This window comes from Candidatus Hydrogenedentota bacterium (genome assembly GCA_035416745.1).
Lineage (GTDB): Bacteria > Hydrogenedentota > Hydrogenedentia > Hydrogenedentales > SLHB01 > UBA2224.
In genome coordinates this window covers 1-40,371 of the sequence record DAOLNV010000018.1, presented here as the reverse complement: position 1 = coordinate 40,371, position 40,371 = coordinate 1, and the positions used below count along the sequence as shown (strand labels likewise).

General features: G+C 61.0%; 21 protein-coding genes and 1 tRNA gene. 9 read left to right on the top strand and 13 right to left on the bottom strand.

What is annotated here, in order from left to right; all coding sequences use genetic code 11:
- The 6 genes from PLJ71_08215 to PLJ71_08190 all read right to left on the bottom strand — a co-directional run.
- On the bottom strand, positions 1 to 3,031 hold a 3,031-nt coding region (locus PLJ71_08215), incomplete at its 3' end, for a hypothetical protein (protein HQM48658.1).
- A 13-nt stretch (positions 3,032 to 3,044) separates the two neighbouring features.
- Positions 3,045 to 5,633 (bottom strand): carbohydrate binding domain-containing protein, encoded by a 2,589-nt coding sequence (locus tag PLJ71_08210; protein HQM48657.1) that lies wholly within the window; start codon positions 5,631 to 5,633, stop codon positions 3,045 to 3,047.
- A 43-nt stretch (positions 5,634 to 5,676) separates the two neighbouring features.
- Positions 5,677 to 9,075, bottom strand: coding sequence for a DUF5696 domain-containing protein (locus PLJ71_08205; protein ID HQM48656.1), 3,399 nt, complete (start codon positions 9,073 to 9,075; stop codon positions 5,677 to 5,679).
- Positions 9,076 to 9,098: 23 nt separating this feature from the next.
- The gene (locus PLJ71_08200) at positions 9,099 to 11,570 is read right to left on the bottom strand and encodes a cellulase family glycosylhydrolase (protein ID HQM48655.1); all 2,472 of its coding nucleotides are present in this window, start codon (positions 11,568 to 11,570) and stop codon (positions 9,099 to 9,101) included.
- Positions 11,571 to 11,736: 166 nt separating this feature from the next.
- A complete protein-coding gene (locus tag PLJ71_08195) occupies positions 11,737 to 12,528 on the bottom strand; it encodes a glucose 1-dehydrogenase (protein ID HQM48654.1) in 792 nt (263 codons plus the stop codon).
- Between the two features lie 22 nt (positions 12,529 to 12,550).
- Entirely contained in the window at positions 12,551 to 13,582 is a 1,032-nt protein-coding gene (locus PLJ71_08190; GenBank protein ID HQM48653.1) for a galactitol-1-phosphate 5-dehydrogenase, read from the bottom strand.
- 253 nt (positions 13,583 to 13,835) lie between these two features.
- Between PLJ71_08190 and PLJ71_08185 the strand changes: the two genes are divergently transcribed.
- Positions 13,836 to 14,840 (top strand): zinc-dependent alcohol dehydrogenase family protein, encoded by a 1,005-nt coding sequence (locus PLJ71_08185; GenBank protein HQM48652.1) that lies wholly within the window; start codon positions 13,836 to 13,838, stop codon positions 14,838 to 14,840.
- A 77-nt stretch (positions 14,841 to 14,917) separates the two neighbouring features.
- Positions 14,918 to 16,363, top strand: a complete 1,446-nt coding sequence (locus PLJ71_08180; protein HQM48651.1) for a sulfatase — start codon at positions 14,918 to 14,920, stop codon at positions 16,361 to 16,363.
- Positions 16,364 to 16,504: 141 nt separating this feature from the next.
- On the opposite strand, the gene PLJ71_08175 is transcribed toward PLJ71_08180, so the two are convergent.
- The 3 genes from PLJ71_08175 to PLJ71_08165 form a co-directional block, all read right to left on the bottom strand.
- A complete protein-coding gene (locus PLJ71_08175; protein ID HQM48650.1) occupies positions 16,505 to 17,872 on the bottom strand; it encodes a VCBS repeat-containing protein in 1,368 nt (455 codons plus the stop codon).
- 154 nt (positions 17,873 to 18,026) lie between these two features.
- A complete protein-coding gene (locus PLJ71_08170) occupies positions 18,027 to 18,455 on the bottom strand; it encodes a PilZ domain-containing protein (protein ID HQM48649.1) in 429 nt (142 codons plus the stop codon).
- 312 nt (positions 18,456 to 18,767) lie between these two features.
- The gene (locus PLJ71_08165; GenBank protein HQM48648.1) at positions 18,768 to 19,709 is read right to left on the bottom strand and encodes an aldolase catalytic domain-containing protein; all 942 of its coding nucleotides are present in this window, start codon (positions 19,707 to 19,709) and stop codon (positions 18,768 to 18,770) included.
- A gap of 261 nt (positions 19,710 to 19,970) precedes the next feature.
- Between PLJ71_08165 and PLJ71_08160 the strand changes: the two genes are divergently transcribed.
- Positions 19,971 to 21,983, top strand: a complete 2,013-nt coding sequence (locus tag PLJ71_08160) for a DUF5107 domain-containing protein (protein HQM48647.1) — start codon at positions 19,971 to 19,973, stop codon at positions 21,981 to 21,983.
- A 122-nt stretch (positions 21,984 to 22,105) separates the two neighbouring features.
- Entirely contained in the window at positions 22,106 to 22,873 is a 768-nt protein-coding gene (locus PLJ71_08155) for an adenosylcobinamide-GDP ribazoletransferase (protein HQM48646.1), read from the top strand.
- On the opposite strand, the gene pbpC is transcribed toward PLJ71_08155, so the two are convergent.
- From pbpC to PLJ71_08135, 4 genes are all read right to left on the bottom strand, one after another.
- Entirely contained in the window at positions 22,860 to 25,196 is a 2,337-nt protein-coding gene (pbpC, locus tag PLJ71_08150) for a penicillin-binding protein 1C (protein ID HQM48645.1), read from the bottom strand. The two genes, PLJ71_08155 and pbpC, sit on opposite strands and share 14 nt — an antisense overlap.
- Positions 25,193 to 31,273 (bottom strand): MG2 domain-containing protein, encoded by a 6,081-nt coding sequence (locus PLJ71_08145; GenBank protein HQM48644.1) that lies wholly within the window; start codon positions 31,271 to 31,273, stop codon positions 25,193 to 25,195. The genes pbpC and PLJ71_08145 overlap by 4 nt, the downstream gene beginning before the upstream one ends.
- Before the next feature lie 126 nt (positions 31,274 to 31,399).
- On the bottom strand, positions 31,400 to 33,751 hold the full coding sequence (locus tag PLJ71_08140) for a YfhO family protein (GenBank protein HQM48643.1): 2,352 nt from the start codon (positions 33,749 to 33,751) through the stop codon (positions 31,400 to 31,402).
- 134 nt (positions 33,752 to 33,885) lie between these two features.
- Complete coding sequence (locus PLJ71_08135) at positions 33,886 to 37,533, bottom strand: LamG domain-containing protein (GenBank protein HQM48642.1); 3,648 nt, start codon at positions 37,531 to 37,533, stop codon at positions 33,886 to 33,888.
- A 320-nt stretch (positions 37,534 to 37,853) separates the two neighbouring features.
- Between PLJ71_08135 and PLJ71_08130 the strand changes: the two genes are divergently transcribed.
- The 5 genes from PLJ71_08130 to PLJ71_08110 form a co-directional block, all read left to right on the top strand.
- Positions 37,854 to 37,932: transfer RNA gene (locus PLJ71_08130), tRNA-Pro, on the top strand.
- 116 nt (positions 37,933 to 38,048) lie between these two features.
- A complete protein-coding gene (locus PLJ71_08125; GenBank protein HQM48641.1) occupies positions 38,049 to 39,203 on the top strand; it encodes a site-specific integrase in 1,155 nt (384 codons plus the stop codon).
- Positions 39,204 to 39,350: 147 nt separating this feature from the next.
- Positions 39,351 to 39,626, top strand: a complete 276-nt coding sequence (locus tag PLJ71_08120) for a hypothetical protein (protein ID HQM48640.1) — start codon at positions 39,351 to 39,353, stop codon at positions 39,624 to 39,626.
- A gap of 10 nt (positions 39,627 to 39,636) precedes the next feature.
- Positions 39,637 to 39,861, top strand: coding sequence for a hypothetical protein (locus PLJ71_08115; GenBank protein ID HQM48639.1), 225 nt, complete (start codon positions 39,637 to 39,639; stop codon positions 39,859 to 39,861).
- A gap of 152 nt (positions 39,862 to 40,013) precedes the next feature.
- Positions 40,014 to 40,371 (top strand): hypothetical protein (locus PLJ71_08110; GenBank protein ID HQM48638.1); only part of this gene is annotated, 358 nt, incomplete at its 3' end.

Sequence of the window (40,371 nt, the reverse complement as noted above, 5' to 3'; positions counted from 1 at the left end):
CGTCCGTTTCGTTGAGCAGCGAGAAGTAGACCGGTCCCGCGTCCGGTGTCCCGTACCGTTCGATGTAGCTCCCGCCGCTGGTTTGGGCATGGGTGACGGGTTGCCAACCCGCCTTGGCGATGGTCTGGATGAGGGGGATGTACTTCTTGAACAACGGCCGGGCCGGCTCGTACCAGTCGGGATTCTCGAAGAAGCAGTCGGTCGAGGCGTTTTCGCTGAAGAGGCCGGGGTGCATCCCGTAGAAAAGGCACCTCTGGATGTACCGCTCGATGTCGTCGAGAGTCAGGTCCACATAGTGGGTGTTGAGCAGAAAACAATAGGGCTTCTGGAAGCACATGGCTCGGCGAAACGCCATCGACTCGTCCGTCATGGGCTGCCACTTGCCTTGAGGGAACCAATTGGTCTCGGTCCCCAGGACATCCAGGTATGCGGCGGGAAACGAACAGCCGTGCAGGGGAGCATTGGCCATCATGAGTTTGCCCTGCCCATGGACTTTCGCGGCTGTTTCACGCTCGAATTCGAACGTCGAGAAGAGGGTCAGAATACCCACTCGCCCGGATTGCTGCTCGAATACGAGGGGAAAGTCAGTCGAGGCAAAATGTTCGCGGCGATAGTTGAGCGTAGTCGCGAAATAGACAAACGAGTCGATGTATACGCCGTCCACGGTCGCGGCCGGCGCCATCGTACCCTCGAAGCCCGGGTCGCGGAGCAGATTGTGGCCGGAACCCGGTTCCCCCAGGAAGAGGTCGTCGAACCAGACCGTTCCCGAGTGATTGCCCCGCATGAGAAGATGGACGGTGGCTTGTTTAAAAGGCTTTGTGGATTCAATAGTCCTTTCGAGGGTGACGAAATCGGAGTCGCCCGGGGAGACGGGGAGGGTTTGGCCCCAAAGCGGCGTGCCGTCGGTGTGGACGAGGTCCACGTACACGGCGCAGTCGTTATCGGGGTCTCCCGTGAGGCCTTGCGTCTTGACGCGCGCGCGGAGCACCAGTTGCACGGGCTGGGTCTGGTTAAGCGGGACGTTCTGAGTGGCGCCGGCCTTCCCCGGTTGAGCAAGAGAAACACGCAGCGCGCCGTTTCCCGACGCGAACACGGCATTGTCCACCTCATAGCCTCTTTCGTAGTGGTTCCAATCGGCGAGTTTGTCGCGCTCCGGCGGAGAAAGAGCAGCCTTGAGATGCGACCATTCCCCTTGGGCCTGGTTGAGGGAACTGGTGTCGGAGGTGGGGAGGTCGGGGTCGGCATTGAGGGGAAACAGTGCTCCGTCGCACCATGGCGTATCGCGGAGGTAGACAAGGGGGCTGTCGCCGGCGTCGTGAACCGATGAGAGCAGCGTGATCGAGGCTTGGCGCCGTTTGAACGCGTCGTCGCTTTCGAGCATGGAAGTGATATGCGCCACGGCCGCCTGTTCGTCGCGCGGCGTTTCCTTGGGCAGGGGCAGCCAAGTGGTCATGGGCTCGGTGTACACAAACGTGAGTATGCCGTGTTCCTCATCCCAGGGAACGTTGTTCGTGCCTTCTTTGAATGCAAATCCAAAGTCTTCCCAGCCATTCACTTTGCTGATGTCGCTGAACGCCATCCAGAGCCCTTCGCGGTCCACACGCTTCACGAAACACTCCGGGAACAGGGCGTAGTACCGCTCGAGGGCTGCACGGAATCCCCAGGCCGGGTCGAAGGCGTAAACCACGGCTTCAAAGGTCGCAGTTTGCGGGAACTTCGCCGTGTCGCGGGACAAGCCGAGGTCGAAAGCCGCAAACAGGATACCCACGCTGGCATCGTAGGCCAGGCGGCAATGGCGGGGATTCGTCATGGGCGTTGCGAGAGCGATGCCGGCGTTCGGCCCGGTGAGCGCAGCAAGAGGGTAGATCGAGCATTCGCCCGTAGCGCCGGCGTTGGTCTGTTGCGTGTTCATGAACACGCCCGACAGGGCCGGCGCGTTTCGCCGCATGTCGCGCCACCACATCCAGTCACTCCCCTGAAGCGGTATCGGCACGTAGATGGTTACCGCGCGATCGCTGCCTCGAAGGTCCTGGATTGCGCCGTTCAAACGAATGCATTCGTCGTCTGTCTCGGCTTCAAGGCGCAGGGTCAGGGCGAGGTCCCCGACTTCCCATTCGTACGTACGCAAATTCTGTTCAGACGCGCTCAGGACGAGTTGACCGCCCACGAAGCCGCTGTCCGCGGCCACATCGCGCACAAAAGGAACGAGCGGGGCGTATCCCAGCGCCTCCTTATCGAGAAAAAGGGTCGTGGCCGGGCGAGCGGGGTCGTTTCCTATGTCGAGGGCAAGGCCGCGTTTCGTGACAGGAAGTCCCGGCGAAGGTGAAAGCGCCTCGGGGAGTGCTCTTGCGGGAACCGTTACCGGTACGTTCTCGAAAAGATGGATGCCGACATCGCCGCATTGGTAAAGAGCGAAATCATCGAACCAAGCCGTTCCGGCATGGCCCCGGAAGAGTGCATAAACGGTGATAGATCTAAGGGGTTTCTCAGGCAGGACGACGCAGCGGCGTTCTTCCCAATCGTGAGTACCGGTGCTGAAGCACGACACCACACCCCACAGGGGGGTGTCGTCTGTATACATGGCGTCGATGTAGATGGCGTAATCGCGGCCGGGGGGACCGCTGACGTCCTGGGCCCGGCTCCATCCGGTCACGATCAGCGGCAGGGGCTCGGCCTGATTGAGCTGAACCGTCTGCCCGGCGCCGTGTTGGGCAGCGCGGTCAGCGCTCGCGCACTGAATCGCAATGGCGCCGCCGCGTCCCTCGCCGGGCGCGAACGTGTACCCGTCTTTCCAGAAATACCATGCCGGCGCTGGCGCGGCATCGCCTTCCTCGAAACCCGGATTGTTGAGCAGTTGAGGCTCTGATGCGGCTGATGCGCTGTCCACGCGTTGAAGCACGGATGTGTCCGCAACCACCGGAATGCCCGGGAGCAGACCTGATGCTGAGATCGCAATGGCAATGCAGGCAATACGCACAAGACCTGGTATGCCGGACCTGCATTTCGATTCACTCTCGCTCCTGTTGGTCATCCCACACCTTCTCTCACTGGGTAATTCCGTACCACAACGTCTGGTATTGGGGTCCAATCGCAAGAACGGTCCCGGACGGGCTCGGCTGAAGCCCTACGGGTCCTTTAGGTTTGCCCGCGCCATCAAGGGCGTACGCTTCCTTTCCCGCGGGCAGGGTGACGATGGCCTCGATGCCTTCGGCAACGACCGGCGCCGTGCCCCATTGGCTTTGAACAGACGTGCGCTCTTCGTTCCACCCCATGTTTGTGTTCTCGACGCGTCCCGCGGCGACAACGAGGATGCGCGAGGACCCCGCGACAGGTTTGCCGTCGAGGGCGGCAATGGCGACAACCGCCCAGTTCTTCTCCGCCTTGGTTACCTTGAGCGTGAGGTCTCCGAGCTGGATTTCGTCGCCAGCGATATACCCGGCAGCCAAACGCACAGACGGGGTGTTGACGGTATAACGTGCTCTTTCGGACGGTGTGGCTTGCCAGGCGATTTCGCCCGTGTTCGAAACGAGCGGAGGCTCGGGGACGGCCAGTTCGGGCACGGCGATACCGCCTGTACCGGGATTCCACCGGAAACCTGCCGGACGGTGGTACGTCACAGGGGCAATGTCCTTCAAGAAGTTCCATCCGAAGGCTGTGTGTTCCCTGGCGTCATCCGCATGGATATCGACGAAAAGGCGGTCTTCACCGGCACGAACACCACCCATTCGAAACATCACTGCGGCCACCGGCAAGAACACAAGCTTGCCTGGGTGGTTCCACAGCGTGAAGTATCCGGACAAGCGCTGCTCTTCGGGGTTGATGGTCCCGCTCGAGTAGTCGAACTGGTAGAAGCCGTCCCAGTCCTGGAACGCGGCGAAAGAGGCAAGCATCGGGAACATCTCGACAGCATGATCATTGGGCGCGGGATGGTCGTATTCGCTCACGGTATACGGTTTGTTCGCCATCTTGAACCAGGCGAGACGTGAGAGCGTGCCGCCCCGCGGTTCGGCCACCATCGATGTGTTGGGAATCGACCAGTTGCCGCCGTCCCAAGGCTTTCCGGGGAAATGAGGGTGTTGCCAGTACGCGTGCATGTCGATGAAATCACTGTGTACCGCCTCCCGATACACTCCCCGAATCTCCCCGTAACTGGCCTGAGTGTCGCACACGAAAGCCCCCACGCCGAGGTCATTTCTGAGGAAGTCCATCATCTCGCGCACGTACGCGCACTCGGTATCAGACAGAAAACGGAAAAAATCCTGGACCACTTGAGGCCCTGCGTTTCCGGCGGGAAGGGGGATGTTGTCCGCTTCGAAGGTTTGGTCGGGAGGCAGCCCGACCCATCCGCCGCGGCGCAATGACACCTCGGCAAACCAGAATTCGCCGAGCCGGTTGTTCATGTTGAATCCGGCGCGGCAGTGGTTGGGGCGGGAGCCCTCACACTTGAACGTGTACTCGTAGCGTTTCCATTCGGCGGCAACCGGCACTTCCAGAGCGAGTCCGCACCCGCTCCAGGGATCCTGGTCGAGGCGGACGTTGGCATTGATTTCGCACGGCGCATCGGCCCGTGCCCAGAATGAGAAGGTATAGGGCGCGCCTTCCTCAAGATTGAGCCCGGTCTGGTGAAACTGGAGGTTCCAGAATTCAGCGCCCGGCTTGAGTGTGGTAACGTGCAGAGCGCGTTTCGATGGGACGACTTCGTCATCGACGATTTCCGTGGCGAGCTTCGAGCCGCCGCCCTGCTCGAAGGTCCAGCGCTGTGTATCCTCCGAGAACGTACCGTTGGCCAGGACCTCGTCAGCAAGGGGCTCGTCGGCAACAAGCCAGCGCGCGCGCAGCGCTTCGGTAGTGCCTGCCGTGCTCTTGAGCCAGTCGCGCCACATGTTAACCAGAACCGAAAGATAGGGCTCGGGAAGTCCGCGGAGAGCTGATATGGACTTGTCGGTCAGCGAGTTCTCGTTGTTGAGCTCGACGACGAGTACGGCGGGGTCTTTCGCGTAGGTCATGCCCGTATAGGGGTTTTGATGGGTGAGAAGGTCGCGCGCATAGTCCTTCTGCAATTGGATGAAATCGGGATAGAAATTGTCGATGCCCTTGCCAAAAATGAAGTCCCGCGGCAGGTCGCCTGGTATCCCGGGATAGGTACGCGAGACGTGCAGGTTGAGATTGGTGTAGATGCCGTTCTGTTTCAGGTGATAGATAAGCCAATCCAATCTGTCCAGCTGTTCCGGGTCGAAGGCGGTCCGGTCCTGGTTCCAGATGCCGCCTGGCGCGGTGTGCATGTCGAGGTGATGGAAGCGGACAACATTCATGCCGAGTTTGCGCTGGTGGGCCGCGATCTTCGGCGCATCGTCTTTGGGAGGAAACGCTCCTCCAAACGTCAGGTTGCTGCCAATAAGCCGTATGCGGTTGCCTTGGGCGTCGCAGAAATGGCCGTCCCGGATTGTCGCGCGTCCCGCGGCGCCCGCAGGTTGTGGATTGAGAAAAGACATGTCGGTAAACGAGGCCTCGGTGTCAAAGGGAGGCACCCAGAAGGGGAAGTAGCCCGGCGTCTCGGCGCTGACCTGGGCGGCCGGCGGGTACCCGGCAAATGCCGCGGCAATGGCGAAGATAGACAAGAGGAATCTATGCATAACAAAGCTCCTTCATCCGCATTTCAGGTGTTGCACCGCTTCGTTATTGCCATTCTACGACGTAGCGGCCGCATCCTTTGAGCCCTGTCCTGAATTCCACGCGGCTGCCCTGCAATTCGTGGGCCACCGGCCCCATATCGTCCTGTGAACCGGCTGCGAGCGCCGTCACGCGCAGGTTCTCGACACCGGCGCCGGCCGCGAAGGACGCGAGGTCGAGCTCCACGCCGAATTCCCTGTCGCGCGGATACGGGAAAACGGTCAGGCGGTTTGGTTCTTTGTTGATCTTGACCGAGCCGTCGGTGGCGAGATTTCCGAAGTCGAGCCATGTGCCCGGCGGATTCACGTGCGCCTCGAAATCGGCCTTCCCGGCCGAGTAACGTTGCCGTGCCTCTTCGAGATCCCCCAACCTGACGTTTTTGATGACCCCGTTTTCCTGTTGCACATCGAGAACAGCGGCCAGGTAGCGTCCGCGGGAATCTTCAATGCCTTTGAGCGGCAACCGTCCGCCGTTGAATAACCCGATAAGGACCTCAAAACTCTGCCCGTTACCTTGGGGAATGGCGATTTCGTAGGGGCCATCGGTAATGATGTCGCCGCGCCGCCACTGGCTGGTTGGCTTGGGCAGCCCGTGATCTTGCTGGAACGCGATGCGCTCGTTGTGGCCGCTGGCGTCGCTTGTGAAATGTACGAAACACTGGTAATCCTGGTCCAAATCCTCGCGTACGACCCACTCGTAGCAGATACGCGCCTTGCCTTCCCCGAGATACTCGAAAGTTTTCAGCCGCGGCTCGATGTCTCGCACGTGTGACAGGTACGGCATGGTGAAACAGGTGCGCGCATCGGCAAACACAAACTCGGGGCATTCAGCGTAGTCCGCAAAGTGGCCGTTCACTTTGAGGGTCGAGACCCGGGTGCCGGGTCCGAGCGCGAGAAAGCCCCACTGCGGCAAGGTATAACCTTCAACCTGCCAGTCATCGGCGGCCCAGTTGACCCATAGGGTGAGGCCGCTCTCGTATTGGATGCGCTGGCGTTCGGTCTGGCCCACTACGAGCGCGATGCTGGCGGGAACGTACCGCTCGCCGACGGCGTAGGCAATCTCAACGGGTTTCGATATCCCGTAGAGCCGCTGGATGGGGTGCATCATGTGATGTTCTTTGGCGACCCATTGGACGTTGTTCGTCTGGGCATTCCCTATGAACCCGGCATGGCCATAAGCCGCCTCCTGGGCGCGATACTTGTCGACTTGCTCGACCGAGCCCGTGTCGTGCCCCCAACGATGGTCGTATCCGCGGCGAAACCAGCGCTCATAATAGCCCATGCCGTGGTTGACCATCTGGGGGTGGATTTTCAGCAGGTCGAAGTCCAGGAAGGGCAGATGGTCCTCGCCGCCGCTGACCTGCGCCTCGGCCCCGTCGCACAACCCCGCCCAGTAGAAATGGTTGTTGCCCTCGCCAAACAGAGGGCCTTCATGCGTGTCGCGCATGTATTGGAACAGTTCCGCATCGTACTTGACCTTGGCGAGCGCCATAGCGGCCATGGGCTGTCCGGCTTCGTGATCGAGCTGGTGCCACGGAGGCACGCAGGTGTGGACATCCAGGTAGGCAGCGTTGGTCGCGAACCATTCGTGGATGAGCGGAGCGTTCGCCTTGGCGAACTCGAGGGCTCGGTTGCATTTGAGTCCAAAACTCTGTACCCCGGTGCCCGCGTTGAACCAGGCCGGCGAGGGCGACCCGTCGGCCCGAAGCACCCGGGCCGAGGGCTCGTACGACGGCGCATCGGGATACAGGTCGATATAGTTCTCGTGGAGCGACCAGACGTAGCCACAGCCGTTCGCCGCCTGCGCGAACAGTTCCATGCCCTCCCGGCCGCCAAACGCCGGGTTGGGCGGGATATGATCCGGCAGCTGAACGTCGTAGCCATACCGCTGCCAGACGTGCGAGATGATGGCCAGGTGGTCGACGCCATTGTCTTTCAGGTTGCGGAGATTCTCGCCGTCGCCCGCGAAAGTGCCCTTATGATGACCCCAGATGTCCAGCATGATCTTCGATCCCAGCAAACCCATGCAGGGCGAGGGAGGATGGGGGATGTTCGGCAACACCTCCTGAACGTTCGGCGAGACGGCGATGTAGCCTTCCTCATGCAGAGGATTCCGCGACCCGTCTGTCTTGGATTCGTAAACGGCGCCGCCTTGGGGACACTGCGACGCGTGGGAGCGGGTCCAGTCGAGATACCCGCAAGCAAACACGTTCTGCCCGGTCAAGTACGACACAGAGCCTGCCAAGTAAGGGACGTCAAAAGTCTTGCGGAACGGCGCCCCGCCGTTATGCCCGAGTGAGAAGGCTGTGACGAGGGGTTTCTCGGCGTCCACGTTGATTGTGAGCGCTTTTCCCTCAATCCCGAACACCCATGTGGCTTCGAAGGTGTCATTCCCAACGGTATAGGCCCATGTTAGGGTCAGTCTCTTTGCGTTCTCGTCCAACGAGGCGCTGACGATGTGTCCGTTCTCGAGCCGGGACGGCGGCGTGTCTGAACCGGGGAGCTGGCCGCTGATTCCGCCTCCCAAAGCGGGCTGGAACGCGGGAGCGCCGTCGATCTGTACGCTGAAGTCATCCAGGGTTCCGGCCTTCGGCTCATACTGATAGAACAGATGGCAATCGTCCGCCGTGTATTCGAACCGGTAGCCGGTGTCCGTCTTTGTGACCGCATTGATGTGGGGGAGAAGGTTGGAGGGAGTCACACCATTACCGGAAGCGTTGCAGAGCGGACGGATGTCGGTGTCACGCGTTGCGAGATAGGCTTTCGTGGAGGTCAGATGCTCCAACAGGCTTTCCTCGCCCGCGCTCCTGGCCCCGCAGAGGATCTTGGCGTCGCCGAAATAGGAATAGTCAAAGGACGCGTTGTTGCTGGGCCCGGGTTCGGCCTGAATGCGCAGGGTGATGTCCTGGCCTGCGCGCGGGGTAAGGTCGAACGCGAAGTCTTTCCACTCCGCTTGGGCGTAGTGCTCGCGCATAAGGGGCATTTCCTCGTTGTTGGCCAGTACATACGCGCTGAACGTGACGCCGTCGCTATGGTTTGGCTGGGCGGCTATCGTGCCCATGGCGATTCCGAAAGACAGCGTGATGGGAGCAACCTGGGGCAGGCGCAGATGATAGTCCGCCCATACTTTTCCCGGCGCAATGCGCCAGGGCGAGTGCAAGAGGATGGCGTCGCGGCCGAGTGTGCGCTCGTGGGGAACGTACGAGATGCCGGTTACCGGATGGAAGTGGCCCGTCCAGGACGCAGGCATGGTGACGGTGTCTTCCCCGTACGATTGATACGCGACCTGATAGATGCCAATATCTGCCAGAAGAGTCTCCCCGATGGGCAGGTTGACCACCGTTTCCTGCGCGCAGATGATGCCGCAGATGGCGAGAAAAGATATACACGTCAGCGCCTTCTTCATCCCTTTTTCTCCGATCTATTAGCTCACATCGTCCTTGCTTGGCCGCAGCGGTTCGGGAAAATGCGCAGGAGCGCCGGCGCCAAATTCCGCCCTTCGTATCGCGCCGCCTCTTCCGGTTTCCACGCGACGACTACGCCCGTGAGGCAGACCGTGCCTTTGCTGGCCACTTTCGCGGGGTCTTGCAGGTAGTACGAGGTCCAGCGCAGCGGCGCATGAATGACGCCATCATCCGCGCCGCCCCAATGTCCCATTGGACCTTTGAGCGGCATCTCGACAAGTTCCCATCCATCCCCGGTCTTCTGCACGCCGCCGGTCTGGAACGTCTGACCGGTGGCGTCGGTTACCCGGCAGAGAATGCGATCGCTGAATTGTGCGCCGTGAACCCAGAGCATCGCTTTGTCGGGCTGAGGCACAGGAAGTTCAGGATTCTCTTTCGGTCCCCACTGCCAGAAACACCAGCCGGGTTCGATAGCGTAATCCACTTTCACGGCTTTGGTGAAGGGCGGATTCTCGCCCGGCGCGTCAACAATCACTCCCTGAAGCGCTATGGTGCGCTCTTCCTCGCCTTCGTCCCACAGGCGGAAGACTTCGCGTGCATCCTGGCCGACGGGAAACTCCACGGCATCTACAAGCGCGTAGGTCATGGGCGCGACCTCCGCGGCAACATCCCCGTTTGTGTCCAGCAACTGGACGGCGGCCGTCTTGGGGCCCCCGGACAGGGTAACGGACGGGAATGCAAAAAACTGCGATTGCTGCGCGTCGAGCTGCACGGGAACGGGCGGAAGCGCCTTGCCGTCAACTTCCGCGAGCAACTGACCGTCGAGAGGAGCAGCTGATTCAGACGCGAGTTCAACCACCATGCCGTCGTGCCGCCAGCCCAGTGTCGCGCGCAACGGATTCGCGATAGGGACGGAAACGTGGGTCTTGAACGTGTACGAAGATTCCCCGGGAGCGCCGCACGTGATGGCGACGGGCAGTTCCAGCAGGGGTGCGTCTCGCCGCGCGATCGTCCCTTGCCAGATCAACACGTCCGATGCGCCGGGCGCCAAAGAGGTTTCGCCGGAATTCCATGTGCCCCGGATACCCTCCGCATCGGTTTCCACCGGCTGCAACGTGAGGGCCTTGTATGCCGAGTTGGTGACGGGAAACCGTATGCGCACCCCTTGAGGCGCCCCCGCCTGGGCCGGTTGGACGGCTTCGGCGCGTAACGGAAAGATTCCCAGCCACGACGGCGCGTTCTCGGCGAGCGTGAGATAGATGGGCGCGTCCGTTACCCGCCACACTTGCCCTTCCGGCAGCGCAACGGGCTGTCCCTGGTGATCGGTGGCGCTGACCGCATCGAGACCATCTGGCAGCCGTATTTCGCTGAATTCGTCCGTTGTCCAGATCGCGAGCTTGTATGCAGTTTCTTTCCGAAACGCCGCGATGAAATCGCCATCTTTTTCTGTGGGCACCGTGCCCACGGGCAGGTATCCGGCCAGTTCGCCAATCAGCGTTTTCATGGCCGTGTACGCCGGTTTGGGTTGGTAGTCCCACGTGACGGCGCCGAAGTTGTGTTCGCGTTCTTTGGGGTCCTGGCCGTCGTCGTGCCAGTCATACCAGATGCTGATAGGAATGCCGTAGGAGAGGTTGCTGAGCCATTGGCGCGGAAGGTATTTGCCCTGGAGTTCGCGTTCGATGTCGGTCGTGGTGTAGCCCCATTCGCCGCTGATGATGGGAATGTCGCGCATGATGCCCTGTTCGCTCGCGTAGCGCGCGATCATAGCGGCCAGCCGGTCGTAATCGCCGCGAGCCGTTTCGGGGTCTTGGCGGGAACCCCGGTAGGGGTGCACGCTCACGCCATGGACCAGTTCCAGGTAGCCCCCTTTGAAACAATCCTCGAGAAACGTCATGGGAAAGCCCGAAGTGCCGGGACCGATGATGCAGGCGCCAGGGTCCGCCTCGCGGATAGCCGGCACTACCGCCTTGCACCACGCCAGGTAATCTTCGACCTTGGGCTCGGGTTTCCAGAATCCGATATTGGGCTCGTTCCAGAGTTCCCAAATGATGGGTTTGCCGGCGAAATGGCCTGCCAAAGCTGAGCAGAACCGCGCATAGGCCGTGCGGCCTTCCTCGGTGTGTGGCGCGAGACCGCCGTCGTACAACGGATTGCCGTAATCGATAATGAACAGGATACGGATGTTCCGCGCTTCCATGTCCGCCACGAGGCGATCGTAGTGGCTGAAATCGTACTTCCCGGCCTCCGTCTCCGCGCCTGACCAACTGATGTCCATGCGGATAATCCCGAGACCGCCTTCCTCCAGCATGCGGAGGTCATTTTCGTTGCCGTGATAGAAATGGATGTTGACGCCGACGCCCTCGGGTACGGGTCGCATGCCGAGCAGTGGATGAGAAGTCTCGAGGACTTGCGCTCCCGCACTGGGATTAGCCAGCGCGGCCAGCGTGAGCGCCAGAACGGCGCTTCGAGCATGTATCGGCAAGGTTGGACGTCTCATGAGATATTACCCCTTTGTCTCAGACGGAATCCGCAAGAACGGATGGAATTCACACCATCCCCATGGTACACCACGCGGTGCACGAAGGAAATTTCGCGGAATCGGGCGCACCGCCGGCTCCCTTTGACTGTCCGTGTCTGTCTGTATTTCCCCTGCGCCGTATCCTCTATTTCTCGACGGCGGTCTTTGTCGCGCCAGTCGAGATGCCTCCGTCCACGAGCAGGGTCTGCCCGGTGATGTAACGGCTTTCTTCCGACGCCAGAAAAACGACCGCGCCGTCGAGGTCGTGAGGCTGGCCGGGGCGTTTTACGGGGATGCGGTCGCAGAGGTATTGCACCCAGGCCGCGTTCTCGTAGAGCACCTTGTTCTGGTCGGTTCTGAACCATCCCGGGGCCAGGCAGTTGACCGTAATTCCGTGAGGCCCCCAATCATCGGCGAGGCTCATGGTGAGCTGCTTGACCCCGCCGCGGCTGGCGCCGTACGGCGCGAGTCCCGCATAACCAAAGACGCTTGTCACCGAGCCGATATTTATGACGCGCCCGTAACCCTCGGGAATCATATGCCGGGCAACGGCTTGCGCGACAAAAAAAGTGCCCCGGAGGTTGGTATCAAGGACGGTATTCCAGTCGTCCCACGAAACGTCGAGGGCGGGTTTGCGGATGTTGCAGCCCGCGTTATTGACGAGGATATCGAGCTTGCCGTATGCGGCTATTGCACCCGACGCCATGCCCTGGATGCTGTCATAGTCGCGGACATCGAGTTCGAGGGGCACGGCGCGGCGTCCCAGGGCCTCGATTTCGAGTTGAAAGTCCCCCAGCGCCGCTTTGTCGCGGCTGGTAATGACGAGGTCGGCGCCCGCGCGTGCTAATGCGCGGCCAAAGCACTGCCCCAGGCCCCGGCTTGCTCCGGTGACCACGGCAACTCTTCCCGATAGATCAAAAAGACCGCTCACGGTAATCTTCTCCCTGGATTTCGTTGATTCACGGACACAATACGACTTTCATCAACCCGCGTTCCTTGTTGTAAAGCCGCTCGAACCATTCCGGGCCGTCCTCCAGCGGCGAACTAGCCGAAATGAGCGGCTCGACGGCTATCTCCCCGCGAGACACGAGACCGATAGCCGCAGGATATTCACCCGCGGAGGCACAGGAGCCAAGCACAGCGATTTCACGCGTCACGGCGGACTGCAACGGGAAGGATACCGTGGGCGTGATGTTACCCAGCAGAATCAACGTGCCGCCTTTCCGAACGCATGCCATGGCCGTGCGAACGGTCTCTTCGGTCCCTGCGGCTTCGAGGACTACGGCCGCGCCCCTATTACCAGTAAGGGCGGCGACGGTCTCCGCAACGGGATTTCGGGCGGCGTTGATGATATCCGTCGCGCCGAGCTGCGCTGCCAGGCGCAACCGTTCGTCGTCGATGTCCACAGCGATGATTGGGCCGCATCCCGCCACTTTGACGGCCTGCATGGCAAGCAATCCGATCGTGCCTGTACCAATGACCGCCGCGGAGTCGTTCCGATGGATTGACGCGCGCGAGGCTGCGTGCATCGCCACCGCCACCGGCTCGATCAGGCTCGCATGTTCGAAAGGCAGATCGGCGGGGATAGGGTAGACAATGCGTTCGGGTGCGGCGATGTACTCCGCAAACGCGCCGTCGCGGCGGTAGTCCGCGCACGACACACCGAGGACCATGCGGTTGTCGCAGAGGTTGATGCGTCCTGAGCGGCAGAAAGGGCACTCACCGCAATAGATGGTCGAGTCGAACGTCACGCGATCGCCGGTCTTGAAGCGGGTGACCGTTTCGCCCGTCGCAGCCACCACCCCCGCAGCCTCGTGCCCCATGACAACGGGCGGGATACGGCGCCCCGAACTCCCGTCGTATCCGTGGACATCGCTTCCGCAGATCGCGCAGGCCTTGACGCGCACCAGCACATCGCCCGGACCGCACTCCGGCACGGGGCGGTCCTGCACCGACAAATTCCGGTAGTTCTCCAGTACTAATGCGCGCAAAGCAGTCCCCTCTTTACAACAAAGAAGTATATAGACATTCAATCTTACGGTTGGGGCTCTGGAGAAACAAGAGCAGCGCAAGAGGGGAAGATCTGTTTTGAGGCGGAATGAACAGGATTGACGGGACTGGCGCCGTTGGCGCGCAGAGTCCCGTCCGGCCTTGCGCCAGGCGGGGCATTATCCCTATGTCTGGAATTCGTGAGATATTCGCGCTACCCTCAAGAGAAGAGATCGAGACTCGGGAGATACCGCCATGAAAGCCATGGTTCTTGAGGCTGTTGCGCCAATCGATTCATCGCCATTGAAGCCGCGGGATTTGCCGTTGCCCGAACCCGGTCCGGGCGAGGTGCGCATCAAAGTGCGGTGTTGCGCGATATGCCGGACGGACCTGCACGTCATCGAAGGCGAATTGCCCCAGCAAAAGCTGCCCATCATACCCGGGCATCAAGTCGTCGGGAGCGTGGACAAGGTGGGGGAGGGGTGTTCCGGGTTCCGCGAGGGAGAGCGCGCCGGCGTGGCGTGGCTGCGGCACACTTGCGGCCGGTGCATATTCTGCAACCGCGGGCAGGAGAATCTGTGCGAATCGTCCCGGTATACCGGCTATTACGCGGACGGCGGCTACGCCGAATACGTCGTCGCGCCGGAATCCTTCGTGTACCGAATACCGAACGCGTTTGACGACGCTGACGCCGCCCCGTTGTTGTGCGCGGGGATCATCGGATACCGGGCGCTGAAACGGGCCCAGGTACCCGATGGCGGGCGGCTCGCCCTGTATGGTTTCGGTTCTTCCGCGCACGTGGTGATGCAAATTGCCAGGCATCGGGGATACCGCGTGTTTGTCGTATCGCGGGGCGAGCGCCATCTCCAATTGGCGCGCGACATGGGCGCGGAATGGACGGGAGAAGATGCGGCAGGCATGCCCGAGAAGGCCGATAGCGCGATCATTTTTGCGCCGGCAGGCCATCTAGTGCCGCCAGCCCTCGAAGCTTTGGAAAAGGGCGGCACCTTGGCGCTGGCCGGCATCTACATGACCGATATCCCGCAGCTGAATTATGAAAAACATCTGTTCTACGAGCGCAACATCCATTCGGTAACCGCCAATACGCGGGAGGATGGACGGCAGTTGCTCGAAGAGGCGGCCGAGATCCCCATTCGTCCGCATACTAAGGCCTATCCGCTCGAGGAGGCGAACAAAGCGTTGCAGGATCTCAAGAATGATCGTATCAGCGGGACGGGCGTCCTGATGGTTTCCAAGTGAGGCGTTCACCGAGGCCGCGTATTCATATACAATGAGTTTTCGGGTCTGAACTCCGAGAAATGCAGCGAGGGAAAGCGATGATTCGAATTTCGCGCCGGGGATTCCTGGGAATAGGCGGAGCCGCGTTGTTGGCGGACGTCGCGCCGCGCGCACTCTCTGCCGCGGAGAGGCGGAAACCCAATCTCGTATTCATTCTGATTGACGACATGGGATGGCCGGATACCGGATGTTACGGCCATCGGTTTCATGAGACGCCCAACATCGACAAACTGGCCTCACAAGGCATGCGGTTCACGGATGCCTACGCCGCGTGCCCGGTGTGTTCGCCCACACGCGCCAGCATCATGTCCGGACAGTATCCCGCGCGAGTCGGCATTACCGACTTCATTCCCGGCCATCAGCGGCCCTACGCCAAGCTCAAGGCGCCGCTAAACCGCACCCAGTATCTGCCGCTCGAGGTCGTGACGGTCGCGGAATCGCTCAAAGCGGCGGGATACACCTGCGGACAGTTCGGCAAGTGGCATCTCGGCGGACGCGAATACTTCCCGGACGCCCAGGGGTTTAGTTCCTGGCTGGTGTCGGAAGGACGGCATTTCAACTTCAAGACTGTTCCACCCATGGAGATCGAACAGGACGCCTATCTGTCCGAGTTCTTAACGGAACAGGCGGAGAAGTTCATTGACGAGAACCGGGGGCGGCCGTTCTTTCTGTATCTCGCCCATTTCGCGGTACACGTGCCAATCGAGGCGCGCCAAGAACTCATCAAGAAGTATAGAGAAAAGAAAAAGCCGGCCGAAGGCGTGAACAATCCTGTTTACGCCGCCATGGTCGAGCACGTAGACCACAGCGTGGGCCGCATCACGGCTAGACTCGACGAGCTCGGACTGGCCAACAACACCATCGTGATCTTCACCTCTGATAACGGAGGTTTGCGGCAGCGGTATGATCTGCAGGGGCCGCTCGTGTCGAGCAATGCCCCCCTGCGCGACGAGAAGGGCACTCTTTACGAGGGCGGCATCCGGGAGCCGCTCATCGTACGCTGGCCGGGCACCGTCGAGCCGGGAAGCACCTGCAGCGTGCCCACGAGCAGCGTGGACTTCTACCCGACGCTTGTGGACATCGCCGGGGCAATGCCGCCCGCCAACCAGGTATTGGACGGCGTGAGCCTCCGCCCGTTGCTCGAACAGCGGGGCAGCCTGAACCGCGACGCCATCTATTGGCATTACCCCCACTATCACCATTCAACGCCCGCAGGCGCTGTCCGGGCCGGCAACTGGAAGCTGCTGGAGTTTTTCGAAGACGGGCGTCTCGAACTCTACAACCTCGCCGAGGACATTTCCGAATCGCGCAATCTGGCGGCTGCAAGGCCGGAGAAGGCGGCCGAATTGCGTGAAATGCTGGCCGCGTGGCGACAACAAGTCAACGCGGCCATGCCCGAACCCAATCCCGATTATGACCCCGCACACGCACATGAATGGGGCCCGCCAATTTCTCATGGCAGCGCCGATCGTAAGGGGATTTAAGGGATTGGGGAGCAGGGACTGGGATTGACGGGCCGTGCAATATGCCGTCCGGCGTGTTCGGTCGGCCGGGCTGAGTCCCCTCCGGCTGCACCGCCGGCGCCTACGGTGGCAATCATGGCGCCTGGACATTTCAGTCGGTCGCTAGAACACGGCTACTTCGATCTTTTTGGCATCCTTGCCGCCAGGGTGGAATAGAACGACGTCTTTGGCTTTGTTGTCGTTAAGGTCGTATGGGCGTGCTTGGCCGAATGGGATGAAGGGAAGGGTCACCCAGGGTTTGTTCGAGATGAAGCGGTTGGTTTCACCGGTGTGGATGGCAACCTCGCTGTTGCCGGAACCGAACATCACGTCGACGCGCCCATCGCCGTTGAAATCCGCCATGATATACACGGGGAGCTCACGCTGTTCAGGAGCGTCAAGGGTAATCGAGGTGGAGAAGTCGGGCTTGGCATTGTAAGCGCTGCCATTGAACAGGAAGACATCAACCTCGACGGCGACCTTCTTCCGCAAGAAGAGATTCACGAGCGTCTTGAGTCCGAATGGCACCTTGATGAACATGACATCCAGTTTCTCGTCGCCGTCGACATCGATGAGGAATGGCGCAGCAATGGCGCCGTCGGCGTGGAAAACGGCGCTGGGCTCATCGGGGTACGTGAAGGGGGCCGAGGCAACGTAAACACGGCTCATGACAGTGACGTTCACAGTGCCCTTGGACTGAGTGACAACCAGGTCCGGCAGTCCGTTGCCGTCGATGTCCTGCATCTGCGCGGAAGTGTCCCATTTCTCGTCGGTGTTTGATGGCACCTTGTAGCGTTGGTGCTCTGTCCAGTTGTCACCATGAGCGAAATCAGCGAGCTCGTTGCTCAGAAAGACGATTCCTTTTGGGGCCTGGTTTTCGAGGGAGAAGACTTGGTAGGCTGGCAGTTTATGCCTGATCTGCAGGGAGCCCTCTTCACGGATTTCGCTCACCACGTCGCAGGTGACGAAGGCGTGCTGGGCATCCGCATTGCGAACGATGTACCCTCCATTGGCGGGGATGAGCCATTCGTCAATGCCATCGCCGTCAAGGTCCTTGGGAATCTCCCTCAAGAAGCGGGGTTCCTTCGCGCCGCTGGGAAGCAAGGACAGAAACTCCGTGGTTTGGACCTTCTCGAGTTTGCCCTCGCGGTACGCGTAAATCTCCGCGCCCAAAGCATTTGTGGTAACGAGTTCGCGGGGCGTTTTCCCATTGGTCTCGGCCCAGAACAGCGAGCTGATGCTCGGGTCCAGCGGAAGCACAAAGGATGGTTCGCTGGAATAGCCGCCGTCTTCCCCGTTCATCATATAGACGGCAACGTTCTTCTTGAGAGGGGTGGCTTCGGAGTCGCAACATAGGGCCACGATGTCTCCGCTGCCATCCAGATTCAGATCTTCAACGGCAACATCCCACACGGGCTCGGAAGTCTCGATGACCGACGTTTCAACCGCAGCGGAGCACTCGAGCACTGCTAGAACAACCAGAGAAATCATGCCGTCTCCTTGGATTTGAGCGGATTCTACGGATGTTAGACGACGGGTGGATGATATCATTTACATTGGTTAGACGAAACCGTCCGGACGAGAGTTTCGCAGCTCTTGGGAGTGGGCGTGCCGGAATCCCCCCCAGCGGCCACCGTGCAGGATTTCAAACCTCGATATGAGAGTCGAGCTGGTTTTGCAGGGCGTCCGTGAACAAGGCAAATTCCATGTTCTGGGCAAGTTCTGTGCCGAACCGCATGGCTACGACCGAAATGTCCTCATAGTCGCGGGCAACGCGCATGATCTCCGCGGAACCAACGAAGACGCGGGGGAGGCAGCTGGCGTCTTCACACAGTTTTGTAGAGATCCCGACAGAGACGCGCATCCCCGGCGTCACATCGTGCTTTGTACGCACGAGAAGGCCAACGCGGGACAGGTTAACCACATTGCCGCGGCAAATGAGGCGGCATTTCAGCTTGGGGTCCTGTACGGCAATCTTGACTTGCATGGGTACGGCAAAGCGCCGGGCAATCCGTCTTTCCTGTCTGGGTTCAAACGGGTCTTCCCATCGTGCATCCGTTTCGTACTTAGCCATGCCTGGGCACCTCGCTGTCGTCACCGTAAGGCCTATTACTCCTTTCCGCGGCTTTTATTCTCAGACTCGGTAGACTCCTCTTACTATGTCTATTCTACCACTTATTCGCACTTTTGTCTAGCGAAAATTGTGCCTTGCGTAGAATGTGCTGTTTTTCCACCATTTACCGTCTCGAAACAGACGATTCGGAAACGGCTTTATTCATGAAAATGGAATCATATGCGTATTCCGCCAGACCTTCAATCCCTCTAAAATACTGACAGTATTGGACTTCCAAGACAGTAACGGCGAGGAATGGCGGGGACTTGTCAACTAAATGTCGTCGAGGTTGGAAAGCTCGTCGTAAAACGAGCGCAGAGAGGTGTTTAGGGCGGTGTTCATGAATGCCATAGCTGCCCGGGGATGTTTGTTCAGGAGACCCGTGATGACGTAGGGTATCTCGTAACCCCATTTCAAGTCTTTCTTTAGGGGGATAAGGTATCTCTCGATGAGGTCGAGTACAGGGCGCACATCGAATTTGGGATTCTTCAGGAATCCGATGATGAGCTCGAGGGGGCAGTTTCCGGCGGCGCGCCCGATGCCATAAATCGAGCCATCAAGACAGGTTATGCCTTTCATCGCGGCTTCCACGGTGTTTGCGAACGCCAGTTGCTGGTTGTTGTGGCAGTGAATGCCGATTTGCTTTCCAGGGAGCTTCGCCAGGTATTTGTGGGCCATATATTCGATCTGATGGGGCTGGAGATAGCCGAAACTGTCGACCAGGTAGACCATGTCGAAGTCGGTCCCGGCAAGTTTGTCGAGGGCTCTGTCCAGGTCGGGCTCAAGGGCGTGGGATACGGCCATGATGTTTATGGAGACTTCATACCCCTGTTTCTTGCAGTGGTCGCCCAGACATATTGCCTCCTGGATGTCTTTGACGTACGTGGCCACGCGGTACAGCCGTATCAGGGATTCGCTGGCGGGTACAATATCGTTGTAGTCGGTACGGCCTACATCGGCCATGACGGCGAGCCGGGCATCGCTTTGGCAAACAGTCTCCCGGAGGTCCTCTTCATCGCAGAAACGCCAAGGCCCGAAATCATCTTTTGAGAACTGTTGCTTGTCGGCTCGATAGCCCAGCTCGACGTAATCTATGCCCGCTTGCGCCAAGCCGGCGAACACATCTTTCACCATGGCTTTACTGAAGCGCCAATCGTTCATGAGACCGCCGTCGCGGATGGTGCAATCAAGAACTTTGATCTCTGGCCGATACATTGGGCTGTCTCCGGGAATTCGTGGAGCGACAGCGTACAGAAAGCGTTTTGGCGATTCAACAAGAATGCGTCCGCGGTCTTGAAAGGGTTCTGGCTTGTTTGCAGGGGGCGCGGGAGGAGGACGGCCGCGGGAGAGCACGAATCTGCTCGATCATGAGCCGACGGCAATGTACAATCTGGCGGGACTCATGGGGCTGGTGAATGGATTTGCCGAGCTGGGTTCCACGTACGGGGATGTGCGCAACCATCCATTGGGGGTGTCATGACCGAACTCTATTTCGAATCCTACGAAATCCCCGCGGCGGACTTGGGTGAAGAGAATCCGCTGCCCTTCTTTCGGGGGGACACGGACGATCTGACAATCGAGGTTGCGGACAACGTGCCCGCTGACGAGCGCCGTCAGATGGGATGCGCTCTCGCAAGCCGGTGGCTGCCGTTTCGCATGCAGGACGGGTACACGCGGAAGCGGAGTCCCCATCTTTTCCGCACGGTTATCCTCGAGAACGATTTTCTGCGGGCGCGCTTCTCGCCGGAGCATGACGGGCGGCTTCTGTCGCTGGTCGACAAAAGGCAAGGGAGGGAACTGCTTGAGCGTAACCCGGTGTTTCAGCCCTGCAACGTCGCGATTCGAAATGCCTGGATAAGCGGCGGAGTGGAATGGAATACGTCGCATATTGGGCACTATTTTCTAACGGTTTCGCCCGTGTTCGCCGCACGGATTCGCGGCCTGGACGGTGAGCCTGCCCTGCGCGTCTACGAGTGGGACCGCCTTCATTGTTTCCCGTGGCAGATAGACTTCTTTCTTCCGCAGGGCTCGCGGTTTCTGTTTGCGCGGCCGCGGATCATCAATCCGCATGCCTACACACTGCCGATGTACTGGTGGTCGAACATCGCGGTCCCCGAACATCCGGACCTGCGGACCCTGGCGCCGGCCATGGACGCGCTGTCGCACCCACCGGGCACTGGAGTCTTGACCGTCTTGCCTGTGCCGCGTCCGGCCGGGTTTGACGTGTCGTATCCGACCAACGCGCCAGCAGCGGGCGAGGCCTTCTTCCGCATCCCCGCCGGGCAGCGTAAGTGGATCGCGCAGGTGGACCGGGAAGGAAAGGGTTTGGTCCACGCTTCGACGGACCGGCTGGTGGGGCGCAAAATGTTTTTCTGGGGCATGAACCAGGGTGGGCGGCGCTGGCAGGAAATGCTGTCGGTTGATGGACATGCCTACATCGAGCTGCAGGGCGGCCTGGCGCGCACGCAGCTCGAGACGGTGCCCATGCCCGGCGGAGAATGCTGGTCGTGGACTGAGGCCTACGGGATGCTGTCCATGGCTCCCGAGGTTGCGCATGGGGAGGACTGGGAACTGGCGTGGCGTGCCGCGGATGCCTCCTTGGAGCGGGTTTTGCCGCGACAGCACGTCGAGGGCCTGCATGCGCGGCTCGAGTCCTGCGCGAGCGCCCCGCCGGAGGAAATCCTCAGTTGTGGGTCGGGCTGGGGCGCGCTCGAGCGCCGGCGCGCGGAACAAGTCGGAGAGCGGCCGCGCATGCCCGCGGAGCTGCCTTTCCCCGACGACACCATTGGGAGCGGCGAACGGATGTGGCTGTCGCTGCTGGAGAGCGGCGCGTTGGAGGAACGCGAGCCCGGGCAGGGGCCGGGTTCGTACATGATCCAGCCGGAATGGCGCAGGATCCTTGAATCCAGCGTGACGAGCAGCAGCGGGGGAGACTGGCTATCGTGTCTTCATCTGGGCGTGATGCGGATGGAGGCGCGCGAATACGAAGGAGCCCGAGAGGCATGGGAACAGAGCGCCGCCCATACGCCTACCGGGTGGGCTTACCGCAACTTGGCCGTGTTGGCCGACCGTCAAGGAGATATGGACCGGGCGGGGGCGTTTCTCAAGCGCGCGTGGGAAACCGGCCCGAAGGTCAGGCCCATCGCGCAGGAGTACGCCGATTTCTTGAACAAGACAGGGCGGCACACCGAGGCCTTGGATTTCATTACGGGCTTGCCGGAAGAGATACGCAACCACGAACGCATCACGATCGCCCTTGCCCAAGCCGCCCTGAAGACGGAGCGTTTCGAGCACGTCAAGAGCATCTTCGAATTTGAACCCGCCCAGATCCGAGAATGCGAAACATCGCTTACCGACCTCTGGTTCGCCTATCATGAGAGGCGCATTTCCGAAGCGGAGGGAATACCCATAGACGACGCGCTTCGCGAGCGGGTGCGGCGCGAGTGCGTGCCGCCGAAGAACATCGATTTCCGCATGTCGGCGGGGTGAGGCCGGGCGTGCACGGCGTTTTGCACAGACGGCTCTCGACGGTAGCACCGCGATGCGCGGAAACGTCCTGCAGGTGTGTTGAATGTGTGGTGGTCGCGGCCGGACCCTGAAGGGAGGGCGGCATGGGGCTAATATCACGATTTCGGTATCTTCGCTCATTTCCTGAGCCGCTCGACGCCGTGGGGAAAAGCGCCCCGGCCCGCTGGGCCGAGTATGCGTTGCCTGTCTGGGGAGCATGCCTTGGTCTTGCCGTGGCAACGCTGGACCACGGATTCGGCTATCTGTTTCAGAACCCGCTCATATCGAGCGCGCTGACCGTGGCGTTATTGGCGGGGGCTTCGCGCTGCATGTATCCCGCGTACTTCGCGCGTTTTCGCGAGGCGAGGGTCAACTCGCGCGAACAGGCACAAAGCGGCAACGAATTCGCATCTCATGTGGGCATGGTTTTCCTGATGCTGCTCTTTCTTGTGAAGGTCATGGCGTTGAACGCGTTGTGGCTGACAGTGCGTTGGCCGGTCATTGCATTGGTCCCGCTGGCAAGCCGGTGGGGGATCGTTGTGTGCATGAACCTGTTGCCATACGCCCCGAGCAGCGGTTCCGAGGCGGACTTGAGCCACCGAAGAGCCATCGGACCCATCGTATCGGCGGCCCTCGTCTTCGCGGCCGTGCCGCTTGCCTGCGTCTACATTTCCGGGAAAGGGTTTCCGCTGGGGGGCCTGCGTCTGGACATCGCGGCGCGCATCTGGGCCGCTACGGCCACCGTAACACTGCTCTTGAGCGCGCGGCACCTGCCCGGAATGCGCGGATGGACGGCCGCACGAACCAGCGCGCTTGCCGAGATAATCGAGGTCGCGGTCCCGCTGGCGGTGATCATGACTATCCCGCGGTAAGGGGACGCTTCGGCTCCATACGGCGGGCGTCTTCCGGGGAAACAACCTCAAAACGCACCGTATCCAGGACCCCGTCCGGGGCGAGGCAGGTCAACTTGTGATTCCCGGGACTCAGACTCAGGTACACCGGCGCTTCGGGACCTGAACCGCCCAAGTAGCGGTCGTCGAGGTACCAGTGCAGGGTCCCCACGCGCTCGATGGATGCGCGGAGGCGGATGCGATCACCCATGGGTTCGCCCGTCAAGACATATACAGCGCCTTCCGAAGGATGCTGGATGGCCAGGGTGTCGTGCCGCTCGGGATGGGTTTTGGGGGAGGTCAGGTCGACGATTCGGGGGTCGCGCACAGCGGCAAGGTCCCATCCCCGGGTGTCACCGGGCCACCGTTCGACAATGTCGGCGCTGCCGGGGCCGGCTGGATGGTGCATGTCGCACACCCGATGGAGGTACTGGCTGCGCGGCAGCGTTTCGCGGCGTGTGTTGGAGCACCACGGGGTCGCTGGAAGACCGCTTACGGCGCAAACACGGATCTCGCGCAGGTCGTCCCCCGCTTCGGGCCATGCCGGGGTGTTCGGCACATCGAGCGCGCGGAAGATCTTCGCCGCCAGGGGCAGCGCAACCGTAGCGCCGACCAGCCATTTCGACGAAGAGGCGTCGTTGTTGCCCATCCAGACGCCCACGACGTAATGCCGGTTGAACATGAAGGTCCAGGCGTCGCGGTAGTCCGTCGAAGTGCCGGTCTTCCATGCCACGCGGGTCTTTGTCGCGCAAACCGGCACCAGCTCCCGCTCGAATTCGTCCGGCGGGGTTTGTTCAAGCATCTCGAAGATTTTCAGGCAGGCGCCCCGGGTGAGTTGCCGCGTTTCGGGGCCGGGCTGCTGAAGTTCGTGTATTCGGAGCGGCCTGTATACGCCGAGATTGGCGAGCATGCAATATGCCGCGGCCATTTCATCGAGGCGCACTTCGCAGTTGCCGAGGGTCAGGCCAAGGCCGTAATGTTCCGGAGGTTTGACGACCGTGGTAATGCCCGCCCGCGGAAGAAACGCATGGAACCGGTCCACGTCAAGCCTTTCAAGGATCGTGACGGCCGGCACATTGAGCGACAGCTGGAGGGCCTTGTCAGCGGTCACGAGGCCGCGGTACCGGTCGTCGAAGTTCTCAGGGGCGTAACGGCCGTAGTCGAGCGTGCCGTCATTGAGCGTTTCGGAAGCGTACAGGCAGTCGCTGTCCATAGCGAGTGCGTAGATGAAAGGTTTGAGGGTCGAGCCGGGTGATCGCAGGGCCCGGCAGGCGTCGACCTGGCCGCCTCCGGGTGTATCGTAGAAATCGCCGGAGGCGACCCGTGCACGGACCTCGCCGGCTTGCGTGTCAATGACGATGACGGCCGCGTTGGTGATCTCACCCGGATAATAGCGCAACCGTTCGCGAACAATCTGCTCGATGCGCGCCTGGACGTCGAAATCCAGGGTTGTTCGCACCCGCCCCTGTTTGTCTGCGAGCGGGCGCAGACTCATAGCGAGATGCGGCGACAGCGCGGGCAGCTCATGCCACGCCGCGCCCAGGGGCGCTTTGCACGCCCGTGCGAACTCGTCGGCGTCGATGTACCCCTCGTCGTGCATACGCTTGAGCACGTGGTTACGCCGTTGCCGCGCCTGTGCGGGATGCTCGAGGGGCATGTATGGGCCGGGGGCTTTGGGAAGGCCCGCCAGCAGAGCCGCTTCCGGCAGATTCAATTCGCGGGCGGGTTTCCCGAAATAGCGCAGCGAAGCTGCTTCACACCCTACAAGGTTGAGACCGTATGGCGCCGAATTGAGATAGGTCTCCAGGATTTCGTCTTTGGAAATTCGCCGTTCGAGGCGCAGCGCGGCAACAGCCTGGCGAAGCTTGCCCGATACCGAGTGCGTGGGCGCCAGACCGCGTTTGGCGACCTGCATGGTCAGGGTCGATGCGCCCGAGACCACACCCGCGCCCCGAATGTTCGAGACCGCGGCCCGGACGATGGCCAGAGGGTCCACGCCGGGGTGCAGGCGAAACCGCTGATCCTCGGTGGCGAGGGTGGCCTTGATGAGATGCGGGCTCATCTCCGCCATCGGCCGGGGGAAACACCACTGTTCTTCTTCATTCAGGAAAACGTAGAGCGGCCTTCCCTCGCGGTCGAGCAATTCGCTGGACGCGGCCAATTTGAGGAAGGGCTGCGTGTCCATAGGCCATGCCAGCATTACCGCGGCTGCCAAGGCGATGGCCGCGCAGACCGGAATCATCCGGCGCGGCGCGGCCGCCGCCTTGATCAACCGTTTCATTCGGGTCTTGCCGGGCCAGTTCATTGCCGGGACTTCACCTCCACGTTGCTGACGGCATTGGCCGCGCGAACCGACGCGTCGTACATGCACTCGGCCGTCGCCGAAGGCGCTTGATAGGCGCCGGGGGTCACGGCGCGCACCACGTAGTAATACCGGTGGCCTTCTGCCTTGCTCTCGAGGTTGTTGAAAGCCAGAACGATGCGGTCGTCGCGCACGTCAACGTAGCTTGGGTTGGTGACCTCCTTGAACTTCCCGGGCGGCAGGGTTTCGGCGTTCAGGCGCGGGTTCTCAATCTCGAAGCCCGCGGGAAGTTTGTCGACTACCACAACGTTCTCGACGCTCTGTTTCGGCGTGACCGTCAGTTCCACGACGTAGCTGTCGGACTGCAGGAAGGCGCTTTCGGGCGCATACGGAGCGCCCTGGCTTGTGAAATAACGCCGGCCGATCGTGATGTCCTCCGCGTAGCCGTCCGTGTCGGGCTTCTCGGGGATGCCGGCTGTGGTGACATTGACGAAAACCGTGGATTGGCCGTTGTTGGCGACGATGTATTCGCCGCCTGCGCCTTCGTGTTTCTCGCGGAAGATGGCCCTTCCCTGAATCTGCTGCTGGCCATTGGGCCCGGCAATCGTCGCGGACGCCTGGTCGGCGTTGGCGCCAAGCGATTCGAGATAATCGCTGAGCGCCGAGACGACAAACGCCCTCTCCTGCGTGTTCCAGGTACGATCGCTCGAAAGGTACTGGATCAGGTCCTTCGCTTTCGCATGCAGGTCGGGGGAATTCGGGTCAATTTGCGCCAGCGACAGGACCTCGACGGCCGTGTTTCGAATATCCGAATTGAGCGTGCCGCCCCGTTCCGCCACCTCGTACGCCTGCGATGGAGTCGAGGTCAAATACATGGCGACGCGGTCTTTGTCCTCCGTCGACTTTGCCAATGCCGCCGCCAGCAGGTACCGCGCGGAGCGCGGCATCGATATGTTATCGAACCGGCGTATCTGATGAATCGCGTTGATGTCGCCGCCCAGCGCCAGCACGTAGGTGGCATAGGCACGAAGGTATAGATTGGATTGCGATTCCTTCTGGGTCCAATCGTTTGCGATGCCGCGGACATAGTCCTGCAACGCCTCGATAGGCTGCTCGGGCAGTTCAAACTCGCGGCCGTTCTTGACCAGCGTCAGGAAGTGCAGGCCGTACACGGACCCGTAAGGATAGGGCTCGTCCGAGCCGGGCCAGTACCCTAACCCGCCTGAGGCGGTCTGCATCGAGAACAGGCGGCCGATTCCTCCTTGAATGTAGTCATTGAGACGCGCCTGATCCTTGAGCACTTCGTCCGCCAGGCCTTGGCTCTTGCGCAGGAGATACATGGGCATGAGCGCCGAGGTGGTCTGCTCCACGCACCCGTAGGGATAGTGCACGAGGTATTTGAGCGCTTCGTAGAGCTGAATTTGCGGGTTGGCGCTCACGACTATGTCGATCTCGGCCTGCTCGTTGGCAAGGAAACGCGTGTTCTTGAACGTTTGAGACGCGCCCGGAGCAACGCCGGTCATCTCGTGGTAGGACTGGTACGCCGCAGCCGGTTTGACCGGCAGAGGCGTCTCCTGTACCAGGCGCTCGACCTCTGCGCCTTGCGGGCTCGTCACGACCGCTTCCCAATGAATGTTGCCTTGGCCAACGGCCTCGGCGGCCTGCAACGCTATCTCGATGCTGGCCTCGCCGTTCGCAGGCACACCGACCGTTTTCGGCTCACCGGAAATCTGTAGCGGGCCGGTCACGGCATTCGACAACTGCACCTGGCATGGCTCGCCGGTCGTGTTGAACAGCACGACTTTCGACGTGGCCTTGTCACCCGGAAGGAGGAAGCGCGGGAGGCTGGTGCGCAGCATGTAGGGGCGCCGCACAAACACGGAATCGCCTGAAGCGCCCGCCGCGGAAGCCGTACATGCCACGGCTACGAGGCGCAATTGTCCGGAGAACTCGGGGACGTCCATCAGCACCTTCGCGGACCCGTCAACGCCTGTGCGCACAACGCCCGACCACAACGCCACGGGCTTGATCCAGTTTTCGTCGGCCGCGCCGGAACGCTTGGCGAGCAGGCGCAGCGCATCGCCGCCGGACTCGGGCTTCTCGAAATCGTACGCCACCTTGTCGTAATAGTGCGCGCGGCGGTAATCGGGCCGGCGTGGCCGGGAGAAGTAGTCGTAGGGAGCCGGGTTCTGGTAGTTCGTGATGTCGTGAATGCCTTCATCCACGGCTGCCAGGGTCACTTCGGCTTCGACGGGGCTGCCAGCATCGTCCGCCACGTGGACCATGAACTCGCGCTGCCCGGCCGGCCGGACCTCCTCGGGCAGGTCCGGAAATGCGACGGCGAGCTTTCGCGCGGGATTCTGGACATTCAGGCTGGCAAGCGCGAAGCTCGAAAACGGATGCAACTGGGTCTTACCGAGCTCTATGGCGTGGATGACCGTTACCTCGAGCCATACGTTCGGGAAGTGCGCTTCCGTGACGGGGATCTGAAGCTGGCCCACATTGTCTTGTATCGTTACGGGAATCATGTTCTGCAGCGTATCGCCCTGTACGGTCACGATCCCGTGGCCGTCAAACGGCGATTCGACCTTCAACGTCGCCGTTTCACCGATGGTGTAGTTCTCTTTGTCCAGCGTTAGTTTGATGAGACTCGGGCGTGCCGCGGACACGATGTTGATGCGGTCGCCGTAGGCGTAGAAAGTCACGGTACTGAACTGTTTCGTCTTGTCGGAAACAACCCGCAACCGGTAATAGCCCCAATCATTGAGGTCGAAGGTGGCCATGCCTTTGCCTTCCTGCAACGAGACCTCTTTCGAATCCACCGGGTCGAAGGACTTGGTCCAGTTCGAGCCGTAGTGGCTGTAGTAGCGGCGGACGTAGTAGTTCCAGACCTGCTTTTCGAGATAGACCGTGGCCTTCTCGAGTTCGGCGGGAGACCCGTCGGGTTTGACGGCGGCCACGAACGCCTCGATACCCGCCGCGCCCGCGGGCCGAGAAGCGCGAATACCCAGGCACAGTTCCGACGGGAAGTACATGGCTTCCGCGGTGCTGTAAACCGCGCGGCCGCCCAACTCGAAGACCCCGGCGAACACCGTGGCCGTAAGTGGGGAGGTGGCATCGGGGGGCGCTGCATGCGAGAAGCTGAACGTCGCCTTGCCGTTCGTGTCGGTCTGCTTTTCTCCGGCCGAGATGGTGTCGGGCTTGAACTCGGAATCGTTCTCGAACGTATACCCTTCCCAGCCTTTGGGATTCCATCCCCGGCGCTCGAGAGCAACCTTGGCGCTGCTCAAGCGGTCCACGGCGGGCGCGCCGAAGAGGTGCCGTGCCTCGACAAGGATGTCGTAGGCCTGTCCCGCCAGCCAGATGGTTTGGGGGAGCTGTACTTTGGTTTCCATGCGGTTGGGAACGAACTCTTCGAGGCTGAACTGGTAGCTTCCCACCGGCCGTTCGCTGCCGGGCACCACGAGCATGATGGTGTATTTGCCGGTCGGGAACTGCTTCTGCGTCTGGATGTCCAAGGCGCCGGTACCGAACGCCGACAGGTTCGTGATTTGCGAACTCAGGACGCGGCCGTTGGGTTTCATGACCTTCAGGAGAAGGGGCGTGTCGGCAAGGGCGTCGCCGTAGTTCTTGCGTACGATCCACCGCGCATGGACCGTTTCGCCGGGACGGTACAGGTCGCGGTCCGCGTAGATGCAGGCGTCATAGGCTTCCTTGTCGTACATCGGCATGCCTGGGAGGAATTCGGGGGTATCGTCATCACGGCGGTTCAATTCGATCAGGGAAAAGTCGTCTTCGTATTCGATGACGGCCACCTCGGGCGAGCCGAGGGTCTTGTCGAGGTTCGACATCCGCAAAATGCCCTGCTCGTCTGTGTGCCCAATGGCCAGCAACTGGTTCTTGTTGGAATGAAGCGTCACCTTTGCGCGGTGAAGGGGCTCGAGTGTAAACAAGTTGTGCGCGAAAAGCATGACGCCGTCATCGACCCAATGCGCCAGTGCGCCAATGTTGGTGAACATGACGATCTTCGTTGCCGTTGGGCCGTTTTGGGCACGGGCCTCGACGCAGAACACGCCCCGCTTATCGCTCGGGAGCAGTTTTTCGAGGTCGATGGGTGCGCTCACCAGATAGTCTTGCTTGCGGGGCATCTCGAGTTCCGTCGAGACGATCTTCTCACTCCACTTATATATGAAGTTGCTTCCCCGTTGCTGGGCTTCCCAATAGTCGTTGGACGATGTTTTCATGCCCATGTCGTCGATGGCCACGGCCACGTTCGACGGAAACATGCGGTAGATGTCGACGGCAACCTTGTCCACGTTGCGTGATGTCACTTCCAGAGCAGAAGTGGCCCGGGTCGGAAAATAGTACTTGCCGTCCTGGTTGAAACCGATATACGCGGGGATCTCGTCTGTCTGAAGCTCGCGGCTGACCTGGGCCTGGCTCTTTCCTCCACCAAGGTACGGGACGCCCTCCGCGATGCGGAGCTGGTACGAGGTTTTCGAACGAAACGTGCCGTAGACTCGGTAATAGGAATTTCCTTCGGGTGTTATGCTGATATCTTCCACGGCGGGCGAGAAGGTCAGATACTTTTCGAGTTCCTGGGAATTGACCACCACGTTCAGGCGCATGGAGAGGTACTGGCCCTGTGTGTAATCGTAACTCCACCAGGTATCTTCAATTTGCAGGGGAGGAGCGGGCCGCGCCATCTCGTACTGGTAGGGCCCGGGCAACGCCGCGTTCGGGTCGCCCGGAAGACCTGCTTCAATCGCCAGAGTCACATCGACCTTGTCGCGCCGCTCGGGCTGAAATGTCAGAGCCTTGTCTATCGACAATTCCTCTCCCTGTACCTCGAACGGCAGTTCGTTGCCCATGGCTGTCTCGGACAGTTTCAGCCGCGACGACAACGCGTCGCTGCGGACGGGGTGCGAAAACCTCAAGAATAGGGTGTGGGTATCGCCGTCGGTGGACCCCCAGCGCACCGAAGTCACTTTCAACGGCTCGGGGCGCGTATCCAGGGTGGCGCTGTAGTCCTCCAGGAGAACCCGCTTCTGGCTGCCTTCCATCCCCTTGGCCAGCTTGACCTGAATCGACGGGTACTCGGTCTCGGGTATCTCGACGCTGAGGCGGTGCTCAGAGGCCTCGGCTTGCGAAACAACCTCGAACGGCACGGCGCTCTGGTTGTCCGCTCGTGTGATCGAGACTCCCTCGGTCAAGGACGCGGCGGGCACGGGTTTGGTAAATTGGAGCACGATTTCTTTTTTGGGTCCCTCGAACTTCCCCCACTGGACGGATGCCACGGCGAAGAACGGCTCTTGCGGATATGCGAAGAGGTGGTCCTCCGCGAGTTCGGCCGCCCCGGACTCGTCGGTAAGCCCTTTCAGAACCTTTATTCGGATGGGCGCCGGCAGGCCCCCGGCAAACACCAGCCGGATGCCCCCCTCTTCGCCAGGCTCGATTTCATAGGTGACGGACTGGCCCTCGAGATTCTCGACGACCAGATGCTGCCGCAGCGCGTCGGGATTAACCGTCGAGGGGAACATGATGCCCAAAACGACCCGGTCCGCTTGCTCTTCGATCTCCCACATGTTCTGTGGTTCGAATGCGAAAGACGCGAAGTTATGCTCGCGGGCATCTTCCGGGATTCTTGCGCCCGTTTCCGAAACCAGGTCGGGATTCAGGGCGACGGTGTACACGACGTCTTCGTCGAACCCGTCCGCGGCCTGAAACGCCGCGAAATTGCGATTCACGCGGAACGTCCCCTCGACGGCCGGCTCTATCGTGAAAGGATCGGTAAACCCGGCCTCCGGCGCAATCTGCACCGGAGCGTCAAAAAAGAACACAATCTGGTCCACAAGCGGTTCCCCCGCGAGAGGCACGACGCCCACAACCGTGAGCACTCCCTGTTGGGTCTCGGCGGCAAGGGGCGGGGGAGAAGCGGGCGTCTGAGACGCTGTTTTCGCGTCCGGGCCGGAAACGGAGGTGGCCGGCTGGCTGCACCCCAAGGCGGTCAGCAATGGCGTGCACAGAAAGATGAGCGCCAAATAGGAGAGGATGGAACGGTGGTTTGTGAGGTGCCACATGGCGAGGGTCTCCCGCAGGTTGTAGAACGGCTTCTGCTCGAGGCAATAAGCGTAACCGTTACGCCCCGGCTACGTACTTCGTCTATTGTATTATGTACACAGTAAAATGAAAAGTTCCCAGGTGAGTCAGTCTTGCGTCTTCAAGGCCGTTCGGATGGCGTGACGCAGCGACAACAACCCCGCGATTGCGCCCGCAACCAGGAACAGGATGCTGCAGGCCAGCCCCATTTTGAAAGCGGCGGGAAAATAGGTGAAAAGCACCTCGGACGGCCCGGCCGGGACGGTCACGCCGCGAAACACCGAATAGACTGGGATAATCTCCGCGGGCTTCCCGTTGACGGACGCTGTCCATCCGGGATAATACGCCTCGGCCAACACCAGAAGAGCTGGCCGGTCCGATTCGGTGCGCACCACGACGTCCGTAAAACCCCGGCTGACGAGTTCGGCACTCCCTCGGGCGCCTTCGTCGACAGGGGTCGCCAAGGGGGCTTCCAGGAGGGCCGTTTCGCCCGGGTTGAAGCCGGGTTCCATCATAGCGGCATACATAGCCTCGCGGCTTGGGCATACACGCACGTTCGGGACCAGGTATGCCAACGGAAACGCGGCCGTATTGGCGTAGACGTCAATGCCGTCCAGGCTGTCAAGACGCTGCAGGCGGCCAAGGGCCTCCGGAGGGAAGGCATCGGTCATCTCGGGGTGTTTCAGGTAGCAGCCGATTGCGCAAGCCGGCTCCATGGCGTCCCATAGGTCAGGCCCCATGGTTTTCAGGAAGCGGATCATGCGCTCGGGGTACATGCCGTCCTCTCCGAGCCATTCGTGTATCCCGTACGAAGCCATAAGGCCGCCAGGAATACCTCCCTCGGCCACGCCGACGCGTTCCGTCAGCCCTTGCTCGTGAAGAAACCGCGTAAGAGCGGTCTCGGGCATAAGATGCCCTGAGTCGATAGTCGGGTTAAGGCCGCGATTCGCCGTGAGCAGGTCAACGGCAAGCACGCCGGCCATGGCGTACCCCAACCAGGCCCTTTGTCGAAGCCGGGTCCCGGCAGCGAGAACAAGCAGGCCAGCCGAGGCGAAACCGGCTGCCAACCCAACCTGAAGGTACAGGTAGCCGGTTAACCCCCGCATCCGGATGATGGAGGCGTTGAACTGCCAGATGCCCGCCACAACCAGAACCGCGAGAACGGCAATGCCCAGGGGCGGAAGCAGCGCACGCCAGGGTCTCGTCTCGCGCATCCAGGCGTCCAGGCCAATGGCGCCCAGCAGAGGCAGGGCAAAGACCGCAAAACAGATGTGGTAGCTGCGCTTGATAGCATTGAAATAAGGGAGCGCGTGCATGAGACTAAACGGGTAGACCTCAAAAGTCAGCGCAATACTCAATCCGGCGGCCAACGCGAGCGCAATCACGGCGGCCCGGCGCCGGCGGTCTCCGCTTCCCGCGAACAACGCCGTCGCGGCGCACAACCATACGGCCATTCCGGGGTAGATCATCGAATAGCGGTTTGAGTCCAGGTCGCCCCAGTAATTGCCGTCCGCGGCGGCGCCGAAGAAGCGGGGGAGCCAGAAGACCGCGGCTGCGCTCAAGGGAAGTCCCCGTTCCGCTCCAAAGGCCGCGATGTCCTCGCCGCGGTATTGGTTGCCCAGGTATTCGAAAAAGGGGACAAGCAGGGCGGCGCAGACCAGAACCGCCAGAACCCAGGCAGCCGCCCAAAACCCTAACGGCGCCAGGAATGCGTTGCCCCGGCGTCTTTCCAGCGCCAGGCGCGCGATAAAGTAGACCGACAGGCCCAGGATCATCGTAAACGCCGTGACCGGATGCCCAGCAAGGAGGAACAAAGTTGCGCCAAACGCGGCCGCGAAGAATCCCCGCCGGTAACGTCTCTGAACAAGGAATTCGCCGGCCATGACCAGCACGGCCAGCCATGGGCTGAGATCAGGAAGGCTCCAATTGCACCAGATGAGGTTGTAGCTGGCGAACATCCATCCCACCGAGCAGAACATAGCCGGCGGCCTGTACAACCCCATTACCCGTGCGCAGAAATAAGCCGCCATGCCCGCCAGCCAGAGTTTCAGGAGGATATAGACCGTTGTCGCGAGGTCGATGTCAAAGAACAGGTGCAAGAGGCGCGGCGGATAGAGTACCGCGCTCTGGTAATTGGCCAGCAGAGGGATGCCGGCGAACTCATAGGGATTCCACAACGGCCACGCGCCTGCTCGGACGGCTTCACGCGAGATGGTGTACCATGGGCGAAACAGGGTGAGAACGTCGGCCATCAGGGGATTGCTCGGTCCCTGCCAATCTTCCGGCGCGTAGGCCTCCCAAGGGGGCTGTTGAAAAGCGATATCCGCAGGGGAGATCATCTCGCCGTGAAAGAATACCCCCGGGAAGGCCGCTGCGAGAAGCGCAAGAAGGAGCAACGCCTGGCTGGCCGCCTCCTTCAGCGTGACACGGGTTGTTCTGGCGGTGTCATCTGCCGTCATGTATCGCTTCTCACAAAAAACTTCAGGCCAATCCTTGTCACCGGCCTGCCGGAGCTTCAGCGGCACGCAATCCGTTCCGCGCCGTCAAGCCGCGTGCTCGGCTGCCCTCCCGCACAGGACCTGGCCAATGCCCCTCAATCGCGTTTGGAGTCCTCGTACAAGGCCCTGATCTCTTCCGGGGCGAGGCAGGCCCTGTAAACACGGATATTATCCATCAAGCCCCGAACAAAATAGACGTCGTCTTCCAGTCCGTAGCGTCCGACCAGCAACGCACTGGCGCTTGGCCGTGGCCGGCCCGCGACGCGCTTCCTGCCCGCCAGTTGCCCGTCGATGTAGACACTCATCTCGCCAAATCCGTACGTGGCGGCCAGATGCTGCCATTGACCCGCCTTGGGATGTCCCGCATCGAGGGTGCCTACGCCGGCAATGTAGAAACGCAGCTGTTCGCGGAAGATCTGCAGGAAGTAACCCGATTGCTGCCACGCGCCTTTGCAGATGAGGACCGGCATGCCCTTCAAGTCATCCATTTTGACCCACATGGCCAGCGTCAATTGTTCTTCGGGGTTCCATTCGGGTTGAGGCGCGAGTTCCGCCCAGCCGGTACCGCCGAGCGCAAGGGCATTCTCGGCTACCTCGGCCATCCCAGCGAGAAACGATTTGTCTTCGAACGAGAGGTCGACAAGGGGCTTTATGGGAGTTTCGACGGGAATCACGCCGATCCGCCGTGAGGGAGGCCCCTCCTTGCCGTCAGGAGCAACGGCGGCGATTGCGTAGGTGAAGATCTCTCCCGCCGCGGCGGCATCAGCGTATTGCAGGTAGTGGCCATGTTCCGCGGGGACATCGTACCGCCCGGCTACGCTATCGTTTTCATCGTACTTCGTAACGCGATATAACACGGTTTGGGGAGCCGAAGCTTCCCAACCGAGTATGACCCGGCCATTCCGGGTCACGGCGTCAATGTCCTGCGGAGGTTGTGGAAGGGCAAACTCCGGAGCGCGTTCGTCCACAAAACGCTCGGCAGTGTGACCGGTCAAGAGATTCCGGGCCGTAACGCTGTAACGAACGGGTTTCCCGGTTAGCGGAGCGGTGTCCTCATACCACCCATCCGGCGTGACACCAAGCACGGCGCCGTCGCGCGCTACCGTATACATTTCCCCCGGCCGAACGCCCCAACTCAGCTTGACGCTATAAGAATCGGGGGCGGCTTCAAGGGCCACGTCGGCTGGCACGACTTCCCGTTCCGGCGGAGCAGGGGGCGGCGGCAACTCCGTTGAAACGACATGCAGCGACGAAAACGACTCGGCGGGAAACGACTCGGGGGCCGTCAGAAGGGTTCGGAACTTCGACGAGACCTCCACCCCCCACTCGAAACTCGGCCACTCGGACGCCTCTTCCGGAAAAGCCAAGCTGAAGGTCTGGTTGCCCATCTGGTAAAGTTCGCGCTTCTCCCAATTCGACGCGCCAAGAGGCCGGGCACGAACCCGCACATTAACCCCTTCGGCGTCAAGGCCAAGCACGATTACCCGGTCGGGCAGCACCAGAATTCGGGGTTCTATCACCAAGTCCGGGGGCGTCTTCGTGAGCTGCGACAGCCCCTCGGGCGGCAGTTCGAGACGGTTGCGGATATCTGCCCACGCGCGGCCGTTCATAGACGCCAGGGCGCCCAGCTGGTCCTTGGTGGTGGTCCACCGTGAATAGGCGTGCATAGCATCCGCAAATCTCGACTTTCGGAGGGTGGCCAACGCGGCTTCGACGTCCTTATCAATAAGGTCCTTTTCGAACTCGCCGCCGGGGCCCAACACGCTGGCGGCATGGTCGTAGGCGAGGACGGACGCGACAAGGGATAATCCAGCCTGAAGCCGGGCCGCCCGGTCGGCGCGAATCGTGCCGCCTATGATTGCTTCCTTGAGCGCGTCCCCCAGGCCAAGAGTCAACGCGGGAACGATTTCTTTCGCTGCTTCGGGAACGGGCACAAGGCCGGTAATCTCCTTCAGCGCGCCCCGCAGGATGTTGCGGTCTTCTCCCAGGGCGTTGCGGATTTCCAGAGCCGTCTGAGCCAATTCCGCGCGTTTCTCTTCCTCGCCCGCCGACCAGCGGAACGGCATGCCTTCTCGCTGTCCCGAACCGCCGACGTAGCGATATCCCAGGCCCTGCAGCCTCAGCAGGCCCGGCGCCAGGGTTGCGCCCAGTTTGGGCCCAAAGAGATCCGTGGCGCGCCGTTCCATGAAGCCTTCCACGGTCAAAGCGGGGTCCCATGCAAAGCGGGCGGTGTAAGTCATCGATTCTTCCACTGAACGCGTGCGCCAATGAGTGCCGATAAGGCCTTCACATCCCTTGCTTAATGCGTCACGGCAAGCGCCGGCGGTCTCATACAGGTTGGGCTGGGGCATCCACAGGTCCCCATCGAATTCGTGCCAAATGATCGGCCAGCACTGGCGCTCGGGAGAGAGTTTGTCGTATACGCTGCCGACGTTCGGGGTCACCCGTAGATTATCCAAAGCCGAGAAGACGATGTCTTTCGGGAGAAGGGCGTCCATGCCGGGGTACAGGTCGGTGCACCGCAGCCAGGCATCGCCGCCCCAGCCGCTCACGACCAGACGGATGTCGGGCCGCAGAGCGTCCAACAACTGTTTCCCGTGCATGGCGAACAACACCATGCGAACCGCCTCCGCACGAAGCCGCGGCTCCGTCACGTCCTGGAACGCGCCGCTCCACCGATTGGCATACGATGCCCATGCGGAACGCGCCGGCGGGTCCTCTCCAGAGTGCACCCCTTTGCCTTCCGGCTGCCAGAGCCACAGGCAATCGATGTGGGGATAATCCGCGAGCACCGACCGTAAACGGGCTTCAAAACGGTCCCGCACCGCCGGCTCGAGAACGTCGCCCCTCACTTCAAACCCCAAACCCGTTTGAAGGCCGCGGCTCTCGGCGTACTCGATCGCTTCGCGCAATACGGCTTTGGCCTGTTCAATGGATGGCCGGCGCTCGGCGACCAGCGCCGCGGACGCGCCAAACGTTTCCCCCGCGAAAAGACGCCCCGTTCCCGCGAAAAACTCGCTGGGCGGCATCGGCTCGACGTCCCACCGGCCGCTCGCCATGCTCGCGAGCGGCTCTCCGCCAACCAGCTCGCCCTCAAATTCGTAAGCGGCAAAAGGCTGGTCGTCACGCGCGTAAAAAGCAACCATGTTCATGCGCATCCGGGCCAGACCGTCGATGTAGGTCTTGTAATCCTCGAGGTCCCATGTCGAGCAGCCCATCAGATAATCGTAAGCCGGCAAGGCTCCGCGGACCGCAAACGCGGGGGTGACGGACTCGCCGAATTGCGGCAGTTTGAGAGCGGGAATGTCGGCAAACCTGTCTGGCAACGTTTCCTGCGAAGTGTAGAAACCGAACCCGAACTTCTCCAACAACCCGTACGCGCCATTCTGGACCGCTCCAGCGGTCTTACCGGCTACGATGACGAGGCCGTTGTCAGCCCGGTCCGAGTACAGGACATAGCCGTCAGCGCCCGGCTCTTCCAGCCCGAACGGCCACGCTGCGGCCGTCCTGGGGAGCGTTTCCGGCGTCCCCAATACAATCCCCTGCGCGCCGGCCGGCACGGCTTCCAAGGTCTCGATGGGATACAAATTGCCCGTAGCCGCATAAAGCAGCCGTTGCAGCTCTGTCGCGGCAACCCGTTCGAGCTCGGAAGACGTTGGACCTGCGTAGATTGCCGGCGCCGCCCAAGCCGTTATGGCCATTCCGAATAGTGCCAACACCAATAACGAACGTACAGCGCGCATCGACAGACTCCCCTGACTTGCTGCCTACCCTGAAGTTATCCGGAAATGCAGTGACCCGTTGCTGCGGTGTGACAACACAGCCGGGATTCGTCCCGAACGGGCGTTCCGGGCGTAGTCTACCTTGTGAATACGCGGAAATAAAGCAAGAGAACGAGCAAGACAACGGGGGAGAGGCTAACGCGCTGTGAACCCCAAACCTCCGTAGGCGCACACCCGAAAACAACCGGTGACGATAGGGGAGCACCACTCCGAATAGACACACAGCGAATGGACGCGTGCGTCCGCCTGGTCCCGTGTGCTATCCTACGCCGCGTCCGCATCGGGGCGTAGCGCAGTCCGGTTTAGCGCGCCTGCTTTGGGAGCAGGAGGTCGCCGGTTCGAATCCGGCCGCCCCGACCATTTGTAAGTTACAGTCTGACAAAGACTTAAGCATAGCCTATTGACAGATTTTCGGCGTTCGTGCTAAGGTGCTGCAAGGGTAGTAGTACCCTTGTTTTGGGCAGGGAGGCGACGCCGTGAAAATCAAGCTACCTACGCTTTATCACCACAAGCCGAGCGGCCAGGGCCGCATCACCTACCAAGGCCAGAACGTCTACTTCGGCAACTGGCACGACCCCGAGACCGAGAAACGCTACAAGCGATGGTGCGCCGAGCTCCTCGTTGATGACGGCTTGCCCGTCCAGGATGCGGAGGCCGTCACCATAAACGTCCTGGCGGCGCACTACCTGACGTACTGCTCGCAATACTACGGGCCTGATAGCGCTGAATGCGGCAACGTCAAGCGCGCCGTTCAGACGGTCCTTGAGCTGTACGGCGCCACACCCGCCAACGAATTCACCCCAAAGAATCTCAAGGCCGTTCGTGCCATGCTGCTCGAGCAGACCAAGCCTAAGCCGCTATCGCGTTCAACGATCAACAAGTACACACGGCTTGCCCGGCGCATGTTCAAGTGGGGCGCATCCGAAGGCATCATAGAGTACAACGTCTATGCTGCTCTTGGCACCGTTGAAGGCCTGCGCAAGGGCCGCACGAAGGCGCGCGAGACCAGGACTATCGAGCCTGTCCCAGAGCAGGACTTGCAGTCTGTACTGAAGATCGCCCCCCGCATCCTCAGGGACATGATCACGCTTCAATCCTTGAGCGGCATGAGGCCGGGCGAGATCTGCGGATTGCGCCGGCGCAACATAGACACCTCGCGCGAGGTGTGGACCGTCGAAATCACCGATCACAAGATGGCGCACCTCGAGGATGCGCGGCCGCGCTTTGCGGCCATCGGACCCCGCGGACAGAAGATACTGAAACGATACTTATTGCGTCCTGATAGCGCGTATTTGTTCAATCCCAGGGAGGCCATCAAGCAGAAGGCGGAGCAGGCGCCTACACATAGGCGGCGCGGCCAGAAGATTACACCGCGCAAGACGGGGCGCAAGGTGCAGGACCACTACACCACCTCGAGCTATCGCAAGGCGATCACGCGGCTGTGCCAGGAGGCCAAAATCAAGCCGTGGGGGCCAAACAGCCTTCGCAAGTATGCCGCTACCAAGGTACGCGAGAAATACGGCCTTGACGCCGCACAGGCGGTCTTGGGGCACTCGAGCGCGGATACCTCGGAGATATACGCGAAAGTGAACCAGGCGAAGGTAATAGAGATTGCTAAGGAGCTGGGCTAACCCCGGCATAACGCCGGTTAAGCAAGTGGCCGCGGAAGGCGCAGAGACGCCATGCCGCGGCCTGACCGGGCGCACGAACGGACCGTGCACGCGGCTGTGAGTATTCTACACCCGCCAGCACTCCCGCGCCCAGAAGGGAGAGCGAGTATGTTTATGATCAGCATCGACGGATTCACGGAGGCGGCGTTTCTCGATGTCTGCAAGCGCAGAGGAAAGACACCATCGGAAATGCTGGAGGCGGACATGCGCGCGCAAATCGCCGCCTACCTGGTTAAGGTGCAATACCTTGAGAATCCCGCGGCGGCTACGCGGCTGATTTGGCCTAGCATCATGAGCTGGCCATATACGGACGCGGACAAACCTGAGAGCTTCGAAGCGGCCATCGACGGCGCAAAACAGCTTGCGCGGCCAACGGTAGAGTAGGGGGTGCGGCATGGATAAACACTGGGTTCTAGACGGCTGGATCGACATCACGGGCGTCTGCGAAGACGAGGGCTGGCACCTCGCGAGCGCCATTAAGACGCTCGTTGACCTGGGCGTTGAATACCGTGACGCCGAAGCCTATGCTGATTTCGCGTTCCACGAGAAGGCCGTGGTCAAGCGCGAGGACGGCGGAGTTTTGACGCCGGAGCAGCGCCAACGGCTGAGAGCGGAGTAGGTTGGACACCACCGGCAACTAGCGCTGATCCTCAGTCAAAGCGCCTATGCCAAAATGCGAGACATGGTTGGACACCACCGGCAACTAGCGCTGATCCTCAGTGGGCGCGGGCAAGGCAGCTCGCGGAACTGAAACAAAACAAAGGCGCCGTTGTGGAAAATTTTCCACAACGGACAGGCAAATCCCGCGACGAGGTAGCTCAAGCTGTCGGCCTTGGCAGTGGGAAGACGTATGAGAACCATCTACAGCGGCGGCACCTGAACGAGTCACAGCGCGCGATGGTGGGAGCGCGGATTGCGAATCTTGGGAAAGGCGGAGATCGTCGTAGTGAAGATTTCAAAGGATCAAATGATCTTTTGAAATCCCAGTCTGATGCGGCCGAAATGATGAATGTCTCCGTGCCTTCAGTGAAACGCGCCGCGGTTGTCCAGCGCACTGGCGCACCTGAACTCGTGGCCGCTGTCGAGTACGCGATTCACAGCCAGCGCGATCGCCGCAACCTGAGCGACG

What these genes read in the sequence shown, in the direction of transcription:
- PLJ71_08210 (HQM48657.1), bottom strand. Translation starts at nt 5,633, where the DNA reads ATGCATAGATTCCTCTTGTCTATCTTCGCCATTGCCGCGGCATTTGCC.
- PLJ71_08205 (HQM48656.1), bottom strand. Translation starts at nt 9,075, where the DNA reads ATGAAGAAGGCGCTGACGTGTATATCTTTTCTCGCCATCTGCGGCATC.
- PLJ71_08200 (HQM48655.1), bottom strand. Translation starts at nt 11,570, where the DNA reads ATGAGACGTCCAACCTTGCCGATACATGCTCGAAGCGCCGTTCTGGCG.
- PLJ71_08185 (HQM48652.1), top strand. Translation starts at nt 13,836, where the DNA reads ATGAAAGCCATGGTTCTTGAGGCTGTTGCGCCAATCGATTCATCGCCA.
- PLJ71_08180 (HQM48651.1), top strand. Translation starts at nt 14,918, where the DNA reads ATGATTCGAATTTCGCGCCGGGGATTCCTGGGAATAGGCGGAGCCGCG.
- PLJ71_08175 (HQM48650.1), bottom strand. Translation starts at nt 17,872, where the DNA reads ATGATTTCTCTGGTTGTTCTAGCAGTGCTCGAGTGCTCCGCTGCGGTT.
- PLJ71_08170 (HQM48649.1), bottom strand. Translation starts at nt 18,455, where the DNA reads ATGGCTAAGTACGAAACGGATGCACGATGGGAAGACCCGTTTGAACCC.
- PLJ71_08165 (HQM48648.1), bottom strand. Translation starts at nt 19,709, where the DNA reads ATGTATCGGCCAGAGATCAAAGTTCTTGATTGCACCATCCGCGACGGC.
- PLJ71_08160 (HQM48647.1), top strand. Translation starts at nt 19,971, where the DNA reads ATGACCGAACTCTATTTCGAATCCTACGAAATCCCCGCGGCGGACTTG.
- PLJ71_08155 (HQM48646.1), top strand. Translation starts at nt 22,106, where the DNA reads ATGGGGCTAATATCACGATTTCGGTATCTTCGCTCATTTCCTGAGCCG.
- pbpC (HQM48645.1), bottom strand. Translation starts at nt 25,196, where the DNA reads ATGAACTGGCCCGGCAAGACCCGAATGAAACGGTTGATCAAGGCGGCG.
- PLJ71_08145 (HQM48644.1), bottom strand. Translation starts at nt 31,273, where the DNA reads ATGTGGCACCTCACAAACCACCGTTCCATCCTCTCCTATTTGGCGCTC.
- PLJ71_08140 (HQM48643.1), bottom strand. Translation starts at nt 33,751, where the DNA reads ATGACGGCAGATGACACCGCCAGAACAACCCGTGTCACGCTGAAGGAG.
- PLJ71_08135 (HQM48642.1), bottom strand. Translation starts at nt 37,533, where the DNA reads ATGCGCGCTGTACGTTCGTTATTGGTGTTGGCACTATTCGGAATGGCC.
- PLJ71_08120 (HQM48640.1), top strand. Translation starts at nt 39,351, where the DNA reads ATGTTTATGATCAGCATCGACGGATTCACGGAGGCGGCGTTTCTCGAT.
- PLJ71_08115 (HQM48639.1), top strand. Translation starts at nt 39,637, where the DNA reads ATGGATAAACACTGGGTTCTAGACGGCTGGATCGACATCACGGGCGTC.